The organism is Paenibacillus sp. NPDC055715, from assembly GCF_053617595.1.
Genome location: NZ_JBSHGA010000002.1, coordinates 431,416 through 489,086 on the forward strand (window position 1 = coordinate 431,416; position 57,671 = coordinate 489,086).

Here is a 57,671-nt window from a genome sequence, read left to right on the forward strand (position 1 = left end):
CAAACATTTTATCACCGCCAACCATTAATAATGTATAGTATGTGCTGACGGCAACGAATGTCAGGGCTCAGGATACCATTTAAGTTAACCTGGCTGAATATTTATTTACCTTCGCTCGGACGTGTTGTATCAGAGAATGGAGCCGGTTTTTATGATCAGAAAGCATTAAACCAATCGATTAAAGACGGTTGGCAGGTATCTAAAAAAAGAATGTACGGGAAGCACCAATTTATATTTTCATGGTTACATTATCCCCGTTTTCTTCACTTGGTGATCCGAAAACTGCTAACACGATTATTAAGGTTGAATTTTACAGCAGCAATATTCAGGACATGTTTGACCGCTTCAAATGTGATGGACGAAAGGACCCCTTTTATTATAAAAAGGTGTAGGAGTGATTTATAATCGCACTGCAAATGAAGAGCTGTCAGGCCAAGCTGATTGCGATACTGGAGAAATGGACTGCATGAAGTTGATAATCTGACCGTGAAAATTGGAGAAGAGAGTTACCCTGTTCACGCTTCTTTCGCAGACTACTGGCTGGTATTTGATTGACTACATGCCTTTGTCCGATATGATGTATGGGTGCAGATCGGAAATGAGACGAATAATGGAATACTCTGAGAAGAAAGCAAAGCCTCGGTGAACATGAAAAACTACGCCTGGCTCATCAATCAGAGAATAATACTGTAAAATCGGTAAGCAGCAGTACTAAAACGATAGTGCATCTGGCCAACGGGGATAATGGCTCCACCTTAGCCTGGAATATTGGCGGCTTGATTGACAATGGTGCTCAGTTTGACGATTACCAATGCCAATAATATCGTTGCAAAATACGGCAAAGGTATTGTCATCAGTGAAATCGGAATGGAATATAATGAACCTGCAACTTCCAAGGTATTTATTGCCGTTATCAAAACGAAGGTTTGTAGTATCGCGGGCTGCAAAGGCCTGGGGGTATTTTATTGGGAACCGGCTGCAACCCCAGGTTATAACAAAGGTGTTTGGCAGGCTGACGGTAAGCCAACCTCAGCGCTGGAAGGCTTTATAAACGAGAGTGCGTACGAGTATGTCAAAGAACCTCTAACCCGCACAATGTGCAGAATAGAGGTTCTTTGTTTTCGTTGGTTTATTTAAGGTAGATCGTTAGGATTTCCGGTTGACCTTGAAGAACGAAATGAGCTCTTCCAGCTCCCCGGACATCAATGTAAGCTTGTCAGAAGCTTTGACGATAGAAGCCATAGATTCAGCCTGTTCTCCAATGGTATGTTCAATTTGTTTGCTGCTGTCAAATGTTTTGCTAACCGTGGAAGACAGCTCGTCAGAGGTGGCTGACATTTCCTGCGTGCTGGCCGATATCTGCTCAGTTGCGCTGGAAACCTCCTGGATTTGTGACGATACTTTATTAGCTGCATTTAAAATTTCAGAGAACATTTCGCCTGTCTGTTTCGTAACTTTCAGCCCGATGTGAACTTCTTTTGTACCAAGACGCATGCCTTCTACGGTTTGTTCAATTTCCTTTTGAATTTCTTCAATAAGTTCTGCAATTTGTTTGGCGGATTCTTGAGATTGCTCAGCCAAATTACGCACTTCTCCCGCTACTACTGCAAAACCCTTGCCTTCTTCACCGACTCTGGCAGCTTCAATAGAAGCGTTCAGTGCAAGCAGGTTAGTTTGGCTGGCAATGCCTGTAATGATGCTTACGATATTACTGATTTCGTTAGATCGATTCTGTAGCGTATTAACGGAATCAACTGCACTTTCTATTGTAGTGGAGATAGAATCCATTTGAGTTGATAGCTTTTGGGCTACCTGATCGCCTTCAACCGAACGTTTTTCCATGGAATAAGCTTGATCTGCTACCGAGGAGGAGCTTTCGGCAATGGTTTGGATAACCGCAGACATTTCATTCATAGCCCTGGAGCTTTCATGTGCTGCGTGATCCTGAGCTTTAAGTCCCTGGGTTATTTCCTGAATATTGCTGTTAATGATGTTCGTATTCGCACTGTTTTTCTCGCTAATACTTAGCAATTCCTGAGCTGATCCCGTAACTTCTTGCGTCGTATCCTGTACTTTCACCATTGTATCGTTGAGGCGTTTGATCATGGTATTAAATTTTTGGTTGATGATGCCAAGGTCGTCTAGACCTGTCTTGATTTTTACAGTCAGTTTCCCCTCGCTGACTTCTTCAATGCCCTTCATCAGGCTACGAATCGGGGAGAGGATACGTTTTACCAGCAAATATTGAACGGTTAAGAAAATAGCAAGGAACAGAATGAGCAGAGATATACCGTATAGAAGCAGTTTATGAAGTCCGGCAGGTACCGAGCTTGCGTCTACGTCAAAGTATATGGCGCTCGTAATTTTACCGCTTGCATCTGTAATTGGATAAACAATGGTAGTCCATGTGCCATAATCGTCGGTGTAAAAGCTGGTCAACGCCGATTCTTTCGTTTTTAGCATTTCATCTATAGAATTTACATTCTCAATAGGAAGAGGATACATATCCCCTATGTTCATTTTGGAATCTTTTTTGGAATCTTGGAAAGCTTGAACTAAATTTGTGGGAACGCCAATAATGGAGACTTGATTTCCTTCTTTTAGCTCTGTACCAAATATGTAAGCTTGGGCAACATTCGGATAAAGTGTGTGAATAGAATCGAGAAATTTGCGTAATTCTTGTTGAACAGGGCCATTATAATCTTTTTCGCTTAATGCTTGTTGTACTTTCGTTTTATCAACATCTTCTGCCCATTTTTTAGTCAATACCTTAACCTGGTCTTGCAGCTGCGTGGTGAGAATGTTCTTTTGAAGTATGTAACTGGATGTAATAAGAATAGCACCTATTAATACGATGTTAATGAATGAAATCAATAGATTTTTACCAAAAAAGGACATAGTACTCCACTTCAAGTTTTTCACGAGTTTCTTCTCCTTTGAATTAAAAATTTAGGTTAATATACGACCTATCCCTTATATATTTCGTCAATATGTTTTCTAAATGTTAGGTTTTTTTTAATTTGGAGAATATCAGTTGCATATTGGTGAAATATAGTTACAAAAACTGAAAAAGATAGATTTTATATAGGAAAAATGAGGCTTGGAGGAGAAAGGAAATGGGAGGCTATAGAATAATAAGCGATGGCTTTCAATGAAATAACGTACCTGCAAAATAACCAATTAAAATGACAAAGAAAATAGGAATTAAAATGATAAAAATACGATCTGTAGCTATAATGTCGCCTTCAATGAAGATGTCCGCCAAAGGGCTGGCGGACATCGGGTAATTAATAATTACTTTGCTTGTATGCAAGTACAATCTGACGTTGTTCGCTAATTCTTATACCAGGACAGTTTATTTGCCACTCTTTTTAATTGGTCTATACTTGCAGTCCCACATTGCATCCCGAATCGCTTGGCGAATATCATCGGGCTGGTGACGTGCTACGCCATCCTGAACCGCAGCCTTTGCAACTGCTACAGCTACAGCTTCAGACACTTCACGCAGCTCGCTGATTTTCGGCAGCAGGGAAGCTCCAGGCTGTGACAAATCAACCATATCGGCTACTGCATGGGCAGCGGCGGCAAACATGCTGTCTGTGATGATCTTGGATTTCACTACAATCGCGCCAAGACCAAGACCAGGGAACACGAAAGCATTATTGGATTGTCCGATTTCAAACTTAACATTATTATAGGTTACCGGTTCAAAAGGGCTGCCTGTTGCAATCAGCGCTTTTCCTTCAGTCCAGAGGATCAAGTCTTGCGGAGTTGCTTCAGCCAGTGGAGTTGGATTGGACATAGGCATAATAATAGGACGTTCTGTATGCTTGCTCATTTCTTTAACGATTTCCTCACTAAATGCTCCGGTAACACCAGAGGTTCCGATCATAATGGTGGGTTTCACCCGGCGAATGACTTCGAGAAGCGGAATTTTGCCGTCTTCTGCACGTTCCCAATCACGGCATTCTGCGGCATCCCGTACATAAGGAACCTGGAATGGGAAGAGTCCTTCTGTTTCATTAGTAAGCAGACCACGGTAATCATAAGCCCAGAAGTTACTTCTTGCTTCGGTTTTCGATAGTCCTTCCAACATCATGGCTGCACTAATTTGGTCTGCATTACCGATACCAGCGGCTCCTGGACCAAAGACCAAAACTCGATGCTTACTTAGTGGGATTCCGGACAGTTTAACACCAGACATGACACCTGCGAGCGTAATTGCACCAGTGCCTTGAATATCATCATTAAATGTCAAAATACTGCTTCCGTATTTATTGATAATGTTCCGGGCGTTGACATTGCCCAGGTCTTCCCAGTGCAGTAGTGCATTTGGGAAATAAGACAGTGCAGTTTGAACATAGGTGTCAATAAATTGGTCATATTGTTCTCCGCGAACACGTTTGTGACGGTTCCCCATGTATAAAGGATCTTCGAGCAGCTTCTCGTTGTTCGTACCCGCATCAAGAACAACAGCCAACACTCGGCTAGGATCAATGCCGGCGGCTGCTGTGTAAACGGCCAGTTTACCAATGGAGATATTAATTCCGCCAACTCCCCAGTCCCCGATCCCCAGAATACTTTCGGAATCCGTGGCTACGATGAGGTCAATATCCTCAGGGTCCAAGTTCAAATTTTTAAAAGCTGCTTCAATGCCCGCAAGATTACCAATGGATAAATACATACCTCCAGGCTTGTGGTATTCATGACTGTATTCCTGTATAGCCTGACCGACAGTTGGAGTATAAACAATTGGAAGCATTTCGCTCAGGTGCTCGGAGAGCAAGCGATAGTAAAGGACTGTATTCCGGTTAAAAAGATCGTTTAACGCAACATTTTTGCGCAAATTATCCGGCTGGCTCTGGAACTGCTCATAGACCCGCTGAACCTGCTCCTCTATGGTCAATAGGGTAGGGGGAAGGAGGCCGTCAAGTCCAAGCTGCTGCCGTTCTTCAAGAGTAAAAGCCACTCCTTTATTCAGCAGTGGGTTAGCCAGCAATTCTTTTCCGGTTAATTTGGTTTCGATAGAACCATCTTCAGTAAATTGAAAAGTACGCATTTCTAATTTCCTTCTTTCTAAAAATTACATTTAGTTAAACCTCGAATATTTCGTGAATAATTATACGCCTTATTTTAAACTAAGTGAACAAGTATTTTGTATAAAAAAATGTTTATATTATAAAAAATTTTGTAAAATTAGATTTTCGATCTTTATATTCTCGATTACAGGTTGCTTCTTGGATTTTTGCAAAATTCTCAAATGTTTACACAAGAAATTTTATGACATTTTTCAATCACTTTTATCTACAAATTTCATTATATTTTCCAGAAATCTTTATTGAATTAAGTTCTGTCATAGCGAAGTTGCTTAGAACTGAATGAATCCTTCAATCAGGTATAGCATTTATTTCGTTTCATAGTGTAAGAAGAAATTTGTATAACAGGTGGATAAAAAGGACTCTGTTTTATTTTCAGGCAAACAAAAAAGCCTTGAATATCAAGGCTTTTGACGTATAGGACGGATGGGGATCGAACCCATGACCCTTACCCTGTCAAGATAATGCTCTCCCGCTGAGCTACCGTCCTTCGGTTACTAGATTGTATCATGTATTAACCATAAATGTAAAGTGGAAAAATAGAAATAAGCTTGTGCTTTATTACTATTTTTATATATAATTCAAATTTAGTGGATTTGCAAATTGAAGCAGTGATAAGGGGGAGTGGATGATGGCCGCAGAAATTATTAGTGTAACGACAGAAGAACAGCTACAGGCAGCGCTATTGATCCGTACAAAGGTATTTGTCGAGGAGCAGAAAGTTCCTGTCGATATTGAAATTGACCATTATGACAAGCTGGGGGATGCTGCACATCATTTGCTGATCTCTGATCATGGTGAGATGGTGGCTACGGGACGCTTGACGTATTATGAGGAAGATATAGCTAAAATGCAACGTATTGCGGTTCTCAGGGAGCATCGCTCCGGGGGTTACGGACGCATATTACTGCTGGCTCTGGAGGAACGCGCGCGTGAGCTGGGGCTGCGACATTCGCTGCTGGATGCTCAATGTCACGCTGAAAAATTTTACGAGAAGCTCGGTTACGAGACAATTTCGGAAGAACCTTTTGACGATGCCGGGATTCCACATGTGCGTATGCGCAAAAAGCTGTAGCTGGCATTACAAAGATGCATATAATTCTGCATAGGGTGCATGCTAATAAAAGTTCCTACTATACTATGGATAAGGAGCGATGCGGCATGGCTAATGCAGAACGAGAACAAATTACGGCAGTACGTAAAAACGGTGATGGTGATCTGACGTCGTTTCAGACATCTACCGGTCGGGTTTTGGATTACAGTCAGGCTCTGAATGAAATTGAAGCAGGCTCGATTGCCGGGGTCAATGTATTCAAAGCCAAGGATGGAAGCAAACGGATTCGCGGAGATGCCGATGGAGATCCTACCAATAATTTGGATCAGTTGCCGTTGTTCTGACGTTCATTTCAAGCATCTATCGCTAGCACATTACTACACGCAAGTATATGCCAAAGTCGCCGGGCTTTTTTTCCAGTTGGAAACCCGGCGACTTTTTATTATTTCACTTTGTATCCAGTATTATTTTTGCTCCGTGCGTTCCAACTCCACAATGTTGTATACGCGCTGCTGCTCCAGAAAGGACATGACTCCAGCCTTTTCCCTGAATTGCTCCATGTCGTCACTATAGTGCATGAGACGAATCTGCTCTTGAAGCGGGATTGGCAAGCTGAGCAGCTCGTCCAACGTCGTATGGACTTCTCCTGCACCCTGTAATTGAACCTCATGCAAAATGCTGCGACAACCCCGTTCGTGTACCAGTTGATTCAGTAGGCCGGGATCAAAGGTCATATCCGCACTATAAAAAAGACGTCTATTAATGAACAGGGAGTAGCTGTCTTTACCGGGGATATGACGGGTAGGAATGAGTTCAACTTCGATGCCGGATACTAGGCTGGTGGATTCACCAGGCTTCAGCACGTTCACCTCAAACACATCCTCCAGCTTGTCAATCATGCCTTGCTGTGACATGCCGCCCTTGAGCGTGTTTTCCCATAATGGATGAATTAGCGGTTTTGCGATATAAAGTACAGGTTTACGGCCATGAAGGATGTTCATTTGGAATCCAAACTCTTCCAATCCTCCGACATGATCAGCGTGAATGTGGGTGATTAGAATGGCGTCAATTTCACGCAATTGGATGCCCATTCGGTGCAGTGCCAGAGAAGCAGTTGTGCCGCAGTCGACCAATAGCTTGCCTGCTCCGCTGTCCAGCAGTGCGTTATTGTTGTAATAGTTCTTGGCAAAGGCACTGCCTGTTCCCAGCATTTGTATTATCAGGCTCATTCGTATTTCACCCTCCAGACTAAATGTGTATAAATCCTCTGCAGTCGTATCTTACCATTGATGCTGTTGAAATTAAAGATTTCACGCCATATCAAAAACTTTGGACAATTTGTTAAGCACAGCGCAACTTGTGGAACTGAGCTAGGTATAAATGTAAGACAGAAGTTATTTAACAGATGATGATGGAGGGATATCTAGCGATGAAGTGGAGAAAAGTGATGGCCTTAGTGATGGCCTTTTCGATAATGGGAGGGACCGTCATTTCGGCGGAATCCTACAAGGACCAAGTGAAACTGATTATTAACGGTGAGATGTCGAAGGATAGCGCGGTTGTCATTGACGGTAAAACGTATGTGCCCATTCGGGATTTTAACGGGATTGTCAGTTTTGATCCGTCCGGTGGAAAGGTTGTTTTCGACCAACCGAATGTACACATGTTTTTGTTCAAGGGCGATACGGTGTTTGGCAACGTGAATAAAGGTAACAAAGTGAAATTCAATGTATTCAGTCAGATTGATACGTTAAAAGCGGATATCTCCGGTGTGAAGGTAGCGATCACCGACCCGGAGGGTAACGTGAAGAATATTCAGTCTCAGGATATCAGCGGAGCACAAAAGGATAACTTTTGGTTCCGTACAAACGACTTTACGTATGATTTTAAAACAGCAGGGAATTACCGGGTCGGTTTCTACATTAAAGAAAGCAAAGACAGCAGCTATACACTGGTGTCCGAAAAAGTCATTTCAGCGATAAATTAGGCATACCACAAATTGACCTGTACCCTTGATCATGTTACGATACGGGGGAAAATAAAACAATTTGAAGGTAGGTATTTCCATGAGTGATCACAAACATGAACACGGTGAAGCCTGCAACCACGATCATGACCACGAACATGAAGAAATGGTTCTTACGCTAACTGATGAAAATGGAAAAGATGTAGAAATGGTGCTGGTAGAGACCTTTGACGTAGAAAATCACGTTTACGCTCTCCTGCTGGAGCGCGGCAATCCTGAAGCAGACGGCATTATTCTTCGTATGGAAGAAGAAAATGAAGAAATGGTGCTTTACAATATCGAGGACGAAGATGAATGGAAACGTGTAGAAGAGGCATACAGCGAGCTGGTTGCCCAATACGAATAGCATTGGATCTATCGGCTGTTACAACTTTGTAAGCTAATGAAAAGGCCCCCAAAACGGGGGCTTTTTTTGTTAAGCTTTTAAGATGCTTATAAGATTTTCCAAGCTTGTTACGGCTCAGGAGGCTTAGGAAATGGCGTCTGTTTCAACGATAACCTTCACCTGATGCACGGTGCGATCCTCCGGTCCTTTTACAGGCAGGCCTACTTCTACATGATCGACAATATAATCAATATTGTCCTGCGAAATGACCTCACCCGGTAGCAAGATGGGAATGCCTGGTGGATATACATAAATGAATTCTGCAATAATGCGTCCAGCAGATTCCTTGAATGGTACTACTTCCGTATCTCCGTAAAAAGCGTCTCTCGGAATCAGGGAGAGCTGTGGGATATCCTGTATTTTTACATCCAGTTCATGCTGCTGACCTGTAGAATAATGTTTGGAAGCCAGCTCACGCAGAGCTTTCAATAAAATCTCAATATCCTCTTTCGTATCCCCAGGGGTCACCAGACAGAGAATATTGTACATATCGCTAAGCTCAACCTCGATATTGTAGTTTTCTCTCAGCCAATTTTCCACGTCGTACCCAGTAAGACCTAGATGACGAATATGAATGGTGATTTTGGTCGCGTCATAATTATAGGTTGCCTCTGTACCGAGAATTTCACTGCCAAAGCAATATAATCCTTCAATCTTGTTGACCTCTGCACGGCAATGTTCGGCCAAATCAAGCGCACGTTGCGCTATTTCATAGCCATTGAGAGCCAGATTGCGGCGTGATGTGTCCAGAGAAGCCAGCAGGATATACGAAGTGGAAGTCGTTGTCAGCATACTGAAAATCGTCTGCACACGCTGCGGATTGACGTATCCGTTTTTGGTATTCACATTCAGAATCGAGCTTTGTGTCAAGGAACCGCCCAGCTTATGGACGCTTGTAGCTGACATGTCTGCTCCCGCTTCCATGGCGGACATCGGCAGATCAGGATGAAAATGAATCAGTACACCGTGGGCCTCATCGACCAGGACCGGCACATTATAGCTGTGAGCGAGATCTACAATTTCTTTCAAATCGGCGCACACACCGTAATATGTCGGGTTGATGACGAGGACGCCCTTGGCGTCAGGATGACGTTCCAGTGCCCGGCGTACGGACTTGGTTGTAATCCCGTGGTGAATACCAAGATTCTCATCACTGACTGGAGATACGAATACAGGCTTCGCTCCAGACAATATAATGGCAGACATTATAGATTTGTGTACGTTTCGGGGCACAATAATTTTATCACCCGGCAAGCAGATGGACATAATCATAGTAATGATAGCTCCACTTGTACCCTGTACACTGTAATAAGTATAATCAGCTCCGAAGGCTTCTGCTGCAAGCTTTTGAGCTTCTTCGATGACGCCTGATGGCTGATGCAGATCGTCCAATGGAGCGATGTTAATCATATCTATGGAAAAGGCATTATCCCCCATAAATTCGCGAAATTCCGGATCTGCGCCCACTCCCTTTTTATGACCTGGGATGTGAAATTGAACCGGGTTGCTCTGAGCGTGCTTTTTCAAAGCAGTAAAAAGCGGGGTGTTGCTTTGATTCATTAGTGTTGTCACAACCTTTCGTGCAGGATTTCGACAATCCTAGCAAGTGATAATAGAACAAAATTGAGTATAGCAGTTTGAAGTAGGAATGCAAGCGGTTGACGTTGCTTTTATTTGTGAATGATAGGAGCATGGAGACACCCCGGACTTTATGACGAAAAAACGAAGGTAGAGGATGTGGGACAGATGAAACAAATCGGAAGAGAAAAAAATCCTCGGCGGTTATGGTCTCCCTTTTTTGCAGAATTATGGGTATTGGTATTTCTGGTTGAATTTATGAAGGGATCTCTTCTGGTAGCTATCCTGCCGGTATATATGGGAGAAACGCTCGGACTGTCAGCCGGAATCATCGGTCTGGCCTTTTCGCTCCAGTATTTTGGCGACAATGCGTTCCGGGCACCGGCAGGCTGGATGGCTGAACGGCTCGGCTACCGGGGAACAATGTCGACCGCGTTGCTGTTTACACTTGTAGCGGTGATCATGCTAAGCGTGCTGATAGAGCCAGTGTGGCTCGTAGTCGCCTGTCTGCTGCTCGGTCTGGGCACTTCTCCGCTCTGGCCTTGTGTCATGACTGGAACGACTAAAATGTCCGGGCCTAATAACAGTAATGGTACGGCGATGGGCACATTGGAAATTGCGTCCATGGGCGGAACAGGAATGGGGCCGCTGGTTATGAATTTCGCTATGGCACATTATGGTCATTCCTACGGAATGGTGTTTATGATTTTGACAGGATGCAGCATTGTGTTGCTGTTGGTCTCCCTTATGCTGCCCGGACGGAAAAAGTCTGCTGACAAGGGGGCGTTGCAACGGAGCGTCTTGATGTCCTCCGAAGGTCTTGCGAAGCAAGAGCCGCAGCTGCTGGGAGCAATCAAGGAGACGATCAACTCTCTTAAAACAAAACTTGATGTAAACCCATTAATTTACCCGGCGCTGTTTTTGCAGTCGTTTGTTATCGGTTTGATCAGCCCGGTATTGACGCTGTACGCCCGGACGGACCTCGGGATTTCGCCGAATTTGTACAGCGTACTTCTGATCGCGGGCGGCGGGGTGACGGTGTTGGCGCTTATTCCTTGCGGAAAGCTGGTGGATCGGCTCGGAACAGAGTATTTTCTGCACGTCGGTTTTTTACTTGCCGGGATTACGCTGTTTTTCTTTTCCGCCGTCCGATCCATTCCGCTTGTGTTCATATCTATAGCGCTCATCGGCTTGGGCTATGCGCTCATTTTACCTGCATGGAATACCTTCCTGGCCAAATTGATCCCAGAAAGCGAGCGAGCGACGATATGGGGCTTTTTTCTGACACTCCAAGGCTCAGGTATGGTCTTCGGTCCACTCGTTTCAGGGGTGCTGTGGGACCGTGCTGGACACACAGCTCCATTTATCATCAGCGGAGCTGTAATGCTGCTTATGTTCGGCTGTCATCTGGCTTTGGCCCGTAATCCGCGCAGAAAGAAGGCCGAAGCCTGAATAGCAGCTTGATTAGCTAATGCCGTTACTCTTTCGGGAAAGCAATTCGGTACAGCGGCAGCAAACGCTCAAAAGCAGAACGCACCGTCTGTAGCAGCGCAGCTCCGTCACTAGCGAGCGGGTCGTCCCGGCCAATACGGATACCACACATGACCTCGGCTTTTTTAACCTTCTGCAGCTTGTCGATGATCGTTTGAAAATCCTTCTCGTCCATTTGTTTTTGCTCTGTACCTTCCGGGGCCATGTGGTCCATGGACCAGTAAAAATGCCCCGGTATGCAGGAACGTACATCGCTCAGGTTGGCTTCAAGCGCCTGCGCAAACGTGGTTTTGTTCGGACTTTCATAAATGACTGCGAATATGACGAAAATATGGGAAGCAAACATACCTACTTCGAAATGCGGCAGTGCCTTATATCCCCGCTTACTTGCTGCCCAGGCTACCCAAGTATCTATCGGGGGATTGACCTTGCGTCGTGCATGCTTTGCAACGTGAACGTGCATAGGCTCGCCGCACAAGTCCGTCAGGAAAGGAGCCAACTCCGCACCAATCGCTTCCAGTTTGGGTCGAACCTGTTCAATCAGTACCTCCATGCGAGGCTCCAGCCCCGGTATTTCAAAAACATCAAAGTCCTTTGCAGTAAATCCATTGAACGTCATACCTAATCCTCCTGTAACTAGGTTAAGCCCTTCGTGTGGCATAATATGTCCGATTATAGCATAATGCCAGCAGGCATGACCGACTTTAGGCCGGGTTTGGGACAAGCGTATAAGGCAAAAGTAGGATTGTGCGTTGTTGCTCATAAAAATAGGTCAAATAACCAAGTACCCTTACATAAGATGAAGTATAAAATAGAGCAAGAGAAGATCAAGCGGGAAAGCCGCAGGCTTGCTGTAGCCGGACTTCTTGAATCGGACTTGAAAAAGGAGGGAATGCCGTGAACAAGGGCTGCGAGGTAGAATATTGCAATCTGGAGCTTCGATTTAGCCGTCGGCATATCCATAATCTGATCAAGGATTTGATATCGGAAGGGTATTCGCTGTACTGGAGCGAGGATGAGTCGTACCTGGTGCTGTCGGTAAGAACCGGGCGCAAGCTGGTGAAGCTTCGTTTTCAACAATTGCGTACAGGGCACTACAAGTTGGCCGGAGATTATGTGATCCGCGACGCCAAGCTGGCGGAGTGGTTGGAAAAGCTGATTGGAAGCACTCGAGGCCATGCCATTGTCAAAAGAGTCAAGGATCATCATATTTTGGTGGAAAATATTTTGTTCGGTGAGGTCATTCGTCTGGTGGAGGTTACCGGCTTTAAGCAACGCGTCATTTATCAGAAGGGACCAGTGCTTTCAGCGCAGGAGATGGAGGATATGTACATTTCCAATGAGGGAGAAACCCGACTGCTGCTGCTCAGAATGGAAGTGGATGATGAATTGGAGAAGCTTTTCACGGCAATGACAGAGGGAGATACGGCTAGAGCCGGGAACTGCCATGGTCGCCTGCAAGCGCTATCCCGCCAACTGCTTATGATGGAAGCATAATGATGTAGATTTAGTATAACTGAACACCTCATGAAAATGGGGTGTTTTGGTCTGCGAATAGACGGGGGTTCACTTCTGACATTAAAAACGTTAAAATAAAACTGCACGTGTTCCGATTCACATAAAGTGTAATGCGGTAAAGCGGCGATATAGAATAAAAAATATGTTGCAAAGGATGAGGAACCAGATGGCAAAACAGCAGATTGGTGTAATTGGCCTGGCAGTAATGGGTAAAAATTTGGCCCTTAATATTGAGAGCAGAGGCTTCACCGTCTCGGTATTTAACCGCTCTCCCGAAAAAACGCATGATCTTATCAAAGAAGCAGAAGGTAAGAAACTGACGGGTACTTTCTCCATTGAAGAATTTGTGAACTCACTGGAATCGCCCCGTAAAATCCTGATCATGGTTCAAGCTGGTAAAGCAACGGATGCCACGATTGAGCAGCTTGTACCTCATCTGGACAAGGGCGACATTATTATAGACGGAGGCAATGCCTACTTCCCTGATACACAGCGTCGCAGTAAGGAGCTGGAGGGAAAAGGACTTCGCTTTATTGGTACAGGCGTATCCGGTGGCGAAGAAGGTGCCTTGAACGGCCCTGCAATTATGCCGGGTGGGCAAGAAAGTGCCTACAAGCTGGTAGAGCCGATTCTGACGGCAATCTCTGCCAAAGTAGAAGGCGACCCTTGCTGTACATATATCGGTCCCGACGGTGCTGGTCACTATGTAAAAATGGTGCATAACGGTATCGAGTACGGCGACATGCAATTGATCGGTGAGGCTTATCACCTGTTGAAATCAGCTCTGAATGTGAATGCGGAAGAGCTTCATGAAATCTTCACCGAATGGAATAAAGGCGAGCTGGACAGCTACCTGATCGAAATCACGGCTGATATCTTCTCCCAATATGATTCTGAAACAGGCAAACCCATGGTAGACGTTATTTTGGATGCAGCAGGTCAAAAAGGTACTGGTAAATGGACAAGCCAAAGCGCGCTGGATCTGGGCGTACCTTTGTCCATGATCACCGAATCTGTATTCTCCCGCTTCCTGTCTGCTATGAAAGACGAGCGTATTGCGGCAAGCAAAGTGCTGAGCGGTCCTAATGCTGAATCCTTCAGCGGCGACAAAAAAGAATTTATCGAAAGCGTTCGTAAAGCATTGTTCGCAAGTAAAATTGTGTCTTATGCTCAAGGCTTTGCTCAAATGCGTGCAGCTTCCGATGAATACGATTGGAATTTGGAATACGGAAAAATCGCTATGATCTTCCGCGGCGGTTGCATTATCCGTTCGCAATTCCTGCAAAACATTAAAGATGCGTATGACCGTGATCCTGCTCTGAAAAACCTGTTGCTGGATTCATACTTCAAAAATGTAGTAGAAACTTATCAAAACGCATGGCGTCAGGTGATTTCCGTGGCTGTATCTCAAGGTATTCCAGTGCCAGGCTTCTCCAGTGCACTCGCATACTATGACAGCTACCGTACTGAGCGTCTGCCAGCAAACTTGCTGCAAGCGCAACGTGACTACTTCGGTGCGCATACGTTCAAACGTGTGGACAAAGAAGGCGTATTCCATCACCAATGGTTCTAATCAACTGGGAATATGCTAGAATAACAGCAATGTAATACAACGGAAGCTTCTTTTGCCCTCTGTGGCGGGGGAAGCTTCCGTTTTTCTTTAGTGGATTGTCCAAGCTTTCGGCGCTGTGGTATGATAGAAACAGCTATTTTAACACATCACCGCGTCTAAGCTTTGATTCACGACAAAAAAGACGGGAAGATCCCGTCTCATTTGGTGGGCAGCATTTTACTGCTCTTGTGACCATTGCAGCATACCGCCGGTCATGTTAGTGCAGCCTTCATAACCGAGCTGTTGTAAATATTCGCAGGCTCGTTCACTGCGATAACCGCTCCGGCAAATAAAGATAATTTCACCGGTACGTTCAATTTCCTCAAGACGACTCGGAATCTGTCCGAGCGGAATATGCTTGGCACCGTCAATCATGCCTTCCGCTACTTCTTCTGCCTCGCGAACGTCGATCAGTTGCAATTGTTCGCCTGCTTGCAGGCGTGCACGAAGCTCCGAAGGTTCAATCAGGGAGATTTGCGTCATGGCCGGACCTCTTTTCTGAATCTAAATAGGTGACACGTGTGTTAATGACTTGTACCAAACATCTTGCACACTCTATGTATGATAGCCAAGCTATCTGCAAGCTGTCAATCGGGCTAATCCTAAGATTAATCAATTGCCGGGATGAAACTCCGGCAGACTTTGCTTGATACTCTGTGTTTTTCCGGTGGAGAAATGAACACCGAAGCTTGTATAATTAACGTAAAACGGGTTGGTTAAAATCTGAAAAGGAGCATGTACATTATGGATGTTATCGTTAGACCTACCCCTTCGTTGCAAGGGGAGATTGGGGCCTTGTCCTCCAAAAACTACACTACACGTTATTTGCTGACAGCAGCGCTTGCTGATGGACAAAGCACCATTTATTTTCCGGCACACAGTGAGGACAGTGATGCTATGCGTCGTTGTATTGCTGATCTGGGGGCAGTGCTGGAAGAGGATGATGAAAAAATAGTCATTACGGGCTTTGGTAGCCATCCTCGTGCTGTGAAGGAGTTAAATGTAGGGAATGCCGGAGCGGTGCTTCGTTTTTTGATGGGGATCGCATCGCTTTGCCCGGATGTTACTTTCGTCAATACATATCCCGATTCGCTGGGAAAACGACCGCATGATGACCTGATCGATGCATTGGGTCAACTGGGTGTACAGGTAGATCATCGCGAAGGTAAGCTTCCGATCCGCATTCAGGGTGGTCAGCCTAAAGGCGGCAAAATTCAGGTATCCGGTTCGGTTAGCTCACAATATTTGAGCGCCTTGCTGTTCCTCACGCCGTTACTGGAGGAAGATAGCGAAATCGAGGTACTGCATGATTTGAAATCCAAGGTGGTTATTGGTCAGACGCTGGAGGTGCTCCAAGAGGCAGGTATTATCATTCATGCAAGTGATGATTACATGTCTTTCCGTGTTCCGGGACGACAATCTTATCAGCCACGCACGTATACAGTGCAGGGGGATTACCCGGGCAGTGCTGCGGTGCTGGCGGCGGCTGCGGTAACGAACTCGGATGTCACTATCCATCGGTTAAAGGAGGAGAGCAAGCAGGGAGAACGTGCTATTGTAGATGTGCTTCGTATGATGGAAGTACCGCTGACGCACGAGAACGACACAATCGTTGTGAAGGGGAATGGCCGATTGAAGGCCATCGAGTTTGACGGTGATGCTGCAACCGATGCTGTGCTGGCGATGGTGGCTGCTGCTGTATTTGCTGACGGTACGTCCCGTTTTTATAATGTGGAAAATTTGCGGTATAAGGAATGTGATCGCATTACCGATTATTTGAACGAACTGACCAAGGCCGGAGCTCGCGTGGAGGAACGTCAGGCTGAAATTATCGTACATGGCCGACCGGAGGGGGTCGAAGGCGGTGTTGAAATTAACGCGCATTTTGATCACCGTGTTATTATGGCTTTGACGGTTGTCGGTCTGCGGGCCCAGACACCGCTGGTGATCAAGGATGCGCATCATGTTGCCAAATCATATCCGCAATATTTTGACCATCTGACGACGCTTGGGGCATCTGTAGAGTGGGTAAAATAATAGTAAGTTTTAGAAGTGAACAGGAGGGGACAGGATGGCTTTTGAAAATCCGTCAAGAGAAGAGATCAAAAGCATTTTGGAACAAATAGGCAACATTGCAGTTGTAGGTTTGTCTGATAAATCAGACCGGACCTCGTATATGGTGGCTTATGCTATGCAAAAGCGGGGATACCGGATTATTCCGGTTAATCCTGCGGCAGCGGGGCAAACGATTTTAGGAGAAACTTGCTATGCAAGTCTCCAAGAAGTACCTGAGCCTGTCGAACTGGTCAATGTATTCCGTCGCAGTGAGTATTGCGCTGAAGTTGCTCGTGAGGCAGCTGCCATTGGTGCCAAGGTTTTGTGGCTTCAACAGGGCATTATCAGCCAGGAAGCCGCTGACATCGCGCAGGAGCATGGAATCACGGTAATTATGGATCGCTGCATTAAGGTAGAGGATTCCGTAGCCCAAGCTGTACGCAAAGGATCATTTGGACATGAAGAAAAACCTTCGCCCCGATGAAATACGGGGAGAAGGTTTTTGGTGTGGGATTGGATTATATTTGGCTTCACTTTTTTCATTTAGATGCTTTGTTAAGTTTAGTTAGGAGCAGTATATTCTACTTACAGAAATCCATATAATGTATGTATCACATAGTTGTATATTATCTTAGTGAATCAGCTCATTTTATTGGTTATGGTAATGGGTCGGATACAAGATTCCTGCTCAATAGAACGTTTAGATAAAACCTCAAGTATGGATTCATGCCGTTCTTGTGTGCCGGAAGTCACATGAATGGCTTCAGCGTTCCGTGCAACCTGATTAAAAGTGGCTTCCAACTTGGACTCCAAGCGTTCAAAACTGCTGTCTATTGAATCAAACTGTACATCTATGGCATCGAACCGCAGATCCATGGTTTCAAGACGGGTAACGACAGTATCGAGCCGCCGATCTATCGAGAGGATAAATAAGCAATATACAACTTGAATAAGTTATTTTAATAAAACTATTCAGACCTGTAAATGCGTATATAAGTATTTTTGATCAAGCAAGAGAATCGCTTTGACAAAAGTATTTATTCGGCTTACCATCAGGGATAGAAAGGAGAGGAATGCCATGAATTGGCTCGGATCCTTGCAACAGCTTGGTCGTGCTGTCATGCTCCCGACGATGGTGTTACCGGCTGCTGCTATATTACTAAGTCTCGGCAGCCTCCCCTGGTCCGCGTGGGGATTTCCAATGGTGTCTGATATGGCTAATGCAGCAGGGCGCGGGATTTTTTATTTTTTGCCGTATTTGTTTGCCGTTGGTGTAGCACTCGGCATGTCGAATCAGGCAGGTCAGGCGGGACTGGCGGCATTGGCTGGTATGGCTATATATGATCAGGTCACATTGAGATTTGGAAACGGACTCATTCATCCGGCGACGCTCATTGGCATCATTTTAGGTATCATTTCAGGGGTGGCGTATAATCGCTTCAAAAGCATCAAGCTGCCCGAGGTACTCCAATTTTTTGGAGGTACTCGATTTGTTTTACTGCTAATTGGTTTGTTCTCCGCCGTGTTCGCAGGACTGATGCTTATTGTGGCTCCACTCATTCAGAGAGGATTGCAGTTTATAGCAGGTCTGGAGTTGAGCTTGGGCGGCTTCGGATTGTTTATTTACGGTTTTTTGTATCGGGTGCTGGCGGCTTTTGGCCTTCACCATCTGCTTAATAATATCTTCTGGTTTCAACTGGGTACATATAAAACACCGTCAGGCAACGTAGTGCAGGGGGATTTACCCCGATTTTTCGCTGGAGATCCGACGGCTGGCTATTTTATGTCAGGGTTGTTTCCCATTATGATGTTTGCGATTCCAGCCATTGCGATGGCGATTATTCAAGAAGCGCGTGAAGACTTGAAGCCGAAGGTGCAAAAGACGTTTTTGACTGCTGCACTCGTCTGCTTTTTTACCGGTGTATCGGAACAAATCGAGTTTGCCTTTTTGTTTGCTGCTCCTTATCTGTTCCTCGTTCATGCAGTCATGTCAGGTCTGGCCATGTGGCTTACCTTTGAGCTGGATATTCATCACGGGTTTTCATATTCAGCGGGTTTTATAGATTACGTAATCAATTTCCATCTGTCACATAACGCCTGGTTGTTGATTCCGTTAGGTGTGGCATATGGACTGGTGTATTATGTGCTATTCCGCTGGGCGATTCGGAGGTTCCGTATTCCCACTCCAGGCCGCGAGGAAGGTTCGGTTCTGGAGGATTGGGCAGGCAATATTCCATACAGCGCTCCGCTCATTTTAGAGGCGCTCGGCGGGAAGGAAAATATTGTTCGGGTGGAAGCCTGCATTACACGGTTGCGCCTCACCGTCCACAATGACCGACTGATTGATACCGGAGCGATAAAAGCTTTGGGCTCGGCTGGACTCATCAACCTGGGAGGAGGCAACTTGCAGGTTGTGTTTGGGACGTATTCGGAGCTGATTCGTGAAGAAATCGCGAAGCTTATGGAGCGTGATCTTCCTCAAGTGTTGTTCAACGCCCCTGTGTATGGAAAAATGCTGCCGATTCACGAGGTGCCGGATAAAATTTTTGCAACGAAGCTGGTCGGGGACGGAGTTGCTTTTGTTCCTGAACGAGGTGAACTCGTGTCTCCGGTGTATGGTACAGTTATGCATCTGTATCCGACCATGCACGCTTTGGGCATCTCTACACGAGAGGGACTTGAGGTTCTGCTTCATATAGGGATTGATACTTCACAGCTAAAAGGGAACTTTACTGCTATGGTAGAAACAGGCGATACGGTGGAACCGGGACAATTGCTGATCAAATTTGATTTGCAGGCGCTGCGGGAACATGCTTCATCTTTAGTGACCCCCATGGTCATTACGAACCCGGATCGCGTGAAGTCATGGAGCTTTGCTCCGTTTAAAACGGTGAAAAAAGGTCAGGCCTCGGTAATGTCCGTTGTGCTACATGACAGGAATGTTGGAGGGGTAGAGACATGATAGAAGGCATCGGCGCCGCAGCAGGTGTGGCAATCGGGAAGGCTTTTGTCCTGCCGAGCTGGGAGTGGGATTTATCTGAGCAGAAAATGGATGCGGTGGATCTCGCGAAGGAATTCGAGCGGTTGTATGAGGGGATACGCACATCCAAAAGTGAAATCCAGATTATAAAGGATGAGTTTCGGGGAATGGTGGGACCGGAGGAATCCAGCATTTTTGATGCGCATCTGGCTATATTAGAGGACCCTGAATTCATGAACGAAGTTCGTGGAATCATCGAGCGCCAATACAAAGCAGCCGAGGTGGCGGTTAAGGAAGCGATTGACCATTTTGTGACGATGTTTGATCTGCTGGATGATGAGTATATGAAGGAACGGGCGATCGACATCAAGGATGTGGGGAATCGGCTGCTCAAGCATTTGCTGGGTGTGCCGGAAGTAACTCTTCCGAAGGACACACAGCCTTACATTCTGGTAGCCAAGGAGCTTTCTCCATCTCAATCGGCCCACTTGAATCCAAGCTATGTATTAGGAATTGTGACTATGAACGGCGGCAAAACATCGCATTCCGCGATCATGGCCCGTGCGATGGGCATTCCTCTCGTTTCGGGACTGGAGAGCAATCTCAATTTGCCTGTCCAGACTGGGGATATGATGGTTGTCGACGGAGACTTGGGTAAGGTTTATGTGAAGCCGGAGAAATCTATTATTGATCATTATACGTCATTACGTGATGAGCAGCGCCGTAGAAAAGAACAGCTTCAGGTGCTCGCTTCCGTGGAAGCCGTGACCAAGGATGGAATTGAACTGAGGCTGGCAGCGAATATCAGTTCTGTCAAGGAACTGGATGCGGCATTGAAGCATGGGGCGCAGGGTGTTGGACTGTTCCGCACGGAATTTATATATATGGATCGAAACTCTGCACCGGATGAAGATGAGCAGTATGAAGTGTATCGGCTGGTAGCAGAAAAGGCAGGAAACCACTCCGTTGTTATCCGTACATTGGATATCGGCGGGGATAAACCGCTGGACTATCTTCAACTGCCAGAGGAGGAAAACCCGTTTCTCGGCTATCGTGCTATACGCATCAGTCTCGATTGGAAGGAATTATTTAAGACCCAGTTGACAGCGATTTTACGCGCCAGTGCGGCAGGTAATATCAAGGTCATGTATCCGATGATCTCTTCGGTGGAGGAGATTCGTCAGGCGGATGCTATCTTGAAGGAAGCTATGGCGGATTTGGATGCGAGAGGGCTTGCCTATAACCCACATATCCAGCAAGGGATTATGATTGAGGTGCCAGCGGCAGCAATGATTGCCGATCTACTCGCTGCTGAAGCGGATTTTTTCAGTATAGGCACGAATGATCTGGTACAGTATGTGCTGGCCGTAGACCGCATGAACGAGCAGATTGCCCATATGTACCATCCATACCATCCGGCTGTGCTGCGGATGCTGCGCATGACGGCACAGGCGGCCCATCAGGCGGGGATTGATGTGAGTGTGTGTGGTGAAATAGCAGGAGATGAACGCTCCATTCCCTTGTGGCTGGAGTTGGGAATACACCAGCTGAGCATGTCTCCCCAGTCCTTGCTGCGAGTTAAGCATCATGTGCTGAACACGTCCGCAGCTGAGGCGACGCTGGTTGCCCAGACGTGCTTCAGCATGTCTACCGGCGCGGCGATCGAAGACAAGCTGACCGCAGTTAGTGTCAGCCGTATTCCAGCCGGGCCTGGACGACAGTAATTATGCAATGGCTTTGGAATAAAAAAGCACCTTCAAAACCATGGATAAAGTGGTGGTTTTGAAGGTGCTTTTGCTCGTTTATTTGAACTGTCTTATTTATGGGCGTTGTTTGCCAATAGATCGCAGAACGCTTTTCCGTATGGCGGAAGGTCAGGCGGACGGCGGGCAGATACAATATGTCCGTCTGTCACGACAGCTTCGTCCTTCCAGATGGCTCCTGCGTTTTCCATATCATCACGGATACCCGGTGTGGACGTTACGGTGACACCATCCAAAATTTTGGCGGAGATCAGCACCCAGCCTGCATGGCAGATTTGCCCGATAGGCTTTTGAGCGGCATGAAACTCCTGTACGAGTTGAATCACCTTGGGATAGCGGCGCAGTTTATCCGGCGCCCAGCCTCCAGGGACAAGAATCCCATCATAATCGCGGCTGTTCAATTCCTCAATGGCATATTCCGCTTCAGCAGGTACGCCATATTTTCCGATATATTTTTTACCCTTTTCAGCACCGGCCAAATGCACTTCTGCGCCTTCTTCACGAACGCGGTACACGGGGTACCATAGCTCCAGATCCTCGAATTCCTCATCTACCAGGGCGATAACCCTTTTTCCGGCAAGTCTTGACATCTAACCATCCTTTCGTGCGTCACTTGACACCGCTATTTTATAATCTGTACCTTTTACATCTTAAGAAAAAGAACGTCCAAAGTCCATTCCTTCGCAGATTCTCAAGTTAGTAGTCTGCTCTTTGACAGCAATTGTTGTCATTTTCTGATCCGCCAAAGATTTGATAATTTTTTTATAGCTGCAATCTGTGGAAGGATTTGAGGTCCCAAAGTCGAATTAAACATTATCGTCGAATCGCGCTACAAGATTCGAAAAATTAGCTTGTACCTTTCAAGCTTTTTTGATGTTGGCTTCCATCATGATGTGGCTAGCTTAAAGTTTGAAGACACGCTCTAGTAGATGGATATATCTGGATTATGATGAGATCCTCATATGGTTTGATCCTACGTAATGAGGTGGTTAAATGCATAAGCAATGCCAATGCGGTAAACCGATGGGGCTGGAGTTAAGAAAGGTGATATATGCGGACAAGGTTGAAATTTTACATGTTCCCGTATTTTCATGCCCTTCGTGCTTCTCGAGTGAGGTTTTGCAGCATGTGACGAAGGACATCAAGGAACTGTTACAAAATTTGGGGAGCGAGCCTACGGCTCGGAGCATTTCCTTTGCCCGTAACAACGAGCTGGCTGAAATTATTCGCATGCTGGTGCTGGAGGAATCGGACAATCCCAATGTGGACTGGCAATCCTCTTTGGAGGAGCGAATGGAGCTTCGAATCAACCTGCTGCTGGACCTTTATCGTTATGCGAGAAGTCAGGGAGATGAGGATTGGATGAACGATGTACAGAAAAGATTGGTTCAATTATCCGGTTTTACCAGTGAATCGGTGTTTACGAATACAAAAAACTAAAAAAATGAAAATTTTCATGGTCACCATTGGATTTTACATGTTCTTTTTGTTACGATGTGAATAGGCCATACGACAAGACACAGAAAGGAATGTATATCCAATGGCGACGATGACAAAAATGACTACTGTTCAACAATTAAATTCCGCACTGGAAGCGTCATCAGACAAGCCGCTGCTTCTCTTTAAACATAGCACACGCTGTCCGATTAGTTCCCGTGCACATCAGGAGATGGAATCCTACTTGCAAGGCACTCCCGACGAAAATATTGAATACGGTATCATTTATGTGGTAGAAGACCGGCCGGTGTCCAATGAGGCTGCGGACAGGCTTCAGGTGAAGCATGAATCGCCGCAGGCCATTTTAATCAAGGACGGAGAGGTTGTCTGGCATACATCCCATTCGAATATTACAGCCCATGCGCTCCACGATCATCTCACATAGGCAGAATGAGCGCAGTCGTTGCATAAAGTAGTATTTTGTCGTATCATGGTTTAATTAATTGATCTAGGATTCGGTTGAAAATTTATTGGCAATGGAGAGAAGGAATGTGACGGTAACGATCTATGATGTAGCTCGCGAAGCCGGTGTCTCAATGGCCACGGTATCCCGCGTAGTTAACAATAATCCTAACGTAAAGCCTCAGACCCGCAAAAAGGTGTATGAAGCGATTGAACAATTGGGATATCGCCCGAATGCGGTGGCTAGAGGTCTGGCCAGTAAGAAGACAACGACCGTTGGCGTGGTTATTCCAGATATATCGAACTCAATTTTTGCAGAAATTGCCCGCGGTATTGAAGATATTGCGAATATGTATCACTATAACATTATTTTGTGTAATGCCGATAAGCGGAAAGAAAAAGAGATTCGTGTCATTAATACGCTACTCGAAAAACAGGTTGATGGACTTCTGTTCATGGGCGGCACAGTTACGGATGAGCATATTCAGGCTTTTCATACGTCTGCGGTTCCTATCGTTCTGTGCGCAACAAGTGATGAGAAAGGCAGCTACCCTTCGGTTGATATTGACCATGAAGCCGCTGCTTTTGATGCAGTGAATACGTTGATCCGCCACGGGCATCGCCAAATCGCGATGATTAGTGGTACGCTTCAGGACCCTGCGAACGGTTATGCACGTTTCCAAGGCTACAAGAGAGCGCTGGAAGCAGTAGGAATTGAGTATCAGGAAGATCTCGTACGAATCGGGAACTATCGTTATGAGTCCGGTGTAGAGGCAATGAAGTATTTCCTGGGCCTCAAGAAGAAGCCAAGCGCGGTTTTTGCGGCTACGGATGAAATGGCGATTGGTGCGATTCATAGCATTCAGGATGAAGGCTTGAAAGTGCCGGACGATTTTTCTGTCATCAGTGTGGACAATATCCGTATGGCTTCCATGGTTCGTCCGCAGCTTACGACAGTGGCGCAACCGATGTACGATTTGGGTGCAGTAGCTATGCGTTTGCTGACCAAGCTGATGAAGAAGGAAAACGTGGAGAATCCTCGCGTCATTTTGCCGCATGAAACGATTTTGCGGTTGTCGGTTAATTATCTAGACTAGACAGATTGGTTAACAGGATAGACCTTCGATGAAAGCTCCTTTAATGGAGCTTTTTTCGTGAATACATAGTCCGTTATGCACATCATTAAACAGAGAATAGAGGGATTTGAGATGAGGAAAATCTATGGATTAATTGGTGCCATGGATGAAGAAATTGAGCTGCTGCTTGCTACAATGACTGAAGCTAGTAAGTCGGTCAAGGCTGGAATCACCTATACAAAGGGAGTCATTCATGGTCAGCAGGTTGTCATATGCAAATCCGGTGTTGGTAAGGTCAATGCTGCGGTAACGACACAAATCCTTATCGATAGCTTTGGTGCAGAACAGATCATATTTACAGGAGTGGCAGGGGCGGTGCATCCGGATTTAAATATTGGGGATATCGTGATTTCCTCGACATGTATGCAGCATGATATGGATGTCACGCCTTTGGGTTATGCCAGAGGGGTCATTCCTTATCAGGAAACCTCGGAGTTTGCGGCTGATCCTGATCTTGTACGTCTGGCTGAGCAAGCCTGTCAATCATTCGGCGATCGTTATATTATCGGCAAGGTGCTTTCCGGTGACCAGTTTGTCGCCAGTCGTGAGCTGGTAGCTGCATTGCATCAGGAGATGGACGGTGTTTGTACCGAGATGGAGGGCGCAGCAGTGGCACAGACAGCTTATATGAACGCTGTGCCTTACGTTGTCCTCCGCTCTATGTCTGATAAGGCCGACGGATCGGCTCACGTTAATTTTGGCGAATTTACGGTAGAATCCTCCCATCGTTCGCACCGGATTGTGGAGTATATGCTGAAGCATCTGGGTTAAAAGGCTAGTGATGTAACATTTAATACATGAATCTTCTCACAAACCGGATACGGTCAAACTGTTCCCGTGATGTGAGGGGGACATCCGCTCCCATTCGGACCATTAGGCAATTCGCCGGGTGGGAGCATATTTCAGGATCATCCGTAGCGTACCAGACCATATCCACCGTCTTCATCAGACGTTCCATCATGCGGCGGTATTCCCATACGGATAGACCGCTGCCTTTTAAATCCCAATGCCAATAGTACTCAGTCGTAAAAATGATATAGGATTCCAGCTGTCCGTCCTCAAAGGCGACCCGGATCATTTGGCTTCCCAGGCCCAGTCCGCGATAGTCGTCGGCTACCTCAATCGCTCCAAGCTCCAGCAGGTCCTTCATTCCGGCTTCCGACCAGCGTTCCATCTCATCCGGGTAGTGAAAAGTCACGAATCCGAGAATGCTTTCCCCATCATGAGCGATGATAATCCTGCCTTCCGGCAGTCCCGAAATATCCAACAGCGCGTCGAATTGCTCCTTCGGCTTGCGAAAGGCGTCCAGTTGTGGATGCATTTGAAATGAACGCAGTTGATCAGCGGATACGGGGCCTTCTACGTAGATCTTTTGCCCGTTATGACTCAGCGTGTTTAAATGGTGCAGTTTTAAATGCTGCATACATGCGCCTCCTTGTTTACCGTGACCTAGCTCTCCATATCCCTTACTTATAGCAAAAAAACAAATAAATGAAAAGGGTGGTCGTCACATCCTCACCTATGATATACTGATTTAGACATGAAATGTTCACAATTATTCGCTTGATCAGACGTTAAACAAAGGAATCGACATGCTTTTATTGAATTTGTAAGCGTTATCTTGTTCTGTATTATTCTCATTATATCGTGAGGAGGCTGAACGCATGAAGATTGAAGAACTCCAGGCTGTAGTTCCCACATCCAACATGGGTCCGTATGAACAAACTTACAACCACTTTCAGTGGGAAGATGCAGAGCGTCATTTTACGTGGTATGAATCAGGCAAAGTGAATATGGCGCATGAAGCGATTGACCGGCATGTAGAGGAAGGAAGAGGCAGCAAAACGGCATTGTTGTATTGTGACGCGAACCGCCATGAAGCCTACACCTTTTCTCAGTTGCGTGCTAGCTCCAACAGGTTTGGTAATGTGCTGCGTAAATACGGAATTCGCAAAGGGGAGCGAGTATTTATATTCATGCCGCGTTCGCCTGAGCTGGTCATTAGTCTGCTTGGCATTTTGAAGGTAGGAGCAGTCGTCGGGCCTTTGTTTGAGGCGTTTATGGAAACGGCTGTCAAGGATCGGTTGGAAGATAGCGGGGCGGTGGCGCTGGTGACCACGCCTGCACTTCTCTCGCGCGTAAAGCGTGAGGAACTTCCGGAGTTGCGGCATATTTTTGTGGTTGGCGATGTGGACGAACGGGAGCAAGGGACTATTGATTTTGAAACGGAAATGCTTACGTCCTCCGAGGAACTTGAACCGGAATGGCTGAGTCGTGAGGATGGGCTGATTATTCATTACACGTCAGGCTCAACGGGCAAGCCTAAAGGCGTGTATCATGTGCAAAACGCGATGATTCAGCACTATTATACCGGTAAAATGGTGCTGGATCTCCGTGAAGATGATGTGTATTGGTGTACAGCCGATCCCGGTTGGGTTACAGGAACGTCATATGGCATTTTTGCCCCATGGCTGAATGGAGCAACAAATGTTATTCGTGGCGGTCGTTTTAGTCCCGAGGACTGGTACCGAACCATTGAGCGTCACGAGGTGACTGTATGGTATAGCGCTCCTACGGCGTTTCGGATGCTCATGAGCGCAGGGGAGGATATCGTTGTTAAATATGATCTCGGAAGCCTGCGGCATGTGCTATCCGTCGGAGAGCCGCTGAATCCCGAGGTGGTGCGCTGGGGCTGGCAGGTATATAAGCAGCGTATTCATGATACCTGGTGGATGACGGAAACGGGTGGACAAATGATCTGTAATTACCCTGAGCTATCGATTAAGCCCGGCTCGATGGGAAAGCCATTGCCTGGCATTCAGGCCGCTATTCTGGACGACAGAGGGCAAGTGCTGCCGCCCAACCGAATGGGACATTTGGCGATACGTACGCCGTGGCCGTCTATGATGAACTGTATATGGAATAACCCGGACAAATTTCAGGAGTATTTCCGTTTTTCTGGCTGGTATGTGTCCGGTGATTCTGCCTATATGGATGAGGACGGATACTTCTGGTTTCAGGGGCGGATTGATGATGTCATTAATTCCTCCGGGGAGAGAATCGGTCCATTTGAGGTCGAGAGCAAGCTTCTGGAGCATCCCGCTGTAGCGGAGGCTGGAGTGATAGGTAAGCCGGATACCGTACGGGGAGAGATCATTAAAGCTTTTATCGCACTTCGTGAAGGCTATACACCCTCCGAAGCTTTGCAGCAGGATATTTATCGCTTTGTCAAAGAAGGGCTGTCTGCCCATGCTGCACCACGCGAAATTGAGTTTAAGGAAAAGCTGCCCAAAACCCGTTCCGGTAAAATTATGAGACGTGTACTGAAAGCCTGGGAGCTTAATCTTCCTACAGGAGATTTGTCTACCATAGAGGATTAAATGCTTTTTAAGAAAGATACAAAAAAAGGGAGTCTCCAAAGCTGTGATGGCTGAGGGACTCCCTTTTTGTTGAGCTGATAAAGTGGATTTTCACCAAATATCAGCATTTGTTGCTGTTGTGAGCTGTTATGGACGAACGGCTCCGGAAGGAGCTGATTCCCCCAAGGCATTCATGGAAGTGATGCGGAACCAACCCTTCGGTTTTCTGCCCGCTTTATATTCAAAGCTGGTGGACGCGGTGGAGCCGATGTTTGTAAAAGGCTCCGCACCGCTTTCACTGTAATACACGTTATAGCCTGTAATAGCATCCGCAGGCTTTCCTGCCCTCCATTGGAGCGCTATGGATGAGCCTGCTGCTTTCGCTTGAGGCTGACCAGGAGCGGTAGGAAGCTCCGTAGGCTGCGCACCTGTTCCATTTTCTTCACCCGGTACAACTGGATTCTCGTGATCAACAGGTGGCACTACAGACGCTGCACTTGCTTGGGAGCTTGGCCCTGACTCACGTCCGCCTACATCAACGGCGGTTACGTAGTAGCTGGAACTACTACCTCTTGGACTGTCAGAGAACACTTTGGAGCCGTCAGCCATGACGACCTTGCCAAGCCGTTGGAAGCTGCCCCCATCCGTAGAACGATATAGACGGTATCCTACGACATCGTTGTTTCCGCTCGGGCTAAAGCTGATCATAGCTTTGCCGTCACCATAGCTTACGCTAACGTTAGACGGAGCACTAGGAGCGGCTCCATCGTCTTTACGCGGATCAATCTGGGTAGGAGCCGCCTTATCTGCATCCTGAGGCAGATAGTAGGACAACGAATTATGCCGTTTCATCACCGTAAAGGCTTGCCGAAGCTCTTTAATCAGCTCTGAAATCGGCTTTTCCCGTTTTCTAACAGTCTGCTCGTTCAACATATCATCCGGTGTGCCGTCCCGTGGGATGTAATTGACACCCTGATTGGTAATATATTTGGCACGAGTGACACCATTTTCACTATTTTTGGGTGGATACTTACTGTTGTAAATATCCGAACCGTATGCGGACGCTGTTCTTGTTACAATACCGTCTGGTCGCTTGAAGCTGTCGGTTTGGAACAGATCCGGATCCTTTGCGGTCACTTCATTCATGATTTGCGCCCACAGGCGGCGTGCCCGCTCTTTTTGTGCTTTCGTTTCAAGCTTATTGACAGGTTGCTTATAGCCAACCCACACACCTAGCGTGACGTCAGGCGTAAAGCCCTCGAACCAAACATCGGTATAGGATTGTGTAGTACCTGTTTTACCGGCTATCGGAATCTTGCCCGCTTGATTGAAATTACGCTTCACCAGTTTGCCTGTACCTTCGGACACGGCTGTACGCAGCATATCCGTCATCAGATAGGCGGTTTGTGGTGTAAAGGCTTGTACAGGATTAGGCTGATGCTTATAAACAATATTGCCTTGCGAGTCCACAATCTTTTCAATCATGTAGGCATCATTAAATACACCGCCATTTGGAATCGCACCATAAGCATTCGTCAGTTCCTCGACTGTGACCCCGTGGGCCAAGCCGCCGAGTACACCCGTCTGAGCGTTGTTATCGCTTGGTTCCAAGGTGGTAATGCCTAGCTTCTTGGCAAAATCCCAAGCTTTCCTGATACCTACTTTTTCGTTAAACAGCTTGAGTGCTACCGTATTTAGTGACTGATTCAGCGCATAACGGGCCGTAACCAGCCCCTGATAGCGGTTATTGGAGTTTTTCGGGATGTGATACCCATTACTGCCATCCTTCAAAATAATAGGTGCATCATCCACGATGCTGCCAGGCTGCACGAGACCGCTGTCCAATGCAGGGAGATAAGCGGCAATCGGCTTCATAGCCGATCCCGGCTGGCGTACCATCTGGGTCACATAATTCATCTGTTCCTTTTGGAAATCCCGGCCTTCCATCATACCGAGAATCGCGCCTGTTTTATGCTGAATAAGAATCGCGGCCGCTTGCTCGTCGCCCTTGGTTTTACTTGTGGAAGAAAAATTATTCTTGTTCTCTGCGATTTGGCGCATCGACTTGTAGATGCTTTTATCAATAGTGGTGTATACCATATAACCACCTGTTCGAAGCTGTTGTTCAGCTTCTTTGAGCAAGTCGTTATCATCCTTGGTCTTGGCATCTGTATCTGCGTTGGCATTGGCCGCTTGTCCCGGATTTGTGACCGACATGAGTGCCTGCGCAGCTTGGCGTTCCGTTTCCATCATAAGATACGGATACGTGTTATAGGCTTTAATGGTGCGTGGAGCGAGCGACTTTTTGATATCAAAAGCCATCGCCTCATCATACTGCGCCTGATTGATTTTGTTCTCCTCCAGCATTCGGCTGAGTACCAGGTGCTGGCGGTTGATCGCCCTTTTAAAGCCGGACTCGTTAAATTCGCCCTTACCGTTGTAAGCGGAATAAGAGGAAGGAAGCTGTGGCAGACCTGCCAGATAGGCGGCTTGAGCCACATTCAGCTTACTCAGATCATTCTCGTTAAAAATACCTTTGGCCGCTGCTTTGATCCCAAAGACGTTATAACCGCTAGACCCGTTACCAAAAGGTACTTTATTGAGATAGGCCGTAATAATTTGCTGTTTGCTCAGGAAGCGCTCAAGGCGCAGAGAGAGCAAAATTTCCTTGACCTTGCGGTCATCCGTGCGATCCAGATTCAGAAAGACACGACGGGCGAGCTGCTGGGTCAGCGTGCTTCCCCCGGTTTGTACGGATTCATGCAGCGCTTTTTGTTTTATAGCCCGCAGCGTTCCCGACAGATCGACACCTTTGTGCTCGTAAAAATGGTTATCTTCAATGGCAATGACTGCGTCAATGACGAGTTGCGGAATCTCCTTAAACGTGACAGGACGCCGATCTTCTTCTGTCCGGAGCTGTCCGATGGGGGAGCCATCATTGAAATAAGCGAAGCCTGTAATTGCGTTTTTGTTTACTTCCTGTTCAATCATGGATCTGGAGCGTACAGGGTCGCTTTTCACAATAGAGGCTACATAGCCGGCTGCGGCTCCTCCTGCGAACAGAGCCCCCATAAAACCGATGATGACGACCCACTTTATGACACGGCCGAGCCTTCGCATGGTTGTCCGTAAGCGGGAAGGCTTTGGCTCTAATACATTGTTGTTTTCTTCAACCATTAAGTCTTCCTCCTTTATAACAGCCATTATTATAGCATAAAATTACAAAATGAACCCATATGCTAAAAAGCCTGTCTTTTGGTGTCGTTGACTCCATAAAAGCGGTGTGTTATAAATAGGTCAAAGTGAATATCTTGAAAAGCAGAGAAAGACTTCAGTAGAAGGTGGAATTACGTTGTGCAGAGAGCCGATGGGTGGTGCGAATCGGTAACGACCCTCCTTTGAATTACCGTCTGGAGCTGTCTGGATGAATGTCAGAGCTTTTGCAGATTTGCGAAGCTGACCATAGTAATCCAGTACCGGGTGTAGGCCCGTTATAGGAATGAAGTGAAAGAAACGCTTGTCTTTGGCATACGTTTCTTTAATTAGGGTGGTAACGCGAGCAGCTCTTTCTCGTCCCTTGGGATGAAAGGGGCTTTTTGGTTTGTTTTAATATGTAATATTTGGATAAAAACAGGAGGTATACAGGATGAAGTGGGAAGAGTTGAAGCCTGAACAGCAGGCAGAGGTAGAACGTCAATTAAGTGTGATTCAACGCGGTGTGGCAGAAATTGTACCGGAGGACGAGCTGAAGCGTAAGGTTATTAAATCGGTCGTTAGCGGTGAGCCACTCCAAATTAAATTAGGACTTGACCCATCGGCGCCGGATATTCACATCGGGCATACGGTCGTTATGCATAAGCTACGCCAGTTTCAGGAGCTTGGTCATCAGGTGCAACTTATCATCGGTGATTTTACGGGCAAGATTGGTGATCCGACAGGCAAATCGGAAACCCGGAAGCAGCTGACTGAGGAAGATGTCCAGCGCAATGCTCAGACGTATAAGGAACAGATATTCAAACTTCTGGACCCCGAAAAAACAAAGGTATACTACAATTCCCATTGGTTGGCTCCCATGTCTTTTGCCGATGTGGTAACTCTGGCCGCTAAAGTAACTGTCGCACGTATGCTGGAACGGGATGACTTTACGAAAAGATACCAAAACGGCTTGCCGATCAGCATCCATGAATTTTTCTACCCGTTGATGCAAGGGATGGATTCAGTGGAACTCCGAAGCGACATCGAGCTGGGCGGTACAGATCAAAAGTTCAATTTGCTGATGGGTAGAACTCTGCAAAAGGAATACGGAGTGGAGCCACAGGCCACTATTACGTTGCCACTGCTTGAAGGGCTGGATGGCGTGCAGAAGATGAGCAAAAGTCTGGGCAACTATATTGGTGTCAATGAGGAGCCGAACGAAATCTACGGAAAATCCATGTCGGTTCCTGATGAACTAATGCTTAAATATTTTGAGCTGGCAACAGATTTGAACAATGAGGAATTGGCTGAGCTGGCGGAAGGCATTAAGAACGGTTCAGTGCATCCGCGTGACGCCAAAATGAAGCTGGCTGGAACGTTGGTACGCATGTACCACGGTAAGGAAGCGGAGGAAGCAGCGAAGCAGCATTTTGTGACTGTGTTCCAGCAACGAGCGCTGCCTGACGATATTGAAGAGTTCACTTTGACGGCGGATCATTTGGAAGCTGGCGGCATCCGTGTCATCCAATTGCTGACTCATTTGGGCTTTGCGGCATCTAACGGTGAAGCCAAACGCAGCATTCAGCAGGGCTCGGTCAAAATTAATGAAGAGAAATGGACTGATGTAAACGAAGCATACACGCCTCAGGAAGGCGATATTGTGCAAGTGGGTAAACGGAAGTTCGCCAAAATCAAGCTGGGCTGATAAAAGTGTGAGACACATGGCGGGAGTGAGGTAGCCCTGGGTCTAATTTAGTCTACACCGCTGTGCTTCTCCAGATTTAAATCAGGTCGCTTCGCTGTCGCCCGCCGTAAATCACCATTCTTATAGCAACGCTGAGACATGCATAGTGTCTCTGCGTTGCTTTTTTATTTTTACTGAAGTAAAAAGGCCGTGGTAAACTTAGCACAAATGATCAAACAAGCATGTGCAGGATTGTACATAATGGATTACGAAGTCTTGCTAAATTCGCTTGGTGGATGAATGGTCAAACCATAACAAGCACGGGGAAGGATCGTATGGACTACTTTAAAAGAATACAGTGTGCGATTGAGTTTATTGAAATGAATCTTCGAGAGGAGTTGAAAATTACGGAAATTGCTTCGCAAGCTTGCTTTTCATCCTTTCATTTTCAGCGGCTTTTTCAGGCGATTTCGGGTTTTACGGTTCAACAGTATATAAGGAAGAGAAGATTATCGGAGGCGGCTGTAGGGCTGAAACAGTCTAATCAAAAGGTATTAGATATTGCTCTTGAATACCAGTACAGTTCGCAAGAAGCGTTTACACGTGCTTTTGAAAAAAGTTTTGGTGTCACCCCGGGGAGATACCGGAATGGTGATATAGATATTTCTCGACAACACAAGATCAATTTTCTGGATTATCAAAAGAACACCAAAGGGGATTTGGATGTGAATAAGCCGGTGATGTTGCAACTCGATACGATTAAGATTATAGGGTATGAATACAAAACAAACCTGAATCATGAGCAGCATTATAATGAGATTCCAGGATTTTATGATCACTTTGGAACGAATAAGCATTTTATGCGTGTTCCGAATAAAATTACACCGGGGATGTCGTACGGTATTGCTTGCTATTTTCAAGATAATGGTGAATTTTCATTTGTGATTGGCGAGGAAGTTGGGGGAGAAGCGGAAGATTTGGCAAAGGGTTTTATCTATATGGAGATTCCAGCAGGAAAGTATGCCGAATTTAACGCTTCAGGTCCGAATGGCCGGGTTCAGGATGTGCGAAACTATATCTACGGCACATGGCTTCCCAACTCTAATTTTGAGCGTAGGGAAGGACCGGATTTTGAAATCACCGACGTGATGAATTCCTCCTTTCCCGATCATTTGGATATTAAGGTATATATACCGATCGAATAAAATGTTGCAAGCTGTACGCTACAGTGACACGAAAAAAGCACCCGAACAAGGTTCGGGTGCTTTTCGGTGCTATCACAAGGATTAGCGGTTGTAGAATTCGACGATTTGTTTTTCGTCGATATCTTGGGACAATTCGCCACGCTCAGGCAAACGAATGTATTTGCCTTCCAGAGCTGCGTCATTGTACTCCAGGTAAGCTGCCAAGTGGTTGCGGTTTTCCAAAGCTTCTTTGATGGAAGACAGGGAACGACTTCTTTCACGAAGACCGATCACGTCGCCCAGGCTTACTTGGTAAGAAGCGATGTCAACTTTTTTACCGTTCACAGTAACGTGACCGTGTGCTACCAATTGACGTGCGCCTGCACGGGAATTAGCAAAGCCAAGACGGAACACAAGGTTGTCCAGGCGGCTTTCCAGCAAGAACATGAAGTTCTCACCAGCGATACCGTGCATGTGTTGAGCTTTGTTGAACAGAGTGCGGAATTGTTTTTCACCCAAGCCGTACATGTGACGCAGCTTTTGTTTTTCTTGAAGCTGCATACCGTAGTTGCTGATTTTTCTCCGTTGGTTTGCACCATGTTGTCCCGGAGGGAAAGGGCGTTTCAATTCTTTACCTGTGCCGCTCAGGGAAATCCCCAGACGACGGCTCAATTTAAATTTAGGACCAGTGTAACGTGCCATTATAGAGTTAACTCCTTCATAATTAAAATTTGAGTTGGGGCTCTCTTTGCGCTCCAATTTGTTCGGCGCTACCAATCAAGGTGATGCGCACTACTGACAGAAAAGTTCAGCCGCTGTCCTGTTAGCAACAAATGAGATGAGGGTGACACAAACTGTTACGCCCAAAATTTAAGATCCGCACAGTAGATAGTTCTGCCGTACAGTCTTTTTCATTAATATATACTATATGTAACAGTGGGTCAATGTCAAGAAGAGAAAAAGAATGAAAACGTCAAAATTTGTCGATAGGGCTTTAGAACTAAAAAATAGGATGGATTTCTGGAAAATGGATGCAAATTTTTGGAGTTAAGAGTAAAATAGATCATATTATAAGCTATGTGGTGTATAGCCGCTGTCTTGGTACAGCTAATTTTGCTGTGAAGGAGCGCCTTAATATGTCGGACTTTTCAACAATGGATCAGCAAACGCTTGACGGTAAAACAGCCCAGGCTAGCGGTGCTTCGCTGTTTGATGATAGAGGATATACGTCTTTTGCCTGGCTCCAAAACATGGATATGACACCATTTGATTTCCCCTATATTAATCAGCTTCTTGTTCAAGGATATCGGAACTGGTTGCAGCAAAGCAATGGTATATCGTGGGTTAATGAAGAACATACCGCCGTTTTTAATTTTACAGGTGTTCGGGTTGCAGGTAGGGGAGAGGATGATGACGAGGATCTGGAGTTGGTCGAACGTTGCTGCTTGTCCAGAGAAATGGAAGTAAGCCAATGCAAACTTCGGGACGAAAGCCTTGCATTTGTGTACATGGTTCCTGTATTTTGCCGCAATCATAAGGGCGAGGCTTTTGCCGCTCTTCGTTTTACACTGCCTGTTCAACATTCAGTTCCAGAGCAGGACGAATTATTGGCGGCAGCTTTGCATTTTAGATCCTGCTTTTATACGAGATTTGAGTATATATTCATGGAAGATATTCTCGGGATGCAGAACCAGTGCGACCGCGAAGGCAGGCGACGCTCTATTTTATTTCAGATTGTGAAGCGGATGCATGACAAGATTGATGTTGAAGGCGTGCTGGACGAAGTATTTGGCAGCATAGCTTACTTGTTTCCGCATGTGGATATCACATTGTACATGAGCCAGGATCGGCACAGTTATAATCCGCAGGTCAAACCTTTGTTATTGCACGAGCGGGATGAGGATGTATGTTTTCGTGCATTTATGAAAGGCCAAATGGCTGTTAATGAGCCTGTAGGCACAGAAGGAGAAATGACCGAAATCGGCATTCCTTTACGTGGCAAGCAAGGCGTATATGGTGTATTTCATATGATTCTTCCATCAGGTGCCGAAAGCATGAAGAAAGTGGATATGGAGCTGATCGCCATGATGGCGGACACAGCCGGAACCGCATTTGAAAATGCAAAGCTGCTGGAGCAATCCAATGTGCTCATCCATGAGTTGCGTCTCATTAATGAACTGGTTCAGCGCTTGAATCAAAGCCTTAAGCTGAATGAAATTTTCGAGTTTGCTGTGCAGGATTTATTGAAAATGTTCTTAGCTGACTTTTGCTGTATTGTGCAACTCGATCAGGTGGGAAATTGCTTTAAGGTCACGTCAAGCAACATAGAAAATTTGAGGCTGCACAGTTACTCTGGTGAGGATGGGTTTGCAGGGCTGATACGCAGAACAGGAGAGCCTGTCATCGTGTCAGATTACAGAAAGGAAGGGAAGATATCCTCCGATTTTATGGATATGACCAACTCCCTTTCTTTGATGGCGGTGCCTATGAAGACCAGCGGCACGCCGAGAGGGGCTATTTTATTGTCCAGTAAGCTTCCTCACTTTTTTTCGTACGATAATTATAAAATGCTGCAAATGCTGGCTCCCCATATCGGTTTGGCGGTAACAAATGCCATGCTGCATGCTGAGGTACGGCGTCTGGCCAATATGGACATGCTAACAGGTCTGTATGTACGTCATTATGTGGACAAAGTGATTCAGAGGCATCAGGAGAAAGATTTTTGCGGATCTCTCATTTTGGTGGACATTGATCAGTTCAAACAGGTGAATGATACATACGGGCATCAGACAGGTGACCAAATATTGAAAAGCGTCAGCGATATTGTTCGTTCGGCGACTCGCAGTGAGGATGTATGTGCCAGATGGGGCGGCGAGGAATTGGCGATCTATTTGCCGCAGCTTGGGGTACAGCAGGCGCTGGAGTATGCGGAAAAAATCCGTTATCGTGTACAACATGAGACCGAGCCACAGGTGACCGTTTCCTGCGGAATTGCCGAATGGAATTGGCTGGATGAGCAAATTAGTATTGAATCTTTATTTTACAGGGCGGATATGGCTCTGTATGAGGCGAAAAATGAAGGGCGCAACCGGAGTGTTATTGACCATGTCAATAATTCATAGAGAATGTTCCTAATGGAATATTCTCTTTTTTTTTGCTGTGCATAACCTTTTGTAGACAGGAAACCCTAATCGTAGCTATAAAAATAATAAACTCAGACGTGTGTGTCGCTTAAACGGCACTATGAATGATGGACAAGTACAAGCAATGTAGTTTTCCTGAAGTACGGCTCTTGCCCACTAGGTAAGGGTTATATCAGGACATGATGGGCGGATGATTGGATGCGTTGGAGAAGAGAATGGGTTATGCTAGTTTGTATGTTGCTCGTAATGTACTCGTTGAGTGGATGCACACTGACAAAACAGCAAAATGCGCCGGAGCAGATTTTTAAAAGATCCGTTGCAGGAATAGCGGGCAAAGAAATGTTAACGTTCAAAGGACAGGCTGGTGTCATCACCAAAAACGGTCTGCTGATGAATCAACAATTTGCATATCATGGTAAAGTGAGCAATCACGATGAACTGACCATGCATTGGGGTTCTGCGGCGGCTTTTAACAAACAGTCAAGCTATGCTGCACTCGAACAAGGCGTATCCGGGGATGGGATAACAAAGGAGCGTTTTCTTCGTCTGGATGGGCAATGGATTGCGGTGACGCCTGGTCGTATAGCTATGAATGGAGTAGGGACGTTAAATCGTTTTAACCCCATTCAGGAGCTGGAGGAATTGAATGCACTGAATAAGACCATTCGTATGGAGGCCGGGGCAGCGCGGGGAACCTGGGTAGTGAGGATTGAGCCAGAATCGTCCTCAGCCAAGCGATGGTTGAAAGACCGTTTAATGAAAGAAATGGATGCCATAAACCCTCAACTCCTGCAAGCAAACATGAAGCAGAACGGAAAGAATCAAAAGGTGCAGCAAAAACTGAATCGAATATGGGTGCAGAGTCGTGAGGATATGAGTAGCCAATTAGAACATTCTGATGTGCATGCTGTGTATCATCTGACGATAGACCGCCAAACAGGTCTGCCCCTGAAGTTGTCGTCGGAATGCCGAATTGCCCGCCAGGAGGCAATGGGAGAGAGACATGAGGAAGCCCTGATTACCAGAGTTGCTTTTGAGGGCTACAAGTAGCAGGGCGGGTATGATACAATGGATTTAAAATTAACCGTTGTTCAAAAAGAATGAAATAGAGAAGGAGAGATAACAAATGAAAGATCCCAGAATAGTTAAACTGGCAAAAAACCTGGTGGGTTACTCTGTTGAAGTACAGCCGGGTGAGAACGTGCTGGTTGAAATGATCGGTACGGAGCGTGATCTGCTTAACGCCATTATTCATGAGGTAGGCAAAAAAGGCGGCAACGTTTTCGTTCAGCTCACGGATCGTAAGGTACAGAGCGCCATGCTTCGTCATGCGACAAAGGAAATGGTGCAAACCTGGGCTGAAATAGACCTCAATCGGATGAAACAAATGCATTGCTACATCGGGATTCGCGCTGGTGAGAATGTCAATGATCTGTCAGACGTGTCGGAAGACAAGATGAAATTGTATAATTCGATTTATCAGCATGCGGTACATAGCGAGCAGCGGGTGAAGCATACGAAATGGGTTGTGTTGCGTTATCCGAATGACAGCATGGCGCAATTGGCGAATACGAGCACAGAGGCGTTCGAAGATTTTTATTTCAATGTGTGCAATCTGGATTACGCGAAAATGGATAAGGCGCAGGATGCGTTGGCAGATCTGATGAACCGGACGGACAAGGTGCGGATTAGCGGACTAGGCACAGATCTGAATTTCTCTATTAAGCAAATCGGTGCCATCAAATGCTCCGGTCAATGCAATATTCCGGATGGCGAAGTATACAGCGCACCCGTGCGAGATTCCGTTAATGGAACCATTAGCTATAATGCACAAACGGTGTACAATGGTATCACTTTTGAAAATGTAAAATTCCGCTTTGAGCATGGTAAAATTGTAGAAGCAACGAGTAATGATACGAAGCGGCTAAACAATATTTTGGATTCCGACGAGGGAGCACGCTATATTGGCGAGTTTGCGATTGGGTTCAATCCGTATATTTTGCATCCGATGAAGGATATCCTGTTTGACGAAAAAATCGCAGGGAGCTTGCATTTCACGCCCGGTCAGGCTTATGAGACAGCAGATAACGGGAACCGTTCCTCGATCCATTGGGATTTGGTCTTGATTCAGCGCCCGGAATACGGCGGCGGCGAAATTTATTTTGACGATGTTCTAATCCGCAAAGATGGCATATTTGTACTGCCTGAGCTGGAGCCGTTAAACCCTGAGAACTTGAAATAACGGCATCTCTCCTTGCTGAGAAAGCGATTTCAATGTATTATAATGGATGAGAAATGATACATGATATCCAGTAAAGTGAGGGATCTCTATGTCTAATAATAATGCCGCGGTTGTTGAAATTGCACAGACAGCGAGTAAGTTTACTTCTTCCATCGTCCTTCATTCAGAAAATAAGTATATTGATGTGAAAAGCATACTTGGCTTGTTTACGACATTAGTCAGCAGTCACAGCTATGAGCTGCACGCTCACGGACCTGACGCGGAGGAAGCCAAGAAGGCGATCTCTGAAGTGTTCCAGAAGCACGGGCTTCACATATCGGTAGCCTCCTGACTATATTCTTGGATCAAAGGCATCCCTACCTGTAACTGCAGGGATGCTTTTTTTGTCAGGTTCTTGTATTAGCCTGCAATTTGGTCTAATATTAGGTTAGAACATCTTGTGCGACATTGAGAGATAGGGGGGAAGAATCCATGACTTCATCTGATTTGCAGGAACAATTGAACATTAAGGCTATTAATCTGCTTCAGGACGACGCAGATAAAATAAAGAAGCTTATTGAAGTACAGATGGAGAATCTGGCAACCCGTTATTGCCCTCTCTATGAGGAAGTGCTGGATACTCAGATGTACGGATTTTCCAAGGAAGTGGATTTTGCGGTTCGCGCCGGCCTTCTTCCGGAAATGATAGGTAAACAGCTGGTCAGTGAGCTGGAACGCAATCTGGCTATTCTATATGAGGCCATGAACAATAAGGCCAATTAGGAAGCCGGTTTAATTGATGAGAGCATGCGGAGTCTGAGAGCATGCTTTTTTTGATGCCTTTACATATGAAATGGGAACGAGTCGACCTATCTTTTAAAATGTTCTTTCAGGAGATAGCAGCAGCGTAGTGGTTCATTTGAATCTGGAGAAGCGTAAGCGGTCACTACCATCCTAATGTACATTTTAAAAACCTTGAAAGGTGTTTACACGAGGAAGAAAGATACGCCTAACAGAACATACACAACCAGCAGCATCAATCCCTCATACCAGTTGGTTGAGCCGTCTTGGGTAATGGACTTGGCGATAAATACAGCGACGGCAATGGCGACGAGCTCAATCGTGGTGAAAACGATATTCATCGTATTTCCCATGAAGTAGCTGACAAAAATTAGTACAGGTGCAACGAAAAGCGCAATTTGCAGACTGCTGCCGACTGCGATTTCGACAGATGCGCCGATTTTGTTTTTCATCGCCAGCAAAATGGCCGCGCTGTGCTCGGCCGCATTACCGATAATGGCAACGAGGAATGCACCCACGAACAATTCGCTGAGTCCGAACTGGGTTGTAAATACCTCCAGTGTTCCGACAAGCCATTCGCTGACAAAGGCGACCATAATGGTGGCGATTACCAAGTAGGTAATGGATTTGTTTCTGGACCACACAGGGGCATGCTCATGAGGCAATTCTTTGTCTTTTTGTTCAGTTACATCAGATAAATAGTCTTTGTGCGTGATCATGGAAAAAATAAGCCACGCAATATAAGCCACAATTAGCGTGCCTGCGACAATGAGGCTGAGCGTATCCGATTTACTATCTGTAATGACATGTGTATTCAGAAATACAGCCGGAACAAAAAGGGCAATGACCGCCACAATCATCAGCGAACCGCTTAAGCCAGCCAGCGATACATTAAAATTTTGTACTTTGTATTTCAATCCGCCGGCGAATAGGCTTGCTCCAAGCACCAGCAGCAGATTGCCGATGATCGAGCCGGTCAGACTCGCCTTCACCATATCGTAAAGACCTTCTTTTACAAGAAAGATGGCGATGACCAGTTCGGCTGCGTTGCCAAAGGTGGCATTCAAAAATCCGCCCAGACGTTGGCCTGCATAATATGCTACGCTTTCGGTGGCTCTGCCGAGAAACCCGGCTACGAACACGACAGAGATTGCGCAAATGACGAATTGGGCGATTGCGTTCCAATGTGTGTAATGAGCGACTGCACTAAGAGCAAAGGTCGCGATAAGCAAAGCGGGAGATAACCATTTTTTCAATGAAAAGCACCTCGATATCAATGGATGTATACAAGTTTGGTGAATGCTGTTACTTGTATGGATTTTCTAAAATAATATACCCAAGTTAATATAGGTTGTAAACGAAAGTTATTTTTCATACGTAAGGTTTGCAATTGCAGTGGCTGAGGCTTTACAATACAAATAAGGGATGATGAAGGGGGACATAGGTCATGGCAGAGCAAATTCAACAACTAGAAGCAGGGAACATCAAGATTTCCAACGATGTCGTAGGTAAAATTGCGGGAATGGCCGCACTGGAGACGCCCGGCATTGCTGCAATGTCAGGTGGCTTATCCGAAGGCTGGGCCAAAAGGCTGAGTGGTAAAAATGTGCAAAAAGGCGTATCAGTGGAGGTTGGAAAGTTGGAAGCTGCCATTGATCTGCGTATTATTGTGCTCTACGAAACACCGATTCATGAGGTGTCCCGAATTCTTCAGCAAAATGTGCGGGAAGCCGTCGAAAGCATGACAGGTTTGCGGGTTTTGGAAGTGAACGTAAAAGTAGAGGGTGTTGCTTTCAAGGACGACGCAGTGTAAAAAAGACAAGGCGGGTACATCGACGTTTCCGCCAGTTTTATACATGCAGGGAATTCCCCGGCGAGGATACAAATAAAACACGAAAACTGGCGGTTTCAGGATCGCCAGTTTTTGTTTGCAGATAAGCAGCGGCGTATAAGCAGATTGAACGCATGTATATACATATACAAAAGAACTTCCAAAACCACCGTTGTCGGTGATCACGGAAGTTCTTTTTTAATGGGAGCGGTTGGCTTTCCGGGTTTGAAAACGGTTAGGCGCTTCGGTTCGGACTGCTACTCTTGTGGTACGTTCCTGTACTGACTGCTTGGTGTTTTCTCGGGAGATACTAAGCATGATTCCCATGGAGAACATCGTGACGAGAAGGGACGACCCACCAAAACTGATAAATGGAAGCGTGACCCCGGTGATCGGAATGGTCTGGGTTACACCGCCGATATTAATGAACGCCTGAATGGCGATCAGGCCCATAATACCTGTACCCACCAAAGTCCCAAACGGATCATGACAACGTAAGGCGATAATCATCCCTCGCCAAATGAAATACAGGTACAGCATCAAGAATATCGCTGTTCCAATGAATCCAAATTCTTCACCAATCACAGAAAAAATAAAGTCATTAAACGAGTTAGGCAAATAGTGAAGCTTGATAATGCCTTTGCCAAATCCTGACCCACTTAGTCCGCCTTCTCCTATAGCTTGCAAGGATTGTACCAGATTATATCCAGTCCCCAGTTTATATTCCATAGGATTGAGAAAGGCCTGAAAACGTCCGATTTTGTAATCTTGCTTGGCTGTGGCTTGTCCATCTGTTGTTGCAGAATTTCCTCCAAACAACGAGCCGATACCAAAAACGAGGGCGGCGCCCAGTAAGAGCAGACCAATCGAAGCCGTAATATGCTTGACACTGGCTCCCCCGGCATAAATGATCAGGCCACTGGTGGCTACCAGAATGAAGCAGGAGCCAAAATCCGGCTGGAGCATAATGAGTCCTGCAACAAAGCCTACAATGACGGTTACGGGTATGTAGCCGGTTCGTAAATCTCTAAACTGATCCCCTTTTTTGACAATTAGCGCGGATAAGTACAGGATAATGGATATTTTTGCAAGCTCGGTTGGCTGGAAGTTAAGGCCGCCACCAAGTCTGATCCAACTTTTTGCGCCGTTGAGAGAGCCTGTAAAAAGAACGATGATTAGCAGTAAAATGGTGATAAAAAACAAGGGCACGAAGAGCTTTTTATATTTTTCCATCCTAATATTCATAGCTACGAACATGATGAAAAGTCCAAGTATAGCAAATGCAAATTGACGCTTCACAAAATATAAAGAGTCAAAATTGTAATCTTTATTCAGCAGAGCTACGCTGGAGCTGGAGCTAAATACCATGATTACACCGAATCCAACCAGCAACAAGGTGAGGATCAGCAATTGGAAATCCGGTGTGCCTCTTCTTCGAGTCTCCGGCTTCGTATTTCTCATATCAGCTTCCCCCGGTATTCGCCGCAAGGTATGCCTCGCAGACGTTTATCATTATTATTTTATCGTTTATACACTTAATCATAGTATGTTTGGAGGGCTTCTGCAACCTTCATACGGCAACGGATATCGCAACAATTCCATATCTGCTACAATAGAATAAAAAATGAGGCTTGAAAGCAGTGGCACATACGTTGTGAATCTGCAAGATTTATCGGGAAGCTGCCCGGTGTTTTAAAAGGAGAGGTGGAGTAATTTGACACAACACACGATAGATAAGACCTGGTTTGACCAGCTACAAGACCACATGGTGGAGTGGCGCAGATATTTACATAAAAATCCCGAAATTTCTTTTCAGGAAAGCAAAACAGCAGCCTTTGTTGCGGACAAGCTGGAGAGCTGGGGTATTGAGGTTCGCCGTCATGTAGGGGGGCACGGTGTTGTCGGTACCATTCGTGGTTCCAAGCCCGGGCCTGTTGTGATGCTGCGCGCCGATATGGATGCTCTTCCCATTCAGGATGAGAAAGAATGCGAATATCGTTCCAGCGTAGACGGAGCCATGCATGCTTGCGGACATGACGGGCATACGTCCGTTTTGCTCGGAACGGCTTACTATTTCAGTCTGCATCGGGATGAGCTGGAAGGAGAAATACGGTTGTTGTTCCAGCCTGCGGAGGAATTGTTGCCCGGCGGCGCAGTCAATGTACTAAAGGATGGTGTGCTGGAAGGAGTGGACGTTATTTACGGCATCCATCTGTGGACACCGTTTCCGGTCGGGACGGCTGCGAGTTGCGCAGGACCTTTGATGGCGGCGGCGGACGATTTTTATATAGAAATTACGGGTAAGGGTGGTCATGGTGGTATGCCTCAGTCCACCCATGATAGTGTGGTAGCGGGTTCAGCTCTTGTTATGCAGCTGCAAAGCATCGTGAGCCGTTCAGTGGACCCTTTGCGGCCTGCTGTACTGACGGTGGGAACGATTCAAGGGGGGGCTGCGCAAAATGTGATTGCGGAAACATGCCGCCTGAGTGGGACGATCCGTACCTTTGACGAGGAAACCCGGACAGTTATGAAGGATCGGCTGCATGCGGTTACGGAGCTTACAGCGGCAACTTACGGAACAACAGCCAATATCCGCTATATTATGGGATACCCGCCTGTTGTAAATGATGCGCACGAAGCTTCGCGTTTCTTTACGGAAGCAGGACCCGTTTTCAGTGAGGGAAAAGTTCAGGAAGCGTCGAAGCTGATGCCTGCCGAAGATTTTGCTTATTATTTGGAACGTGTACCGGGTTGCTTCATGTTCGTGGGAGCAGGAAACCCTGCTAAAGGAGCGATTTATCCGCATCATCATCCTAAGTTTGATTTTGACGAGGATGCGATGATTAAGGCGGTTCGCTTGTTTATTGCCATGTCTATCGGATATGCTGCGGAGCGAAAAACAGAAAATTCCAGCCGCTAACAGCTAACGTGAGCTGAATCTGAATGAGCTGATTCGGCGTATAAGCAAAATGGAATGGGGTACCCTACTTTTGAAAAGGAGGGAGTGCCCATGAAAAAGGTTCAGGAAGTTATGACTGAAAAATGTGTAACGGTTACTCCGCAAGACAATATTTATGAAATTGCGCTCAAAATGAAGGATAATGACACTGGTTTTATCCCTGTTGTGGAGAGCGAAGGCAGTGGCAAGCTTATCGGTGTGGTAACAGACCGTGACCTTGTCGTTCGCGGTTATGCGGGCAAGCATTCAGGCTCTAGTTCGGTCGACGCAGTGATGACAACAGGTATCCGTACAGCTCAAGCCGACATGTCGGTGGATCAAGCAGCCGAGCTGATGGCGGAGCAGCAAATCCGCCGTCTGCCCGTAACGGAAGGGGATCGTTTGATTGGGATTGTTTCGATTGGCGATCTGGCCGTACGTAATATTTTTGCAGACAACGCTGGAGAGGCGCTTAGCCATATTTCCGAGCAGGTCCACTAGGTAAAAAAGCAAGGATAGACCTGAATGACAAGGAGTTCAACCCGTACGGGTTGGACTCCTTGCTATTCCGATTGATCTGCGAATAAACGGACAAACTGTTTGTTATATAGACTTTAAGATGATGCGTTATAGATTGACGGGAGGTAATTATGAATCCGGATCACCCTTGTATTGTACAACGCGATTTTACCGTTTTGCTGGAAATCGGCCTGCCCGCTTCGGAGTATGCACGTTCACAGTTGCAGGTCTATGCGGAGCTGGTTAAAAGCCCTTCCGCTTTTCATACATATCACATCACTCCATTGTCTCTGTGGAATGCGGCTGCCCTTGGGTGGAGTGCCGCGGATGTTCAAAATAGTCTACATTCCATGTCCCGTTGGGATATTCCCCGTGATTTGTTAAAGGATATTGAACAGCTCGTCTCCCGTTACGGGACGTTGACGCTGTCACGGGCGAGAGCAGAAAAAGAGGGGCGTTACAGCCCGGATACTGCTGATCTGAACAGTATAGAGCAAGATGTAACTATAGGCATGGAGACGGATACAACTCACAGGGATACAGCGGTCGACCATTTGATCCTGACGGCGAACAGCCCGGCTTTACTGGATGAACTACTGCTCAAGCAGGATCTTGAGCAGCTTGGTTTACTTCGTGAAAGTGAAGTGACCGTGTCGGTTCCGCCAGAAAATCGGGGACTGCTCAAGCAGGAACTGACCCGACTTGGATTTCCGGTTATGGATACGGCAGGCTATCTTGAGGGGAATCAGCTTCGTTTTTCTCTAGGTCAGGGACCAACGGAGCTGAAGCTTCGTGATTATCAAGTGGAGGCGGCTGATGCGTTTGAGGGGGCTGACGGTCTGGGTGGCAGCGGTGTGCTGGTGCTTCCATGTGGAGCGGGAAAAACCGTGATCGGTATGGCGGTGATGGAGCGTCTTCAGTGCGAGGTGCTTATTTTAACCTCCAATACCACATCTGTTCGGCAATGGATTGAGGAATTGAAGCTAAAGACGGATATTCCTGTTGATTCCATTGGAGAATACAGTGGACAGAAAAAGGAAGTACGTCCGATTACGGCGGCAACCTACCAGATTTTGACGCATCGCCGTACCAAAGATGGAGAATTTGAGCATATGAAGCTGCTGAGCGAACGGAAATGGGGGCTAATTGTATATGATGAGGTGCATTTGCTGCCCGCGCCGGTATTTCGAGCAACGGCGGATATTCAGGCCACCCGTCGTTTGGGATTGACCGCGACGTTGGTTCGGGAGGACGGGTGTGAGCGGGATGTGTTCTCCTTGATCGGACCGAAGCGGTACGACATGCCGTGGAAGGAGCTGGAGCGGCAGGGATGGATTGCCCAGGTCGATTGTGTGGAGCTGCGGCTTCCCATGTCGGCTGCGCTTCTGGAGCGCAGTATGCGTGCTGAAGGCAGGCAGCAGTACCGGATTGCCGCCGAAAATCCGGCCAAGCTGGAAGCGGTGCGCAGCCTGATGCAACAGCATAAGGGTATGCCCACGCTTATTATCGGGCAATATTTGGATCAATTGCGCACATTGGCGCAGGAGCTGAGCGTGCCGTTGATAACCGGGTCTATGAGCCAGACTGAACGGGTGCGGTGGTTCGATGCGTTCCGCAACGCTACAATTCGGACCCTGCTGGTGTCCAAGGTGGCGAACTTTGCTGTGGATTTGCCAGATGCGGCCGTGGCTATTGAGGTATCGGGCAGCTTCGGCTCCCGTCAGGAGGAGGCACAGCGGCTTGGACGCATTTTGCGACCGAAGTCTGGTGAAAATAAGGCTTATTTTTATGCGCTGGTGACGGAGAACAGTAAGGAGACGGATTTTGCAGCCCGCCGTCAGCTGTTTCTGATTGAGCAGGGCTATGAATATGAGATTCGCAGATTCAGCTCGGGGGAGGTTATCGGGAACCTGAATAATGAGGCTGAAACTGGCGGAAAGAAAAGAGAGGCGTGATCAAAGAATGGGCGTAACGAACACGGAAGGCGGCTGGAAGGAGCTTGCATCGGATGAACTGTTAGTACTACGTCGATGCTTTATCCGGCACGCGGGACAGCCCATGAAGGAAGAAGAGCCATTAAGTCTTACCCGGGGAGCGCTGAGTGGAGCCGAAACGAAACTGGCACTGCACGGACTGCGCGACCGGGGCTGGCTGGAGGCGGTTACCAAATCGTGGGGTGAACGAATATTATATATTCCGGTTCATCGGCTGCCGGATCTGTACGAAATGCTGTTGGAGCAAAGTCAAAGTACGATGAAAGCGATGGATACGGATCAACCGCTGACGGTGCATGAAGCCATGACGGGACTGGAAGCGGAGCTGCTACATGCGTTGTCCCGAATTGCCGTGCAGGGAGTTCCTTTGACAGCGAAAGGGACCATTCATAAACGGTCGCTGCAAAAGCTAAATGAGCTAACTCCCTTTCATCCGGAAGATTTGACTGGTCTGGGGCTACAATATGCGCACGCTGAGCTGTATCCGGTGCAAACGGTGGTGATGATGGACTTGCTGCTCAGCCTGGGCTTGCTGGTGAAAGAAGCTGCTTCTTTTCATATTCAGGAAGCCGGACTGGCAGTGTGGATTCGCTTGTCCACTTGGCAAATGCGCAAGCATATTCTTGTCACACTCATGGAAAGATATGGAAAGGCCGAAGCGTCTATGCAGCATTTTCGTTATATGCTGTGCGTTGCCTCCGATCATGCGGGACCGGAAGGCTGGATTCATATCGGGCCGTTGCTCCAATGGATGACTCAGACGGGACTGATTTCGCGGGAGAGTCTGAGCGGATTGGACCGTAAAAGCGATAATTACCTGGAATTTTATACTATAAATGAAAATAAAGTAATGATTGAGGAGAACACGGCACCTAATTTCAACCTTAACGGACCATATATGGATGTAGTTAGGGGATGGGTGATAGCGCTGACCGCCTTTGGAATGGGTGATTGGGGTCTGACCGCGTCGGGAGAACTGTGTTTTCGCTGGAACGTACCAGCGCTGAATATGCTTCGTTCCGATGATGAGAAGGATGCGGTTCAGGAGCAAGGTACCTTTTATGTACAGCCGGATTTTGAAATATTGGTGCCGCCGGATGTAGCTTATGATGTGCGCTGGAAGCTGGGATGCTTCTGTGAACGTATGACGGGGGACCGGATGGCGGTATACCGGATCACCCGAGAAAGTGTTACAGAGGCGATCGAGCTGGGGATGGAGGCTAAAGCCATTCCTGCACTTCTGGATAAGTATAGCCGTACAGGCGTGCCTGACCATGTACGCGTGGCAGTGGAGCAGTGGGCAGGGGATGTGGGACGGACAGCGTTTGCAACGGTAACACTTTTGCGCTGTGGTACCCGAGAAGACGCAGACACTGCTGCACGTCACCCCGGGCTGGATGGATTGCTTGAACGGATCGGCGAAAGGGACTTTATTATTCCGGCACATTCGGCTGCCCAAATCCGCAGGACACTTGCTACAATTGGGCTAAATCCGCGCCGGGAGCTGGAGGGGATGGACGAGTCGGTTCACCGTTATCCGCTCGTTGCGGAAACGGAGGGAATCTGTCCGGATAGCTCCAACAGTCCATTCGGTGTGAATGATACAGAAACGACGAATGGCGAAACGGCTGGCGAAGCGGTGGCAAACTCCATTCAGGAATGGACGATGTTTTCACAAGAGGGCAGGGCAGGTTTGGTTTACACGGGGAGAACGTTGCATTTTTATGAACGCGAGCATACGCTACCTGACCCATCCGATTATTTTCCAGAGAAATCGTCAGTACCCGCGTCATGGACGAAGGAATGGAGAAGCTATCATGCATCCACCGCCCGGCAACTCATGGAACAGGCGATTCGCTGGCAAGCGGCGGTAGGACTGCGAATCGGTGAAAAAGAGGTCAAATGGATACCGGAAGCGGTGGCTCCTGGCGAGCCATGGAGTGTGACTGGTTGGTATGCTACCGGAATGGACGGTGAAACGTTGTCCCGCACGACTTTACAGTCAGGGGAATGGTCGGACATGCGCCTGCTGGTTCCTTTTACATAGAAGAGCCAGGATGTGCATGAAACTCCTTCTTCTCAAAAGAAGGATGTGGTATGATAAATGAGTCTACTACCAGTAGAACTTTATATAAAGTGAGATGAACATTCATGAGCGTAGCCGAATTGAATACGGTCAATATGGCAGAAGTGCTTATTAACGCCTATGAATTGGGCGATATGGTCAACCGGTCCTTTGAGGTATCGGATTATTTATATTGGAAACAGCGTGTGGAATTGAATCCGTCGATTCAGGCGTGTGTACGCAAGCTGGATGCCAAAAAGGAGCTGTTCGCGGAAACGGAACGCTTTGGACATTTTCACCCAAACTTTCATGAAGCGAAGGATGCAGTACAGGTCATTGAACTGGAACTTGAACAATTTCAGGAGGTTCAGGAGTTCAAACGGGCAGAGAGAGCGTTGGATGATATGCTTCATGCCATGTCTGAAATGATTGCTTATTCTGTATCCGACACCATTAAGGTGCCAAGCAATGATCCGAATGTGAAAAAGGGTGGCTGCGGTAGCGGAGGCAAGTGCTCCTGCGGATAGGCCATAGGGATGATATCGAATGGAGGGGAGATGAAGCGAATGTTTGCCGAGCGGACAGGGTACATCATTTGGGTAAGCGATATCAAGGCTGCCCGCAATTTGGAGAAATACGGGAATGTCCACTATATTTCGAGGCGTATGCATTATGTTGTCATTTACATGAATGCGGATCGGGCAGAGGATACCGTTAAAAATATTCGCAGGCTTTCCTATGTGCGAAAGGTCGAACGCTCCTTCCGAAATGAGATAAGGACGGAGTATAACGACGATAAGGAAAAAATAAAAGAGTTTGAAATATAATCTTTAATTTGGTGTGAATTTCAAATTTTTTTCAAAAAAGTCGGCCTTTGGGCTGGCTTTTTTTGTTAGTACGCCCAGCATGGGCGTCATCTCTAGGGTGAAAGTCCTCAACGGGGGCTGGCGAGCGCCTACCGTTAGCCAAGGGCAAGGGTGTCCACCGTGAGGTGTTTCAACAACTTAGGGAAGGGCTGAACCGAAAGGAGAGAGGAAACTGATGCGTTCGCATGAAGAGCAAAGACAGCCGAATATCTCGCAAGAGAGCTACCAGCAAAGAGAGGCGGTGAAGCCGTCAGGGTATGCTGGAGCGCCGAGTTCTTCGTCGGCACAAGTCGCCCCTTCCTCTCGCGAAGACCAGAACAACGTGCTGGAACGAATGCTCGAAGGAGATAACCTCAGGCTCGCATACAAACGAGTGGAAATGGCCAAACCCGGAGGCGGTGTACGGCTTTTAGGCATCCCGACCGTAATGGACCGATTTCTCCAGCAGGCGCTTTTACAAGGGATAAACCCGATCTTTGACGCGCCATTTTCTTGGTATAGCTGCGGCTTTCGCCCGGGGAAAAGTGTACATGACGCGGTGAAACAAGCGCAAAGATATATCCAAAGTGGACTTCGCTGGGTCGTGGATCTAGATCTGGAAAAGTTCTTTGACCAGATGAATCATGACATGTTGATGGCAAGGGTGGCGCGGAAAGTGACAGATAAAAGAGTGCTGATGCTGATTCGTGCTATCTGAACGCCGGAGTCATGGTGGACGGAAAGCTGGAGCGCAGCTGGGAAGGAACACCACAAGGCGGTCCGCTCAGTTCGCTTTTGGCCAACCGAACAGGGTCCATTTCCATGGAAGAACGGATACGCCGATTGAACCGCTATCTGTTGGGTTGGCTCGGTTATTTCCATCTAGCCTCGGTGAAGACGCATCTCCAAAAACTGGACCAGTGGATTCATAGAAGACTACGAATGTGCCCGTGGAAGCAATGGAAACGAGTTCGCACACGAATCCGTGAACTCCGGGCACTTGGGGTTCCAGAGCGGGCATGTTTCAAGATGGCTAACTCGAGGCGAGGCGCATGGGAAATGTCCCAGAATACCCATAATGCCCTTCCTACTTCCTATTGAAAAGAGAAAGGGCTGAAAAGTTTGCTTTCACGTGATTTGGAGCTTGGTTAACCTTCTGGAACCGTCGTATGCGGACCCGCATGTACGGTGGTGTGAGAGGACGGGGGGTTACCGCAATGTTGTCAGGTTAGTAGAAATTGGTATAGTAGAGGTAAACGATAGACATGGATGAACCGGTGTGAAAAAAACAAATCCACTACGATATCCCGTGTGTTTAAGAAGATGAGAAGCGATGAATTCAAAGAAAGTGCGAAGCAACCGAGAACGATTTTAAACGAAATCGAAAGATGGGGTTTATTCCGCTGCTGCTGCTCATCCTTCGTATGGTTCAAAAAACAACGCAGTTAGAGTTGGACGAGTTTCGAGGGAGATTCATGCCAGAAGAGGCAGCAAAAACCACATACACGAAACAATTCTTCTCCAAAGCCAGACAAAAACTTTCTCCCACCGCGTTTACGATGCTGAACGACGAACTAGTTCGAGCTAAACGCTTAACCTGACAACATTGGGTTTACCGCTTCCTCCTTCTCGATAAGTCAGGACTTTTACATAATAGTCTTAATGCTTATAGGCCTAAATAATCTTTAAAAAATAAGCGATAAACTTCAATTTTGTAACTTGTAGTCCCGGGTCTGTTGAGGTAACATATGAATATATTGATAGATATAAAGACCTATCTGGTGGGGAGAGTGATCCCGTGCGTGACAAGGCAATGCAGCGATGGAGTACATACGAACCGTTCTACGTAGATATGGGCGACAAGAAGGTCGCCGATATTGTGATTACAAATCATGCGAAAACACGCTACTTAGACCGTATAGAACAGAGACAGTCCGAAATGAATCATATCGCCGTCTGGCTTTGGGAATGCCTGAAGCAAAACAGGATGGAGTCCTATTATCACAACGAAGAGGATGTATATTTAATTGATGGTGACCTGGTCGTCGTGGCCGAGTTTGGTGAGTTGCCTGGCGAAATGGATATTGCGGGTAACCCGCTCCACAAAATGATTGTGATTACCTTTTTGGGCCGGATGTCAGAGACCATTGAACTACGGGATTTGAAGTCATACTATTCCTGGTTGCGCCATTCGCGGCGTATGACACTGATGAAGAGCACCCGCAAGCGGAAATAGACGTTGGTTTGGCGGAAGGGATATCGTCAAGTATCTTATGTAGTAGAAGTATGCAGGAATCAGCTGCATACTTTTTTTATTTCAGCATTTTGCATAATTCGATTTCCAACGCTTAAAAATACAATATATAGACAAACTAGACTGTTTTGATCTATATATTGCTGATTTGAAATTGTTCTTGGGATTTATGCAAAATGCTCATTTATAAAATCTATAATAAAAACCCCTAATTTAGGTCTGTTTTGTTGGGGATATTTCGATAGGTGTTTTTCTTATGTTAAAATAAGGAGATCAGAGAGGGGAGGGGGCTGTCAGTATGAACTTTCATCAGCTGCATATTTTTTATACGATAGCGGAGCGGGGGAGCTTCCTCGGCAGCGGCGCAAGCGCTGCATATGACGCAACCTGCCGTGACGATGCAAATTCAATCTTTGGAAGATTATTTTGGTACAAAGCTACTACATCGATCCACCAAAAAAATCGAGCTGTCGGAGGCAGGAGCGACACTGCTACCTTTTGCAAAAAAAGCATGCTGGAGGGGAGATTACATATTGGCGCAAGTCTTACGATTGGCGAGTACATTGTGCAGAGAATGTTGGGGCCGTTTGGTCGGGAGTACCCTCATATACGTATGGCGATGAACGTAATGAATACGACTCAAATTATGGATGATATTTTAAAGCATCAGTTGAATTTGGGGCTAATTGAGGCACCGATTCAGCACCCGGATATCGTGTTGGAACCCGTGATGCAGGATGAGCTGAAACTGATTGTTCCTTCGGGGCATGTACTGGCCAAGGCCAAAAAGGTAGTTCTGGAGGACGTGTTTAAGTATCCTTTTGTAGCAAGAGAGAACGGGTCAGGTACAAGGCAGGTGATAGAGGATGAGTTGAAAAGCCGTGGTGTTGATGCGTCCCGACTTTCCATCGTTATGGAGTTGGGCAGCACTGGGGCGGTCAAATCGGCGGTGGAGGCTGGATTGGGCATTACGATGCTATCGCCTTCTTCGGTGAAGCATGAGGTTGCGCTGGGATTGTTGAGAATTGTAAATATTTCCGATATCACCTTCAAACGCGAGTTTTATGCCATCCATCTGAAATCAGCGTTGTTGCCGATACCTGTAGTGACCTTTTTGTCATTCTTGCGTCGTCATGATCAGGGAACGGACGTGTCCAGAGATACGGTAGACGAGCTTGCAGAGATGAAAGAGGAGGAGAATGCGTAATGGAGGAGCATACGAATTCGGGACGATACGATTTGCACACTCACACTCAGGCATCTGACGGAATGCAGCCACCAGCGGACAATGTGCGTTGGGCCAAGGAAAAAGGATTGGCAGGGGTTGCAATCACGGATCACGATACGGTAGCTGGGCTGGAGGAAGCTCTTGAGGAAGGACGACGATTGGGCATTACAGTAGTGCCGGGTGTGGAAATTAGCACACGGGCAGGCGGTAAGGACATTCATATACTCGGTTATTTTATGGATTATCGTAATGGAGTTTTTTTGGAACGGTTGGAAAAGTTGCGTCAGGCGCGGGATACCCGCAATGATCTGATTTTGAGTCGGCTGCGTAGTCTGGGTGTGAAAATCACGCTGGATGAAGTGATAGCTACGATGGGCAGACCGCTGGCGCCGGATGAAAGCATTGGACGCCCGCATATGGCGGATACGCTGGTGCAAAAAGGCTATGCGAAGGATATGAGGGATGCGTTTGATCGTTATTTGGCAGAGGGAGCGCCCGGTTATGTGTCTGTGCCCCGAGTGGAGCCTGCGGAGGCCATAAGCTGGATTCGGGAAGCAGGAGGGGCACCAGTGGTGGCTCACCCCGGATTGTATGGCAATGATGAGTTGGTTCGCTCCATTGTAGAGAAGGCGAAGCCTGCGGGCTTGGAGGTGCGACATTCAGACCATGATGATGCGGCTGAGTGCCGATACGCCGCGATGGCGGCACACTACGGGCTGATCCCGACTGGTGGCTCGGATTTTCATGGTGCGCGCCAAGGCGTTATTTTTCACGGTGATCTGGGCAACCGCAGTGTGGAGAGTCAGGTCGTGGAGGAATTGAGAAAGGCTGCTGTTAGACAAAAGTAACGAGTACAGGGCTTTTACGCAAAGATGAGCCGCTAATTGCACATATAGGAAACACAAATAGCCCCTTGCTCTGTGACTGCACATGTGAAGTGTGCAGCCACAAGAAAAGGGGCTTTGGGTCGATTCATGGGACTTGTCCGCTATGCTGTGTTTTGCGGCGGGCGTTCCTGAATGAATACTTGTTTACAAGATTATGCTAGTGCGGCTCAGCCGTTTTTGATGCGATTGGGCAGTTTTTTGACCAGACCCTCATCGGGTGTGATGAAGAGCGTTCGTTGATGATCGTAGATAACAAAGCCGGGCTTGGCTCCGCTAGGCTTGCGCACATGACGGATCAAGGTGGCGTCTACGGGCACGCTGCTGGACTGTTTGGCCTGGCTGAAATAGGCAGCGAGCTGAGCTGCTTCCTCCAGCGTTGTGTCTCCGAATTGCTCGGCGCGAATAACGACGTGTGACCCCGGAATATCCTTTGTATGCAGCCACGTGTCATTAGGCCCGGCCAGTCGGTTCGTCACATATTCGTTCTGCAAGTTGTTTTTGCCGACCAGAAGCTCGATGCCTTCGGATGACGTATATACATGTAAGGTTGGACGATCCGTTTTCTTCTTTTTCTTCCCTTTTTTGACCCGGTCTCGGAGATAGCCTTGCTGAACCAGTTCTTCACGTATTTCCTCGATATCGTTCATGGAGGCATGAGCCAGTTGCTGTAGGAGATTGTCCATATACCGAATTTCTTCGTATGTTTTCTCCAGTTGTTCATCAATGACAGCCAGGCTGTTTTTATATTTATTGTACTTTTTGAAGTACCGTTGCGCATTATCTGATGGGCCCAGCAACGGGTCCAGCGAGATGGTCATCAGACGCTGTTCTTCATCATAAAAGTTGGTGAGCGTCACTTTCTTGTCGCCCTTCTTCACTTCATGCAACGAAGCGAACAGCAGTTCCCCATAAATGCGAAATTGATCGGCATCCTCCGCCTCAGCTAAATCCTGATGCAGATGGTCGAGTTTTTTTACGTTTTTACTCCGTTCGTTTTGCAGGAAACGCAGCAGGTCGCTGACCTTTTGCTTGACCGTATCCCGTTCTGCTTTTTCACCAAAAAAGTCCTCCATACACTCACTGATTGTAGTGTATTCTTTGCGCTCTCCTTGAATCAATGTAAGGGGAATGGCTGAAAATATCATTTTTTCCTGTGCGTTCAGACCGGATACCGGCTGAAAACGATGATTCCGCACGTCGTCCATGATGTGACTGAATGTATTCCACAGCGGACGATAATCGTCAGCAGGTGCTTCGTTGGAAACTCGGGTCAGCATCTCCTCGGCAATGAGGGGACTCAGTCCAGTAAAGGTGTTCACGATCCAGCGTTTGGGAGCTTCTTCGGCTTCGATAGCTGTCTGATAGGAGGAGGCAAAAGCCGTTTCTTCCGTTTCCAGCGGATTCAGCTTATTTTGTTCAGGAGGCTCCGTATATTGAAAGCCGGGCATGATGACCCGATAGCTGCTGATGGACGGTGTGACATGATGGATGCCGTCCAGCATAACGCCTGTTTCCGGGTCAAGCAAAATAATGTTGCTGTGCCTGCCCATTAGCTCGATGATCATCCGCTTGAGTGAAATATCCCCCAGCTCATCGCGCTGACGCACATCCATGTGGATAATGCGCTCCATGCCCACCTGGGTAATTTTCTCGATGATACCACCTTCGCAGTGCTTGCGAAGCAGCATACAGAACATAGGGGCCTCCGTCGGATTGAGAAAGCTTTGTTCTGTAAAATGTACACGCGGGAATGTCGGGTTGGCCGACAGCAGCAGCTTGACGCTCCCACCTTGAGCCCGCAGATTCAGTAAGATATCGTGATCGTTCGGCTGATGTATTTTATTGATGCGCCCGCCCCGGATGCTTTGCAGCTCGTGTACAATAGCGCGGGTTACGATTCCGTCCAATGCCATAATGTCTGTTCTCCTTTGAAGCAAATATTTTTGCCTTCCTTCTATGATACATAACTTTGGGAAAAAACTTAAGCGACAGTGTGATATTTCAGGTCCTGTCCGAATAGATTGAATCTAGAAAGTCTGTCCAGCTTATCAGCATTCGTGGCACAAACACGCAATAACGGGCAGCCATCCTACGCACTACCGACGGAAACGGACTATCTGACCGGGAGGGAATTGGGGAGAATGGAACAAGCACATTGGCACCAATTAAGCAATGAACAGCTTTCAACAAGCCTGGAAGTCGACCCGAAGCAGGGTCTTTCGGAGGAACAGCTTGCGGAAAGAAGAGAAAGGTCAGGATGGAATGAGCTGAGCGAGGGGAAGCGTGTCTCACCGATCCTGCTGCTGCTGAACCAGTTCAAGGATTTTATGATGCTCGTACTAATGGGAGCCACACTGATATCCGGCCTGCTCGGCGAATATCTGGATGCGATCACCATTATTGCTATTGTTGTGCTGAATGGAATTCTTGGTTTTGTGCAGGAGGCTAGAGCGGAACGTTCGCTTCGAGCTTTGAAGCAGCTGTCCGCTCCGACCGCTAAAGTACTGCGGGGAGACAAACGGATTCAGATTCAGGCCAGAGAGCTGGTGCCGGGTGATATCGTGCTATTGGAAAGCGGCGATCGTATTCCCGCAGATATAAGATGGCTGAGCACGAACGGCTGCGATGTGGAGGAATCCGCTCTGACTGGCGAATCCGTTCCAGTGAGCAAGCATTGCCGCCCTATTCATGCCGCTGAGGTACCGCTGGGAGATCAAAAGAACATCGGCTTTATGGGCACCATGATGACCAGAGGTACAGCTCAGGGGGTCGTTATTCGTACAGGTATGAATACGGAAATGGGCAAAATCGCAGACTTGATCCAAAATACGGAGTCTCAGGAGACCCCGTTGCAGCACAGACTGGAGCAACTGGGCAAAATTCTGATCATCGTAGCACTGGCGTTAACGGTGCTTGTCGTCGTAGCAGGT

At 47.0% G+C, this 57,671-nt stretch carries 49 protein-coding genes, 1 tRNA gene, 4 pseudogenes and 1 other annotated feature (2 of these 55 only partly in view); of the genes and pseudogenes, 38 read left to right on the forward strand and 16 right to left on the reverse strand.

All coding sequences use genetic code 11. The features are described 5' to 3' along the window. Positions 1 to 7 carry the 5' portion of a hypothetical protein gene (locus ACWGOO_RS06435; RefSeq protein WP_452481947.1) on the reverse strand. 146 nt of this gene lie to the left of the window's left edge, so only the first 7 of its 153 coding nucleotides appear in the window; its start codon is at positions 5 to 7; its stop codon lies beyond the left edge, outside the window. A gap of 80 nt (positions 8 to 87) precedes the next feature. Here ACWGOO_RS06435 and ACWGOO_RS06440 point away from each other — a divergent pair. Then, positions 88 to 580, forward strand: a pseudogene (locus ACWGOO_RS06440) (two-component sensor histidine kinase); the annotation flags it as partial. Positions 581 to 582: 2 nt separating this feature from the next. Beyond that, a pseudogene (locus tag ACWGOO_RS06445) lies at positions 583 to 1,053 on the forward strand (glycosyl hydrolase 53 family protein); the annotation flags it as partial. Positions 1,054 to 1,146: 93 nt separating this feature from the next. On the opposite strand, the gene ACWGOO_RS06450 reads toward ACWGOO_RS06445, so the two are convergent. The 3 genes from ACWGOO_RS06450 to ACWGOO_RS06460 all read right to left on the reverse strand — a co-directional run bounded on the left by ACWGOO_RS06450 (position 1,147) and on the right by ACWGOO_RS06460 (position 5,586). Beyond that, positions 1,147 to 2,922 carry a methyl-accepting chemotaxis protein gene (locus tag ACWGOO_RS06450; RefSeq protein WP_452481948.1) on the reverse strand — a complete coding sequence of 592 codons (1,776 nt, stop codon included), beginning with the start codon at positions 2,920 to 2,922 and terminating at the stop codon, positions 1,147 to 1,149. A gap of 433 nt (positions 2,923 to 3,355) precedes the next feature. Continuing rightward, the gene (locus tag ACWGOO_RS06455) at positions 3,356 to 5,059 is read right to left on the reverse strand and encodes an NAD-dependent malic enzyme (protein WP_452481949.1); all 1,704 of its coding nucleotides are present in this window, start codon (positions 5,057 to 5,059) and stop codon (positions 3,356 to 3,358) included. A gap of 455 nt (positions 5,060 to 5,514) precedes the next feature. Beyond that, positions 5,515 to 5,586: transfer RNA gene (locus ACWGOO_RS06460), tRNA-Val, on the reverse strand. Between the two features lie 141 nt (positions 5,587 to 5,727). Here ACWGOO_RS06460 and ACWGOO_RS06465 point away from each other — a divergent pair. Continuing rightward, positions 5,728 to 6,171, forward strand: a complete 444-nt coding sequence (locus tag ACWGOO_RS06465) for a GNAT family N-acetyltransferase (RefSeq protein ID WP_452481950.1) — start codon at positions 5,728 to 5,730, stop codon at positions 6,169 to 6,171. Between the two features lie 86 nt (positions 6,172 to 6,257). Then, complete coding sequence (locus tag ACWGOO_RS06470) at positions 6,258 to 6,494, forward strand: DUF3892 domain-containing protein (protein ID WP_137063658.1); 237 nt, start codon at positions 6,258 to 6,260, stop codon at positions 6,492 to 6,494. Positions 6,495 to 6,614: 120 nt separating this feature from the next. Here ACWGOO_RS06470 and ACWGOO_RS06475 read toward each other — a convergent pair whose 3' ends face one another. Continuing rightward, positions 6,615 to 7,379: an MBL fold metallo-hydrolase gene (locus ACWGOO_RS06475; protein WP_452481951.1), complete on the reverse strand. Its 765-nt coding sequence runs from the start codon at positions 7,377 to 7,379 to the stop codon at positions 6,615 to 6,617. A 200-nt stretch (positions 7,380 to 7,579) separates the two neighbouring features. On the opposite strand from ACWGOO_RS06475, the gene ACWGOO_RS06480 reads away from it, so the two are divergent. Together ACWGOO_RS06480 and ACWGOO_RS06485 are read left to right on the forward strand one after the other, a co-directional pair. Beyond that, positions 7,580 to 8,137: a copper amine oxidase gene (locus ACWGOO_RS06480; RefSeq protein WP_452481952.1), complete on the forward strand. Its 558-nt coding sequence runs from the start codon at positions 7,580 to 7,582 to the stop codon at positions 8,135 to 8,137. Between the two features lie 79 nt (positions 8,138 to 8,216). Beyond that, positions 8,217 to 8,522: a DUF1292 domain-containing protein gene (locus tag ACWGOO_RS06485; RefSeq protein WP_025684269.1), complete on the forward strand. Its 306-nt coding sequence runs from the start codon at positions 8,217 to 8,219 to the stop codon at positions 8,520 to 8,522. A 123-nt stretch (positions 8,523 to 8,645) separates the two neighbouring features. On the opposite strand, the gene ACWGOO_RS06490 is transcribed toward ACWGOO_RS06485, so the two are convergent. Beyond that, entirely contained in the window at positions 8,646 to 10,121 is a 1,476-nt protein-coding gene (locus tag ACWGOO_RS06490) for an aminotransferase class I/II-fold pyridoxal phosphate-dependent enzyme (protein ID WP_452481953.1), read from the reverse strand. Between the two features lie 186 nt (positions 10,122 to 10,307). On the opposite strand from ACWGOO_RS06490, the gene ACWGOO_RS06495 reads away from it, so the two are divergent. Continuing rightward, positions 10,308 to 11,591, forward strand: a complete 1,284-nt coding sequence (locus tag ACWGOO_RS06495; RefSeq protein WP_452482048.1) for an MFS transporter — start codon at positions 10,308 to 10,310, stop codon at positions 11,589 to 11,591. Positions 11,592 to 11,616: 25 nt separating this feature from the next. On the opposite strand, the gene ACWGOO_RS06500 is transcribed toward ACWGOO_RS06495, so the two are convergent. Next, complete coding sequence (locus ACWGOO_RS06500) at positions 11,617 to 12,249, reverse strand: YktB family protein (protein WP_452481954.1); 633 nt, start codon at positions 12,247 to 12,249, stop codon at positions 11,617 to 11,619. A 278-nt stretch (positions 12,250 to 12,527) separates the two neighbouring features. Between ACWGOO_RS06500 and ACWGOO_RS06505 the strand changes: the two genes are divergently transcribed. Together ACWGOO_RS06505 and gndA are read left to right on the forward strand one after the other, a co-directional pair. Beyond that, positions 12,528 to 13,127, forward strand: a complete 600-nt coding sequence (locus ACWGOO_RS06505; protein ID WP_452481955.1) for a hypothetical protein — start codon at positions 12,528 to 12,530, stop codon at positions 13,125 to 13,127. Positions 13,128 to 13,314: 187 nt separating this feature from the next. Then, complete coding sequence (gene gndA, locus ACWGOO_RS06510; protein WP_452481956.1) at positions 13,315 to 14,721, forward strand: NADP-dependent phosphogluconate dehydrogenase; 1,407 nt, start codon at positions 13,315 to 13,317, stop codon at positions 14,719 to 14,721. Positions 14,722 to 14,937: 216 nt separating this feature from the next. On the opposite strand, the gene ACWGOO_RS06515 is transcribed toward gndA, so the two are convergent. Beyond that, a complete protein-coding gene (locus ACWGOO_RS06515; protein WP_452481957.1) occupies positions 14,938 to 15,243 on the reverse strand; it encodes a rhodanese-like domain-containing protein in 306 nt (101 codons plus the stop codon). A gap of 261 nt (positions 15,244 to 15,504) precedes the next feature. Here ACWGOO_RS06515 and aroA point away from each other — a divergent pair, with 261 nt between their 5' ends. Next, positions 15,505 to 16,797, forward strand: coding sequence for a 3-phosphoshikimate 1-carboxyvinyltransferase (gene aroA, locus ACWGOO_RS06520; RefSeq protein ID WP_452481958.1), 1,293 nt, complete (start codon positions 15,505 to 15,507; stop codon positions 16,795 to 16,797). 34 nt (positions 16,798 to 16,831) lie between these two features. Beyond that, complete coding sequence (locus ACWGOO_RS06525) at positions 16,832 to 17,299, forward strand: CoA-binding protein (RefSeq protein ID WP_452481959.1); 468 nt, start codon at positions 16,832 to 16,834, stop codon at positions 17,297 to 17,299. 155 nt (positions 17,300 to 17,454) lie between these two features. Here ACWGOO_RS06525 and ACWGOO_RS06530 read toward each other — a convergent pair whose 3' ends face one another. Next, positions 17,455 to 17,691 (reverse strand): hypothetical protein, encoded by a 237-nt coding sequence (locus ACWGOO_RS06530; protein WP_452481960.1) that lies wholly within the window; start codon positions 17,689 to 17,691, stop codon positions 17,455 to 17,457. 202 nt (positions 17,692 to 17,893) lie between these two features. Here ACWGOO_RS06530 and ACWGOO_RS06535 point away from each other — a divergent pair, with 202 nt between their 5' ends. Both ACWGOO_RS06535 and ptsP read left to right on the forward strand, forming a co-directional pair. After that, positions 17,894 to 19,777 (forward strand): glucose PTS transporter subunit IIA, encoded by a 1,884-nt coding sequence (locus tag ACWGOO_RS06535; protein WP_452481961.1) that lies wholly within the window; start codon positions 17,894 to 17,896, stop codon positions 19,775 to 19,777. Next, positions 19,774 to 21,519 carry a phosphoenolpyruvate--protein phosphotransferase gene (gene ptsP / locus ACWGOO_RS06540; protein ID WP_452481962.1) on the forward strand — a complete coding sequence of 582 codons (1,746 nt, stop codon included), beginning with the start codon at positions 19,774 to 19,776 and terminating at the stop codon, positions 21,517 to 21,519. The genes ACWGOO_RS06535 and ptsP overlap by 4 nt, the downstream gene beginning before the upstream one ends. 92 nt (positions 21,520 to 21,611) lie before the next feature. Here the strand turns inward: ptsP and ACWGOO_RS06545 are convergent, their stop codons facing one another. Beyond that, positions 21,612 to 22,148, reverse strand: coding sequence for a type 1 glutamine amidotransferase domain-containing protein (locus ACWGOO_RS06545; RefSeq protein WP_452481963.1), 537 nt, complete (start codon positions 22,146 to 22,148; stop codon positions 21,612 to 21,614). Between the two features lie 403 nt (positions 22,149 to 22,551). Here ACWGOO_RS06545 and ACWGOO_RS06550 point away from each other — a divergent pair, with 403 nt between their 5' ends. The 4 genes from ACWGOO_RS06550 to ACWGOO_RS06565 all read left to right on the forward strand — a co-directional run bounded on the left by ACWGOO_RS06550 (position 22,552) and on the right by ACWGOO_RS06565 (position 25,364). Then, positions 22,552 to 22,998 (forward strand): hypothetical protein, encoded by a 447-nt coding sequence (locus ACWGOO_RS06550; RefSeq protein ID WP_452481964.1) that lies wholly within the window; start codon positions 22,552 to 22,554, stop codon positions 22,996 to 22,998. A 100-nt stretch (positions 22,999 to 23,098) separates the two neighbouring features. Continuing rightward, positions 23,099 to 23,440: a bacillithiol system redox-active protein YtxJ gene (gene ytxJ / locus ACWGOO_RS06555; protein ID WP_452481965.1), complete on the forward strand. Its 342-nt coding sequence runs from the start codon at positions 23,099 to 23,101 to the stop codon at positions 23,438 to 23,440. Positions 23,441 to 23,546: 106 nt separating this feature from the next. Then, the gene (ccpA, locus tag ACWGOO_RS06560) at positions 23,547 to 24,554 is read left to right on the forward strand and encodes a catabolite control protein A (protein ID WP_452481966.1); all 1,008 of its coding nucleotides are present in this window, start codon (positions 23,547 to 23,549) and stop codon (positions 24,552 to 24,554) included. A gap of 111 nt (positions 24,555 to 24,665) precedes the next feature. Further along, complete coding sequence (locus ACWGOO_RS06565; protein ID WP_452481967.1) at positions 24,666 to 25,364, forward strand: 5'-methylthioadenosine/adenosylhomocysteine nucleosidase; 699 nt, start codon at positions 24,666 to 24,668, stop codon at positions 25,362 to 25,364. A 19-nt stretch (positions 25,365 to 25,383) separates the two neighbouring features. On the opposite strand, the gene ACWGOO_RS06570 is transcribed toward ACWGOO_RS06565, so the two are convergent. After that, a complete protein-coding gene (locus ACWGOO_RS06570; protein ID WP_452481968.1) occupies positions 25,384 to 26,016 on the reverse strand; it encodes a GNAT family N-acetyltransferase in 633 nt (210 codons plus the stop codon). A 241-nt stretch (positions 26,017 to 26,257) separates the two neighbouring features. On the opposite strand from ACWGOO_RS06570, the gene acsA reads away from it, so the two are divergent. Then, on the forward strand, positions 26,258 to 27,973 hold the full coding sequence (gene acsA, locus ACWGOO_RS06575; RefSeq protein WP_452481969.1) for an acetate--CoA ligase: 1,716 nt from the start codon (positions 26,258 to 26,260) through the stop codon (positions 27,971 to 27,973). A 126-nt stretch (positions 27,974 to 28,099) separates the two neighbouring features. Here acsA and ACWGOO_RS06580 read toward each other — a convergent pair whose 3' ends face one another. Continuing rightward, positions 28,100 to 31,129: a transglycosylase domain-containing protein gene (locus ACWGOO_RS06580; RefSeq protein WP_452481970.1), complete on the reverse strand. Its 3,030-nt coding sequence runs from the start codon at positions 31,127 to 31,129 to the stop codon at positions 28,100 to 28,102. A 135-nt stretch (positions 31,130 to 31,264) separates the two neighbouring features. Continuing rightward, positions 31,265 to 31,533, forward strand: a binding site (T-box leader). A gap of 65 nt (positions 31,534 to 31,598) precedes the next feature. On the opposite strand from ACWGOO_RS06580, the gene tyrS reads away from it, so the two are divergent. Beyond that, positions 31,599 to 32,852 carry a tyrosine--tRNA ligase gene (gene tyrS / locus ACWGOO_RS06585; RefSeq protein WP_452481971.1) on the forward strand — a complete coding sequence of 418 codons (1,254 nt, stop codon included), beginning with the start codon at positions 31,599 to 31,601 and terminating at the stop codon, positions 32,850 to 32,852. A 314-nt stretch (positions 32,853 to 33,166) separates the two neighbouring features. Further along, positions 33,167 to 34,036, forward strand: coding sequence for an AraC family transcriptional regulator (locus ACWGOO_RS06590; protein WP_452482049.1), 870 nt, complete (start codon positions 33,167 to 33,169; stop codon positions 34,034 to 34,036). Positions 34,037 to 34,117: 81 nt separating this feature from the next. Here the strand turns inward: ACWGOO_RS06590 and rpsD are convergent, their stop codons facing one another. Continuing rightward, a complete protein-coding gene (gene rpsD, locus ACWGOO_RS06595; RefSeq protein ID WP_025684247.1) occupies positions 34,118 to 34,717 on the reverse strand; it encodes a 30S ribosomal protein S4 in 600 nt (199 codons plus the stop codon). 434 nt (positions 34,718 to 35,151) lie between these two features. Here rpsD and ACWGOO_RS06600 point away from each other — a divergent pair, with 434 nt between their 5' ends. The 5 genes from ACWGOO_RS06600 (at position 35,152) to ACWGOO_RS06620 (ending at position 40,162) form a co-directional block, all read left to right on the forward strand. Continuing rightward, the gene (locus ACWGOO_RS06600) at positions 35,152 to 37,137 is read left to right on the forward strand and encodes a sensor domain-containing diguanylate cyclase (protein WP_452482050.1); all 1,986 of its coding nucleotides are present in this window, start codon (positions 35,152 to 35,154) and stop codon (positions 37,135 to 37,137) included. 219 nt (positions 37,138 to 37,356) lie between these two features. Beyond that, complete coding sequence (locus ACWGOO_RS06605) at positions 37,357 to 38,208, forward strand: hypothetical protein (RefSeq protein WP_452481972.1); 852 nt, start codon at positions 37,357 to 37,359, stop codon at positions 38,206 to 38,208. 76 nt (positions 38,209 to 38,284) lie between these two features. After that, complete coding sequence (locus ACWGOO_RS06610; protein ID WP_452481973.1) at positions 38,285 to 39,400, forward strand: aminopeptidase; 1,116 nt, start codon at positions 38,285 to 38,287, stop codon at positions 39,398 to 39,400. A gap of 88 nt (positions 39,401 to 39,488) precedes the next feature. Beyond that, entirely contained in the window at positions 39,489 to 39,731 is a 243-nt protein-coding gene (locus ACWGOO_RS06615) for an HPr family phosphocarrier protein (protein ID WP_452481974.1), read from the forward strand. A gap of 140 nt (positions 39,732 to 39,871) precedes the next feature. Further along, positions 39,872 to 40,162, forward strand: a complete 291-nt coding sequence (locus ACWGOO_RS06620) for a DUF1507 family protein (protein ID WP_452481975.1) — start codon at positions 39,872 to 39,874, stop codon at positions 40,160 to 40,162. Positions 40,163 to 40,365: 203 nt separating this feature from the next. On the opposite strand, the gene cax is transcribed toward ACWGOO_RS06620, so the two are convergent. Next, the gene (gene cax / locus ACWGOO_RS06625; protein ID WP_452481976.1) at positions 40,366 to 41,436 is read right to left on the reverse strand and encodes a calcium/proton exchanger; all 1,071 of its coding nucleotides are present in this window, start codon (positions 41,434 to 41,436) and stop codon (positions 40,366 to 40,368) included. Positions 41,437 to 41,627: 191 nt separating this feature from the next. Here cax and ACWGOO_RS06630 point away from each other — a divergent pair, with 191 nt between their 5' ends. Continuing rightward, entirely contained in the window at positions 41,628 to 41,993 is a 366-nt protein-coding gene (locus tag ACWGOO_RS06630) for an Asp23/Gls24 family envelope stress response protein (protein ID WP_452481977.1), read from the forward strand. A 216-nt stretch (positions 41,994 to 42,209) separates the two neighbouring features. On the opposite strand, the gene ftsW is transcribed toward ACWGOO_RS06630, so the two are convergent. After that, positions 42,210 to 43,472, reverse strand: coding sequence for a putative lipid II flippase FtsW (ftsW, locus tag ACWGOO_RS06635; protein WP_452481978.1), 1,263 nt, complete (start codon positions 43,470 to 43,472; stop codon positions 42,210 to 42,212). Positions 43,473 to 43,725: 253 nt separating this feature from the next. Between ftsW and ACWGOO_RS06640 the strand changes: the two genes are divergently transcribed. From ACWGOO_RS06640 to ACWGOO_RS06690, 11 genes and pseudogenes are all read left to right on the forward strand, one after another. Continuing rightward, complete coding sequence (locus tag ACWGOO_RS06640) at positions 43,726 to 44,931, forward strand: M20 metallopeptidase family protein (protein ID WP_452481979.1); 1,206 nt, start codon at positions 43,726 to 43,728, stop codon at positions 44,929 to 44,931. A gap of 90 nt (positions 44,932 to 45,021) precedes the next feature. Next, the gene (locus ACWGOO_RS06645) at positions 45,022 to 45,450 is read left to right on the forward strand and encodes a CBS domain-containing protein (protein ID WP_452481980.1); all 429 of its coding nucleotides are present in this window, start codon (positions 45,022 to 45,024) and stop codon (positions 45,448 to 45,450) included. Positions 45,451 to 45,599: 149 nt separating this feature from the next. Next, positions 45,600 to 47,423 (forward strand): DNA repair helicase XPB, encoded by a 1,824-nt coding sequence (locus tag ACWGOO_RS06650; RefSeq protein ID WP_452481981.1) that lies wholly within the window; start codon positions 45,600 to 45,602, stop codon positions 47,421 to 47,423. 7 nt (positions 47,424 to 47,430) lie between these two features. Continuing rightward, positions 47,431 to 49,509 carry a helicase-associated domain-containing protein gene (locus ACWGOO_RS06655; protein ID WP_452481982.1) on the forward strand — a complete coding sequence of 693 codons (2,079 nt, stop codon included), beginning with the start codon at positions 47,431 to 47,433 and terminating at the stop codon, positions 49,507 to 49,509. Between the two features lie 104 nt (positions 49,510 to 49,613). Then, entirely contained in the window at positions 49,614 to 50,054 is a 441-nt protein-coding gene (locus ACWGOO_RS06660; RefSeq protein WP_452481983.1) for a YlbF family regulator, read from the forward strand. A gap of 39 nt (positions 50,055 to 50,093) precedes the next feature. Continuing rightward, positions 50,094 to 50,354: a YlbG family protein gene (locus tag ACWGOO_RS06665; RefSeq protein ID WP_452482051.1), complete on the forward strand. Its 261-nt coding sequence runs from the start codon at positions 50,094 to 50,096 to the stop codon at positions 50,352 to 50,354. Positions 50,355 to 50,568: 214 nt separating this feature from the next. Further along, positions 50,569 to 51,473 (forward strand): annotated as a pseudogene (locus ACWGOO_RS06670) (reverse transcriptase domain-containing protein). 287 nt (positions 51,474 to 51,760) lie between these two features. Then, positions 51,761 to 51,973, forward strand: coding sequence for a hypothetical protein (locus ACWGOO_RS06675; protein ID WP_452481984.1), 213 nt, complete (start codon positions 51,761 to 51,763; stop codon positions 51,971 to 51,973). A 197-nt stretch (positions 51,974 to 52,170) separates the two neighbouring features. Next, positions 52,171 to 52,608 carry a hypothetical protein gene (locus ACWGOO_RS06680; protein WP_452481985.1) on the forward strand — a complete coding sequence of 146 codons (438 nt, stop codon included), beginning with the start codon at positions 52,171 to 52,173 and terminating at the stop codon, positions 52,606 to 52,608. A 316-nt stretch (positions 52,609 to 52,924) separates the two neighbouring features. After that, a pseudogene (locus ACWGOO_RS06685) lies at positions 52,925 to 53,833 on the forward strand (LysR family transcriptional regulator). Beyond that, positions 53,833 to 54,702 carry a PHP domain-containing protein gene (locus ACWGOO_RS06690; RefSeq protein WP_452481986.1) on the forward strand — a complete coding sequence of 290 codons (870 nt, stop codon included), beginning with the start codon at positions 53,833 to 53,835 and terminating at the stop codon, positions 54,700 to 54,702. The pseudogene ACWGOO_RS06685 and the gene ACWGOO_RS06690 overlap by 1 nt, the downstream one beginning before the upstream one ends. Before the next feature lie 206 nt (positions 54,703 to 54,908). Here the strand turns inward: ACWGOO_RS06690 and ACWGOO_RS06695 are convergent, their stop codons facing one another. Beyond that, the gene (locus ACWGOO_RS06695; protein WP_452481987.1) at positions 54,909 to 56,654 is read right to left on the reverse strand and encodes an Rqc2 family fibronectin-binding protein; all 1,746 of its coding nucleotides are present in this window, start codon (positions 56,652 to 56,654) and stop codon (positions 54,909 to 54,911) included. A 228-nt stretch (positions 56,655 to 56,882) separates the two neighbouring features. Here ACWGOO_RS06695 and ACWGOO_RS06700 point away from each other — a divergent pair, with 228 nt between their 5' ends. Next, positions 56,883 to 57,671: the beginning of a calcium-translocating P-type ATPase, SERCA-type gene (locus ACWGOO_RS06700; RefSeq protein ID WP_452482052.1), read on the forward strand. The gene runs 2,010 nt beyond the window's last position; 789 of the gene's 2,799 nt are visible here — the first part of the coding sequence; the start codon lies at positions 56,883 to 56,885; the stop codon falls past the right edge of the window.

Bases quoted from the DNA above. Each gene is read 5' to 3' on its own strand.
- ACWGOO_RS06465 (WP_452481950.1), top strand. From the start codon at position 5,728: ATGGCCGCAGAAATTATTAGTGTAACGACAGAAGAACAGCTACAGGCA.
- ACWGOO_RS06570 (WP_452481968.1), bottom strand. From the start codon at position 26,016: ATGCAGCATTTAAAACTGCACCATTTAAACACGCTGAGTCATAACGGG.
- ACWGOO_RS06660 (WP_452481983.1), top strand. From the start codon at position 49,614: ATGAGCGTAGCCGAATTGAATACGGTCAATATGGCAGAAGTGCTTATT.
- ACWGOO_RS06695 (WP_452481987.1), bottom strand. From the start codon at position 56,654: ATGGCATTGGACGGAATCGTAACCCGCGCTATTGTACACGAGCTGCAA.
- ACWGOO_RS06515 (WP_452481957.1), bottom strand. From the start codon at position 15,243: ATGACGCAAATCTCCCTGATTGAACCTTCGGAGCTTCGTGCACGCCTG.
- ACWGOO_RS06620 (WP_452481975.1), top strand. From the start codon at position 39,872: ATGACTTCATCTGATTTGCAGGAACAATTGAACATTAAGGCTATTAAT.
- ACWGOO_RS06535 (WP_452481961.1), top strand. From the start codon at position 17,894: ATGAATTGGCTCGGATCCTTGCAACAGCTTGGTCGTGCTGTCATGCTC.
- ACWGOO_RS06480 (WP_452481952.1), top strand. From the start codon at position 7,580: ATGAAGTGGAGAAAAGTGATGGCCTTAGTGATGGCCTTTTCGATAATG.
- ACWGOO_RS06550 (WP_452481964.1), top strand. From the start codon at position 22,552: ATGCATAAGCAATGCCAATGCGGTAAACCGATGGGGCTGGAGTTAAGA.
- ACWGOO_RS06580 (WP_452481970.1), bottom strand. From the start codon at position 31,129: ATGGTTGAAGAAAACAACAATGTATTAGAGCCAAAGCCTTCCCGCTTA.
- ACWGOO_RS06665 (WP_452482051.1), top strand. From the start codon at position 50,094: ATGTTTGCCGAGCGGACAGGGTACATCATTTGGGTAAGCGATATCAAG.
- ACWGOO_RS06645 (WP_452481980.1), top strand. From the start codon at position 45,022: ATGAAAAAGGTTCAGGAAGTTATGACTGAAAAATGTGTAACGGTTACT.
- ACWGOO_RS06690 (WP_452481986.1), top strand. From the start codon at position 53,833: ATGGAGGAGCATACGAATTCGGGACGATACGATTTGCACACTCACACT.
- ACWGOO_RS06605 (WP_452481972.1), top strand. From the start codon at position 37,357: ATGCGTTGGAGAAGAGAATGGGTTATGCTAGTTTGTATGTTGCTCGTA.
- ACWGOO_RS06655 (WP_452481982.1), top strand. From the start codon at position 47,431: ATGGGCGTAACGAACACGGAAGGCGGCTGGAAGGAGCTTGCATCGGAT.
- ACWGOO_RS06565 (WP_452481967.1), top strand. From the start codon at position 24,666: ATGAGGAAAATCTATGGATTAATTGGTGCCATGGATGAAGAAATTGAG.
- ACWGOO_RS06610 (WP_452481973.1), top strand. From the start codon at position 38,285: ATGAAAGATCCCAGAATAGTTAAACTGGCAAAAAACCTGGTGGGTTAC.
- ACWGOO_RS06490 (WP_452481953.1), bottom strand. From the start codon at position 10,121: ATGAATCAAAGCAACACCCCGCTTTTTACTGCTTTGAAAAAGCACGCT.
- ACWGOO_RS06495 (WP_452482048.1), top strand. From the start codon at position 10,308: ATGAAACAAATCGGAAGAGAAAAAAATCCTCGGCGGTTATGGTCTCCC.
- ACWGOO_RS06470 (WP_137063658.1), top strand. From the start codon at position 6,258: ATGGCTAATGCAGAACGAGAACAAATTACGGCAGTACGTAAAAACGGT.
- ACWGOO_RS06530 (WP_452481960.1), bottom strand. From the start codon at position 17,691: ATGGATCTGCGGTTCGATGCCATAGATGTACAGTTTGATTCAATAGAC.
- ACWGOO_RS06545 (WP_452481963.1), bottom strand. From the start codon at position 22,148: ATGTCAAGACTTGCCGGAAAAAGGGTTATCGCCCTGGTAGATGAGGAA.
- tyrS (WP_452481971.1), top strand. From the start codon at position 31,599: ATGAAGTGGGAAGAGTTGAAGCCTGAACAGCAGGCAGAGGTAGAACGT.
- ACWGOO_RS06485 (WP_025684269.1), top strand. From the start codon at position 8,217: ATGAGTGATCACAAACATGAACACGGTGAAGCCTGCAACCACGATCAT.
- ACWGOO_RS06650 (WP_452481981.1), top strand. From the start codon at position 45,600: ATGAATCCGGATCACCCTTGTATTGTACAACGCGATTTTACCGTTTTG.
- ACWGOO_RS06500 (WP_452481954.1), bottom strand. From the start codon at position 12,249: ATGACGTTCAATGGATTTACTGCAAAGGACTTTGATGTTTTTGAAATA.
- gndA (WP_452481956.1), top strand. From the start codon at position 13,315: ATGGCAAAACAGCAGATTGGTGTAATTGGCCTGGCAGTAATGGGTAAA.
- ACWGOO_RS06590 (WP_452482049.1), top strand. From the start codon at position 33,167: ATGGACTACTTTAAAAGAATACAGTGTGCGATTGAGTTTATTGAAATG.
- acsA (WP_452481969.1), top strand. From the start codon at position 26,258: ATGAAGATTGAAGAACTCCAGGCTGTAGTTCCCACATCCAACATGGGT.
- ACWGOO_RS06525 (WP_452481959.1), top strand. From the start codon at position 16,832: ATGGCTTTTGAAAATCCGTCAAGAGAAGAGATCAAAAGCATTTTGGAA.
- rpsD (WP_025684247.1), bottom strand. From the start codon at position 34,717: ATGGCACGTTACACTGGTCCTAAATTTAAATTGAGCCGTCGTCTGGGG.
- ACWGOO_RS06455 (WP_452481949.1), bottom strand. From the start codon at position 5,059: ATGCGTACTTTTCAATTTACTGAAGATGGTTCTATCGAAACCAAATTA.
- ACWGOO_RS06630 (WP_452481977.1), top strand. From the start codon at position 41,628: ATGGCAGAGCAAATTCAACAACTAGAAGCAGGGAACATCAAGATTTCC.
- ACWGOO_RS06615 (WP_452481974.1), top strand. From the start codon at position 39,489: ATGTCTAATAATAATGCCGCGGTTGTTGAAATTGCACAGACAGCGAGT.
- ACWGOO_RS06600 (WP_452482050.1), top strand. From the start codon at position 35,152: ATGTCGGACTTTTCAACAATGGATCAGCAAACGCTTGACGGTAAAACA.
- ytxJ (WP_452481965.1), top strand. From the start codon at position 23,099: ATGGCGACGATGACAAAAATGACTACTGTTCAACAATTAAATTCCGCA.
- aroA (WP_452481958.1), top strand. From the start codon at position 15,505: ATGGATGTTATCGTTAGACCTACCCCTTCGTTGCAAGGGGAGATTGGG.
- ACWGOO_RS06675 (WP_452481984.1), top strand. From the start codon at position 51,761: ATGGGGTTTATTCCGCTGCTGCTGCTCATCCTTCGTATGGTTCAAAAA.
- ACWGOO_RS06475 (WP_452481951.1), bottom strand. From the start codon at position 7,379: ATGAGCCTGATAATACAAATGCTGGGAACAGGCAGTGCCTTTGCCAAG.
- ftsW (WP_452481978.1), bottom strand. From the start codon at position 43,472: ATGAGAAATACGAAGCCGGAGACTCGAAGAAGAGGCACACCGGATTTC.
- ptsP (WP_452481962.1), top strand. From the start codon at position 19,774: ATGATAGAAGGCATCGGCGCCGCAGCAGGTGTGGCAATCGGGAAGGCT.